This is a genomic window from Bordetella trematum (assembly GCF_900078335.1).
GTDB lineage: Bacteria > Pseudomonadota > Gammaproteobacteria > Burkholderiales > Burkholderiaceae_B > Bordetella > Bordetella trematum.
This window is the reverse complement of sequence record NZ_FKBR01000033.1, coordinates 124195-181865: the sequence shown is the minus strand read 5'-3', so window position 1 is coordinate 181865 and position 57671 is coordinate 124195. Positions and strand designations below refer to the sequence as shown.

General features: G+C 65.4%; 48 protein-coding genes and 1 tRNA gene (1 of these 49 running past the window's edge). 15 read left to right on the top strand and 34 right to left on the bottom strand.

Annotation, left to right across the window (positions count from 1 at the left end; translation table 11 throughout):
• Positions 1–956 carry the 3' portion of a LysR substrate-binding domain-containing protein gene (locus A7V84_RS13925; protein ID WP_063491561.1) on the top strand. Its footprint begins 16 nt before the window's first position, so 956 of the gene's 972 nt are visible here — the last part of the coding sequence; the start codon falls outside the window, past its left edge; it ends in the stop codon at positions 954–956.
• 31 nt (positions 957–987) lie between these two features.
• On the opposite strand, the gene A7V84_RS13920 is transcribed toward A7V84_RS13925, so the two are convergent.
• Positions 988–1740 carry a class II aldolase/adducin family protein gene (locus A7V84_RS13920; protein WP_025515607.1) on the bottom strand — a complete coding sequence of 251 codons (753 nt, stop codon included), beginning with the start codon at positions 1738–1740 and terminating at the stop codon, positions 988–990.
• Positions 1741–1905: 165 nt separating this feature from the next.
• Between A7V84_RS13920 and A7V84_RS13915 the strand changes: the two genes are divergently transcribed.
• The 3 genes from A7V84_RS13915 (at position 1906) to A7V84_RS13905 (ending at position 5112) form a co-directional block, all read left to right on the top strand.
• Positions 1906–2811: a LysR substrate-binding domain-containing protein gene (locus A7V84_RS13915; RefSeq protein ID WP_025515605.1), complete on the top strand. Its 906-nt coding sequence runs from the start codon at positions 1906–1908 to the stop codon at positions 2809–2811.
• 69 nt (positions 2812–2880) lie between these two features.
• A complete protein-coding gene (locus A7V84_RS13910) occupies positions 2881–3624 on the top strand; it encodes an SDR family NAD(P)-dependent oxidoreductase (protein WP_063491562.1) in 744 nt (247 codons plus the stop codon).
• Between the two features lie 279 nt (positions 3625–3903).
• Positions 3904–5112 carry a GGDEF domain-containing protein gene (locus A7V84_RS13905; protein WP_063491563.1) on the top strand — a complete coding sequence of 403 codons (1209 nt, stop codon included), beginning with the start codon at positions 3904–3906 and terminating at the stop codon, positions 5110–5112.
• Positions 5113–5154: 42 nt separating this feature from the next.
• Here A7V84_RS13905 and A7V84_RS21700 read toward each other — a convergent pair whose 3' ends face one another.
• From A7V84_RS21700 to A7V84_RS13875, 6 genes are all read right to left on the bottom strand, one after another.
• Positions 5155–6165, bottom strand: a complete 1011-nt coding sequence (locus A7V84_RS21700) for a FomA family porin-like outer membrane protein (protein WP_063491564.1) — start codon at positions 6163–6165, stop codon at positions 5155–5157.
• A 146-nt stretch (positions 6166–6311) separates the two neighbouring features.
• Complete coding sequence (locus tag A7V84_RS13895; protein WP_025515598.1) at positions 6312–7751, bottom strand: basic amino acid/polyamine antiporter; 1440 nt, start codon at positions 7749–7751, stop codon at positions 6312–6314.
• Between the two features lie 147 nt (positions 7752–7898).
• Positions 7899–10274 carry an Orn/Lys/Arg family decarboxylase gene (locus A7V84_RS13890; RefSeq protein ID WP_063491565.1) on the bottom strand — a complete coding sequence of 792 codons (2376 nt, stop codon included), beginning with the start codon at positions 10272–10274 and terminating at the stop codon, positions 7899–7901.
• Between the two features lie 79 nt (positions 10275–10353).
• Positions 10354–11808, bottom strand: coding sequence for a basic amino acid/polyamine antiporter (locus A7V84_RS13885; protein ID WP_025515596.1), 1455 nt, complete (start codon positions 11806–11808; stop codon positions 10354–10356).
• 523 nt (positions 11809–12331) lie between these two features.
• Positions 12332–12422 (bottom strand) — tRNA-Ser (locus A7V84_RS13880).
• A 103-nt stretch (positions 12423–12525) separates the two neighbouring features.
• Positions 12526–13416, bottom strand: a complete 891-nt coding sequence (locus A7V84_RS13875) for a LysR family transcriptional regulator (RefSeq protein WP_025515595.1) — start codon at positions 13414–13416, stop codon at positions 12526–12528.
• Between the two features lie 144 nt (positions 13417–13560).
• Between A7V84_RS13875 and A7V84_RS13870 the strand changes: the two genes are divergently transcribed.
• Positions 13561–14538: a tripartite tricarboxylate transporter substrate binding protein gene (locus A7V84_RS13870; RefSeq protein ID WP_063491566.1), complete on the top strand. Its 978-nt coding sequence runs from the start codon at positions 13561–13563 to the stop codon at positions 14536–14538.
• A 17-nt stretch (positions 14539–14555) separates the two neighbouring features.
• On the opposite strand, the gene A7V84_RS13865 is transcribed toward A7V84_RS13870, so the two are convergent.
• On the bottom strand, positions 14556–15776 hold the full coding sequence (locus A7V84_RS13865; RefSeq protein WP_063492541.1) for an MFS transporter: 1221 nt from the start codon (positions 15774–15776) through the stop codon (positions 14556–14558).
• 91 nt (positions 15777–15867) lie between these two features.
• Here A7V84_RS13865 and A7V84_RS13860 point away from each other — a divergent pair, with 91 nt between their 5' ends.
• Positions 15868–16659, top strand: coding sequence for an AraC family transcriptional regulator (locus A7V84_RS13860; RefSeq protein ID WP_033534998.1), 792 nt, complete (start codon positions 15868–15870; stop codon positions 16657–16659).
• 3 nt (positions 16660–16662) lie between these two features.
• Here A7V84_RS13860 and A7V84_RS21695 read toward each other — a convergent pair whose 3' ends face one another.
• The 6 genes from A7V84_RS21695 to A7V84_RS13835 all read right to left on the bottom strand — a co-directional run bounded on the left by A7V84_RS21695 (position 16663) and on the right by A7V84_RS13835 (position 24759).
• A complete protein-coding gene (locus A7V84_RS21695; RefSeq protein ID WP_376765108.1) occupies positions 16663–16782 on the bottom strand; it encodes a putative transporter small subunit in 120 nt (39 codons plus the stop codon).
• A 23-nt stretch (positions 16783–16805) separates the two neighbouring features.
• Entirely contained in the window at positions 16806–18494 is a 1689-nt protein-coding gene (locus A7V84_RS13855) for a sodium:solute symporter family protein (protein ID WP_025515590.1), read from the bottom strand.
• 480 nt (positions 18495–18974) lie between these two features.
• Positions 18975–20489 (bottom strand): SpoVR family protein, encoded by a 1515-nt coding sequence (locus tag A7V84_RS13850; protein WP_025515587.1) that lies wholly within the window; start codon positions 20487–20489, stop codon positions 18975–18977.
• Positions 20486–21745, bottom strand: coding sequence for a YeaH/YhbH family protein (locus A7V84_RS13845; RefSeq protein ID WP_063491567.1), 1260 nt, complete (start codon positions 21743–21745; stop codon positions 20486–20488). Before A7V84_RS13845 ends, A7V84_RS13850 begins: the two co-directional genes overlap by 4 nt.
• A 12-nt stretch (positions 21746–21757) precedes the next feature.
• Positions 21758–23674: a PrkA family serine protein kinase gene (locus tag A7V84_RS13840; protein WP_376765111.1), complete on the bottom strand. Its 1917-nt coding sequence runs from the start codon at positions 23672–23674 to the stop codon at positions 21758–21760.
• A gap of 299 nt (positions 23675–23973) precedes the next feature.
• A complete protein-coding gene (locus A7V84_RS13835; protein ID WP_115638844.1) occupies positions 23974–24759 on the bottom strand; it encodes an AraC family transcriptional regulator in 786 nt (261 codons plus the stop codon).
• A gap of 124 nt (positions 24760–24883) precedes the next feature.
• Between A7V84_RS13835 and A7V84_RS13830 the strand changes: the two genes are divergently transcribed.
• Positions 24884–25645, top strand: a complete 762-nt coding sequence (locus A7V84_RS13830) for an alpha/beta fold hydrolase (RefSeq protein ID WP_063492542.1) — start codon at positions 24884–24886, stop codon at positions 25643–25645.
• Between the two features lie 75 nt (positions 25646–25720).
• On the opposite strand, the gene A7V84_RS13825 is transcribed toward A7V84_RS13830, so the two are convergent.
• The 6 genes from A7V84_RS13825 to tyrS all read right to left on the bottom strand — a co-directional run bounded on the left by A7V84_RS13825 (position 25721) and on the right by tyrS (position 31596).
• On the bottom strand, positions 25721–26353 hold the full coding sequence (locus A7V84_RS13825) for a riboflavin synthase (RefSeq protein WP_063491569.1): 633 nt from the start codon (positions 26351–26353) through the stop codon (positions 25721–25723).
• 9 nt (positions 26354–26362) lie between these two features.
• Positions 26363–27520: a bifunctional diaminohydroxyphosphoribosylaminopyrimidine deaminase/5-amino-6-(5-phosphoribosylamino)uracil reductase RibD gene (gene ribD, locus A7V84_RS13820; RefSeq protein ID WP_328586991.1), complete on the bottom strand. Its 1158-nt coding sequence runs from the start codon at positions 27518–27520 to the stop codon at positions 26363–26365.
• A 38-nt stretch (positions 27521–27558) separates the two neighbouring features.
• The gene (gene nrdR / locus A7V84_RS13815; RefSeq protein ID WP_025515572.1) at positions 27559–28044 is read right to left on the bottom strand and encodes a transcriptional regulator NrdR; all 486 of its coding nucleotides are present in this window, start codon (positions 28042–28044) and stop codon (positions 27559–27561) included.
• A 142-nt stretch (positions 28045–28186) separates the two neighbouring features.
• Positions 28187–29437 (bottom strand): serine hydroxymethyltransferase, encoded by a 1251-nt coding sequence (gene glyA, locus A7V84_RS13810; protein WP_025515570.1) that lies wholly within the window; start codon positions 29435–29437, stop codon positions 28187–28189.
• 225 nt (positions 29438–29662) lie between these two features.
• Entirely contained in the window at positions 29663–30319 is a 657-nt protein-coding gene (locus A7V84_RS13805) for a YbhB/YbcL family Raf kinase inhibitor-like protein (RefSeq protein WP_025515568.1), read from the bottom strand.
• 47 nt (positions 30320–30366) lie between these two features.
• Positions 30367–31596, bottom strand: a complete 1230-nt coding sequence (tyrS, locus tag A7V84_RS13800) for a tyrosine--tRNA ligase (RefSeq protein WP_025515566.1) — start codon at positions 31594–31596, stop codon at positions 30367–30369.
• Positions 31597–31872: 276 nt separating this feature from the next.
• Here tyrS and A7V84_RS13795 point away from each other — a divergent pair, with 276 nt between their 5' ends.
• Both A7V84_RS13795 and A7V84_RS13790 read left to right on the top strand, forming a co-directional pair.
• A complete protein-coding gene (locus A7V84_RS13795) occupies positions 31873–33291 on the top strand; it encodes a M23 family metallopeptidase (protein ID WP_025515565.1) in 1419 nt (472 codons plus the stop codon).
• Between the two features lie 21 nt (positions 33292–33312).
• Positions 33313–34446, top strand: a complete 1134-nt coding sequence (locus tag A7V84_RS13790) for an anhydro-N-acetylmuramic acid kinase (protein WP_063491570.1) — start codon at positions 33313–33315, stop codon at positions 34444–34446.
• An 82-nt stretch (positions 34447–34528) separates the two neighbouring features.
• On the opposite strand, the gene erpA is transcribed toward A7V84_RS13790, so the two are convergent.
• The 9 genes from erpA to pmbA form a co-directional block, all read right to left on the bottom strand.
• Positions 34529–34897: an iron-sulfur cluster insertion protein ErpA gene (erpA, locus tag A7V84_RS13785; RefSeq protein WP_025515560.1), complete on the bottom strand. Its 369-nt coding sequence runs from the start codon at positions 34895–34897 to the stop codon at positions 34529–34531.
• Positions 34898–34984: 87 nt separating this feature from the next.
• Positions 34985–35851: a DUF6776 family protein gene (locus tag A7V84_RS13780; RefSeq protein ID WP_051348254.1), complete on the bottom strand. Its 867-nt coding sequence runs from the start codon at positions 35849–35851 to the stop codon at positions 34985–34987.
• On the bottom strand, positions 35811–36878 hold the full coding sequence (argC, locus tag A7V84_RS13775) for an N-acetyl-gamma-glutamyl-phosphate reductase (protein ID WP_025515557.1): 1068 nt from the start codon (positions 36876–36878) through the stop codon (positions 35811–35813). Before argC ends, A7V84_RS13780 begins: the two co-directional genes overlap by 41 nt.
• A gap of 165 nt (positions 36879–37043) precedes the next feature.
• On the bottom strand, positions 37044–37436 hold the full coding sequence (gene rpsI / locus A7V84_RS13770) for a 30S ribosomal protein S9 (protein ID WP_025515554.1): 393 nt from the start codon (positions 37434–37436) through the stop codon (positions 37044–37046).
• 9 nt (positions 37437–37445) lie between these two features.
• Positions 37446–37874, bottom strand: a complete 429-nt coding sequence (rplM, locus tag A7V84_RS13765) for a 50S ribosomal protein L13 (RefSeq protein ID WP_025515553.1) — start codon at positions 37872–37874, stop codon at positions 37446–37448.
• A gap of 219 nt (positions 37875–38093) precedes the next feature.
• Complete coding sequence (locus tag A7V84_RS13760) at positions 38094–39194, bottom strand: TRAP transporter substrate-binding protein (RefSeq protein ID WP_063491571.1); 1101 nt, start codon at positions 39192–39194, stop codon at positions 38094–38096.
• Positions 39195–39394: 200 nt separating this feature from the next.
• A complete protein-coding gene (locus A7V84_RS13755) occupies positions 39395–40597 on the bottom strand; it encodes an FkbM family methyltransferase (protein ID WP_063491572.1) in 1203 nt (400 codons plus the stop codon).
• Positions 40598–40812: 215 nt separating this feature from the next.
• Positions 40813–42015 (bottom strand): class I SAM-dependent methyltransferase, encoded by a 1203-nt coding sequence (locus A7V84_RS13750; RefSeq protein ID WP_025515547.1) that lies wholly within the window; start codon positions 42013–42015, stop codon positions 40813–40815.
• Positions 42016–42180: 165 nt separating this feature from the next.
• Positions 42181–43545 carry a metalloprotease PmbA gene (gene pmbA / locus A7V84_RS13745; protein WP_033534990.1) on the bottom strand — a complete coding sequence of 455 codons (1365 nt, stop codon included), beginning with the start codon at positions 43543–43545 and terminating at the stop codon, positions 42181–42183.
• A gap of 58 nt (positions 43546–43603) precedes the next feature.
• On the opposite strand from pmbA, the gene yjgA reads away from it, so the two are divergent.
• A complete protein-coding gene (gene yjgA / locus A7V84_RS13740; protein WP_025515543.1) occupies positions 43604–44155 on the top strand; it encodes a ribosome biogenesis factor YjgA in 552 nt (183 codons plus the stop codon).
• A 6-nt stretch (positions 44156–44161) separates the two neighbouring features.
• Entirely contained in the window at positions 44162–44827 is a 666-nt protein-coding gene (locus tag A7V84_RS13735; RefSeq protein ID WP_025515541.1) for an alpha/beta hydrolase, read from the top strand.
• Here A7V84_RS13735 and A7V84_RS13730 read toward each other — a convergent pair.
• Positions 44824–47301 carry a bifunctional acetate--CoA ligase family protein/GNAT family N-acetyltransferase gene (locus A7V84_RS13730; RefSeq protein ID WP_033534989.1) on the bottom strand — a complete coding sequence of 826 codons (2478 nt, stop codon included), beginning with the start codon at positions 47299–47301 and terminating at the stop codon, positions 44824–44826. The genes A7V84_RS13735 and A7V84_RS13730 overlap by 4 nt on opposite strands.
• A 136-nt stretch (positions 47302–47437) precedes the next feature.
• Here A7V84_RS13730 and gltX point away from each other — a divergent pair, with 136 nt between their 5' ends.
• A complete protein-coding gene (gene gltX, locus A7V84_RS13725) occupies positions 47438–48841 on the top strand; it encodes a glutamate--tRNA ligase (RefSeq protein ID WP_025515537.1) in 1404 nt (467 codons plus the stop codon).
• 23 nt (positions 48842–48864) lie between these two features.
• On the opposite strand, the gene A7V84_RS13720 is transcribed toward gltX, so the two are convergent.
• The 3 genes from A7V84_RS13720 to A7V84_RS13710 all read right to left on the bottom strand — a co-directional run bounded on the left by A7V84_RS13720 (position 48865) and on the right by A7V84_RS13710 (position 51643).
• Positions 48865–50055, bottom strand: a complete 1191-nt coding sequence (locus A7V84_RS13720) for an MFS transporter (RefSeq protein ID WP_063491573.1) — start codon at positions 50053–50055, stop codon at positions 48865–48867.
• Positions 50056–50116: 61 nt separating this feature from the next.
• Complete coding sequence (locus A7V84_RS13715) at positions 50117–50632, bottom strand: hypothetical protein (protein WP_081695060.1); 516 nt, start codon at positions 50630–50632, stop codon at positions 50117–50119.
• A 129-nt stretch (positions 50633–50761) separates the two neighbouring features.
• On the bottom strand, positions 50762–51643 hold the full coding sequence (locus A7V84_RS13710) for a LysR family transcriptional regulator (RefSeq protein WP_115638843.1): 882 nt from the start codon (positions 51641–51643) through the stop codon (positions 50762–50764).
• 95 nt (positions 51644–51738) lie between these two features.
• Here A7V84_RS13710 and A7V84_RS13705 point away from each other — a divergent pair, with 95 nt between their 5' ends.
• A complete protein-coding gene (locus A7V84_RS13705; RefSeq protein WP_063491574.1) occupies positions 51739–52605 on the top strand; it encodes an alpha/beta hydrolase in 867 nt (288 codons plus the stop codon).
• Positions 52606–53568, top strand: coding sequence for a Bug family tripartite tricarboxylate transporter substrate binding protein (locus tag A7V84_RS13700; RefSeq protein WP_115638842.1), 963 nt, complete (start codon positions 52606–52608; stop codon positions 53566–53568).
• A gap of 71 nt (positions 53569–53639) precedes the next feature.
• Here the strand turns inward: A7V84_RS13700 and A7V84_RS13695 are convergent, their stop codons facing one another.
• Positions 53640–54092, bottom strand: coding sequence for an Lrp/AsnC family transcriptional regulator (locus A7V84_RS13695; protein ID WP_025515526.1), 453 nt, complete (start codon positions 54090–54092; stop codon positions 53640–53642).
• A gap of 125 nt (positions 54093–54217) precedes the next feature.
• On the opposite strand from A7V84_RS13695, the gene A7V84_RS13690 reads away from it, so the two are divergent.
• On the top strand, positions 54218–57671 hold a 3454-nt coding region (locus A7V84_RS13690; protein WP_063940008.1), incomplete at its 3' end, for an indolepyruvate ferredoxin oxidoreductase family protein.

The window sequence follows — 57671 nt, the reverse complement described above, 5'->3', positions numbered from 1 at the left end:
GCCTGCCTCCGCTGAATTCCCTCCGTGCTTTCTGGGTCGTCATGCGGCATGGCAGTTTCCGCGGGGCGGCCGAAGAACTGCTCATCAGTCCGCAGGCGGTCAGCCAGCAGATACAACTGCTCGAAGAAAGCCTGAAAATCACGCTGTTCCGCCGGCGCGGCCGCCTGATCGAACCTACCGACCAGGCGGCTCTGCTGGCGCCTTTCGTGCAGGCCGGCTTTCACGAACTCACCGAAGGCGTGGCCCGCGTGACGCGCGCCAACAACCGCAAGCGCATCAACATCAACGTCAGCCCCTATTTCGCCATGCACTACCTGATGGCGCGCCTGGACCGCTTCTCCAAACAGATGCCGGACGCCGACCTGCGGCTGACCACCATGGTGACCCTGCCGGATTTCACCGCCGACGAGGTCGACGTCTCCATCCAGTGGGGCTTTGCCGAATGGAAGGATCTGGACATCACCCTGCTGGTGCGCGATCCGAAGATCATCTGCTGTACGCCGGAGCTGGCCAGGCACATCCGCAAGCCCGAGGACCTGCTCACGCAGACCCTGCTGCACCCGGTGCTGGCGCACGACATGTGGAACACGGTGCTGCGGCACTTGCAGGTAGACGTGCCCTTGCAGACCAACAGCGTGCAACTGCTGGACGCCGCCACGCTGCGCCGCGCGGCGATCGCCGGCATGGGCGTGGGGCTGGTCTCCGACCTGCACGCCCACGCCGATCTGGCCGCCGGCAGGCTGGTCGCGCCGCTGGGCGTGGAGGCCCTGGCGGGCATGGACCCCGCCGAAACGCCTGGCTTCTATCTGGTGCTGCCCCGCTCGCACAAACGCGTGGCCACCATCGAAGCCTTCAGCAATTGGGTCAAGACCGAGCAATGGGACAAGGAACCCACCGTCGATTTCGACGAAAGCCTCGGCCTGACCCCCACGCTGCCTGTGCGCCCCCGGGCATGACCGGCGAGACGGGCCGGCGTGACGCAGCCGCTCAGCTCGCGTAGCCGGGATTGCGCCGGTCCAGCCGGCGCAGCAGGCCGGGCCATGCCAGCGCGGCCTTGGCGGCACGGTCGTCGAGCGACTCCACATGGGCGCGCGCCAGGATATCCGGCGGGATGTCGAGCAACTCCGCGCCGCCCGCCATGGCACGCACCTGCACCATGCACGCCGCCTCCAGACGATGCATGGACTGGAAAGCATCAGCCATGGTCGAGCCGACCGTCAGCAACCCGTGGTTGCGCAGGATCAGATAGCGCTTGTCGCCAAGATCGCGCACCAGCCGGGGCTGCTCCTCTTCGTTCAGGGCCAGGCCCTCGTAATCGTGATAGGCCAGCGACGGCAGGACGATGAAGGCGAATTGCGACAGCGGCAACAGGCCTTTCTTCTGTGCCGAGACCGCCACCCCATTGATGGAGTGCGTATGCAGGACGCACATGGCGTCCTTGCGTGCGGCGTGGATACAGCTGTGGATGGTAAAGCCAGCCGGGTTGATGTCGTACTCCGATTCCATCACCTTGCGGCCCTGCAGATCGATCTTCACCAGGCTGGAGGCCGTGATCTCGTCAAACATCATCCCATAGGGGTTGATGAGGAAATGCTCGGTGCCCGGCACCTTCGCGGTAATGTGGGTGAAGATCAGGTCATCCCAGCCGAACAAAGCCACCAGACGATACAGGGCGGCCAGATCGCAGCGGACCTGCCACTCTGCCTCGCCCACACGTTCGCGAACGCCCGACTCTTGCATAAAACTCATTTGAATCTCCCTGGGAGGCTGCGCTGCCTATGCCTGGCCGCCTCGTGGTCTCGATAGAAACTGCTGCAGGCAAGCAAGGCCTGCCCGCTCCCTATAATAGAGAGTCCGGCTGTCGTCCCAAACCAGAATAAACTCATCCGAGCATGAGTTTCACGCATGATCACCCTGCGCAAACTGACTCCCTCCATGGCCCAGCTGCTGGCCTTTGACGCCGCCGCCCGGCTGGGCAGTTTCACCGCAGCCGCCAACGAACTGTGCCTGACGCAAAGCGCCATCAGCCGCCATGTCCAGGAACTGGAAGGCATGTTGCAGGCGGCGCTTTTCGAGCGCAAAGGCCCGCGCATCACGCTGACCCCGGAAGGCGCCCGCTACGCGCACTCGATCTCGGATGCCCTGACACGCATCCGCCGGGCCAGCCTCGACATCTATGAATCGCGCCCGCAGGGAGAATCCCTGCGGCTGGCCGTGCTGCCGATCTTCAGTTCAAAATGGTTGATGCCGCGCCTGGGCGAGTTCCAATCGCGGCACCCGGAAATCCTGATCCATCTGCAATCGCGCACCGGCGCAATCGAAAAGTCATTCCAGGGGGTCGATGCCTGCATCGCCGTGGGCGACGGCCACTGGCCGCATCTGGTCGGGCACCACCTCATCAGCACCCAAGGCATCATCATCGGCGCGCCCGATCTGCTCGCCCGGCGGCCCTTGCGCCGGGTGGCAGATCTGCGGCAGCACCAATTGCTCGAGGCCAACACTCCCACCTCCGGCTGGCGCGACTGCCTGCTGGACAATGGCCTGGATCCCCGCATCGCGCGGGCGGGATCGCGTTTCGAATACACCGCCCACCTCATCCAGGCCGTCATCAACGGCTCGGGGCTGGGCCTGGTCACCGACCTCTTCGTGCAGGAGGAATTGCGCAACGGCGTGCTGACCGCAGCGTCATTGCCCGGTTTCCGCCTGCCTGCCAAGCACTACCACCTGCTCTATCCGCCGGAGAATGCGGCGTCATCCGCCCTGCAGGCCTTCGTGGCCTGGGTCCGGGAGACCGCAGCGCGGCCCGCCTGAGAGCGGCGCAGCTGGGTTCGCAGGGGAATCTGTGTCACGCTTTGGTTTTCCCGACTCCCCGGTGTTTTCATGATGATGCAACGCCCCGTGGCGCTCGTTACCGGTTCGACCTCCGGCATCGGCGCAGCCATCGCCCGACGGCTCTCGCGTGACGGCTATGCCGTCATCCTGCACTCGCGCAGCTCGGTGGCGACCGGGCAGGCCATGGCCTGCGAGCTCACCGAGGCCCGCTACATCCAGGCCGACCTGGCCGTCGAGGCCGACCGCTCGCGCCTGATCCGGGAGGCCGTCGCCGTCTGGGGCCGGCTGGACGTCCTCGTCAACAACGCCGGCATCAGCGGCATGATTCCGCATGCGGATCTGGCGGCGGCCACCCCGGCCATCTGGCAATCGCTGTATGAAGTCAACGTCGTCGCCCCTTTCCGCCTGATCACCCATGCCGAGGCCGCATTGCGCGCCGCGGCTGCCAGCGGCCGCCCGGGCGTGGTCATCAACATCAGCTCGCATGCCGGCGTGCGGCCCAAAGGCGCGTCGATTCCCTATTCGGCCGCGAAGGCCGCCCTCAACCACATGACCCGCCTGCTGGCGCTCTCGCTCGGCCCGGACATCCGCGTCAACGCCGTGGCTCCGGGGCTGGTCGACACCCCTCTGACGGCAGACTGGACACAAGCCCAGGCCTTGTGGAAAACGCGCGCACCGATGCAACGCTCAGCCAGCCCGCAAGACATCGCGCAAGCCGTGGCCCTGTTGATCGCCTCCGACTACCTGACCGGCGAAATCCTGCTTTCCGATGGCGGCCTGAACCTCACCTGAGCCCCCTGGCCAGCCGCTGCTGCGCGGCTGGAGACCGCAGCCCGCAAGCGGCTACCAGGCACGGCGAAAGCGGCAACCCGTGAGAATCCGGATTGAACATAAAGTATCGTCATGTAACATTTCCGGTTCTACAATCACACGCCGCTGCCGCCCTGCGCCGCCCATCCGGGCAGACGACCGGGCCGGTCACACCGGCACGTTGGTCTCCGACCGTCACAGACAGGGGTTTCGGTTCCTCCGCGCGCAGTTCGAATGCGGCGGCCGCCGGTGAGCATTCATATGGTTGCATCCGTTCTCGTCGGCATGTTGTGCGCACACCTGCTGTGCTTTTCGATCATGTTCATGCTGATCAGCCGGCGGCTGCCCGGCAACCGGATGGGGATGGACTACTTCGCCGCCGGCAATCTGCTGCTGGCGGCAGCCTACATCCTGCAACTGCTCGAAGGCGGCCCCGCCTGGAGTGCCATGAGCGTCATCAACCATATCCTGACGCTTGCCTCCCCGATTGCCTACTGGCTCGGCGCCATGCGCTTTTTCGGGCGCTCGGTGCCGCTCTGGCGCCCGCTGATCCTGTTCGCCATCCTCTATGGCGTCATGCAATGCGCAGTGCAGTGGGGCGCCGGGCCGACTGCGCGCTATGCCATGCTGGCAGCGATGGCGACCCTGCTTTTCCTGGTGATGAGCCTGACCGTCATCTACGGCGTGCACACCTTTGCCCGGAACTTTTATGGCGAGATGGTTTTCTTCGCCATCCTGATTGCAGGCATCGGCATTCTCAACGCCATGAAATTCATGAAGATCGTCGACGGGGGTCTGGACGTGCTGCACATGGACAGCCACTTCCAGACCATCTTCTATATCTACATGTCGACGCTTGCCACCATCGTGCCGCCTTCGATCGTGTGGCTGGTGTTGCGACGGCTCACCGATGATCTGCGCAGCATGGCCGCCCGCGACCCGCTGACAGACCTGTTCAACCGCCGCGGACTGCTGGAAGCCGTGCAGCTGTACTTCAATGTCCGTCACGCCAGGCCCGCCCATCTGCTGATGCTGGATATCGACCACTTCAAACTGATCAACGACACGCACGGGCATCAGGCCGGCGATGAAGTGATCGGCCATGTCGCCGACCTGCTGCGCGCGACGGCGCGCCGCGGCGACCTCATCGGCCGCATCGGCGGCGAGGAGTTCGTGGTCATCTGCCTGGAAACCGATGAGGCCGGCGTCCTGAGCCTGGCCGAACGCCTGCGCGCCGGCGTCCAAGCCCAGCCCTTCACGGTGAGCCGTGGCAGCCAGCCGCTGCGCTGCACGATCACGCTCGGGATTTCTCCCCCCTTCCTGGGCGCGCACGGCCTCGAAGACGCGCTGCAGCGGGCCGACGCCGCCCTCTACCGGGGCAAGGCGGCAGGACGCAACCGGATCGAACTGGCGCTCGCCCACGATGCCCCGCCCGACGGCAACGCGACCCGCACTTTGGCCCCTGCCTGAGAGACCGATCCGCCCCCCCGCTCAGGCCACTGCGGAACCCGCCTAGAACTGGTACACCACCCCGATGCCGGCCTGGGGTTGCCAGCGCCAGTTCTTCTCGCTGCTGCCCCATTGCTGATTGGAGTACTTCGCCTGCACAAAGGCGTTGAAGGAGACCTGCTTGTTCAAGGTGTACGACAGGGACAGCTGCGGCAGCGCGAACAGATCGTAGGCATTCTTGTAATTGCCCTTCATCACCGTCGGCGAGAGCCACTGGTACATCTCGTCGGTCGCCAGGAAGGGATTCCAGGCCGCGCGGCGGTTGGACATGACGTAAGGATCCAGGCCACCGGAAAAATTGAAGGCCAGCGACGTGCGCTCATTGAACTTGTAGAGCGTCTTGGCATATTCCAGCCAGGCCGACAGCATGAAGTAGGTGGCGTTGGTGTAACTGCCATTACTGCCGCCGACGATGAAGCTGCCGCGATACCAGTCCTTGAAGGCATAGGCATTCAGGGTCAGGGAAAAATTCGCCGGCAGATTCCAGTTGGTGAGCAGGCCCACTCCGCCGGTATTCACCGTGCCCGACGGCCCGCTGATGTTCTTCCCATAGACGTACATGGGCGCGATGGCCAACTGGGTCGGCTGGATGTAGGCGTTCTCGGGGAAGTACTTTGAGAAATCAAAAACGGTCTGCAGCAGGCCATAGCCCTGGCTGTTGTTGTTGAAATTGCTCTGGGTTTCTATCTTCAGGGAGCTGGACCAGTTGACCTTGGACGAGCCCAGCTTGCCGTAGTTGTAGCTGACCGTGAAGGAGGGCTCGCTGTAGTCATTGTTCTGCTGCTTGGGCGCCCCGGTATAGGTATAACGATTCCAGGTGCGATCCCACTCGGCGCTCAGGCCCCATTCGGGAGAGAGCTGATAATTCCATGTCAATGACGGGTGAGACGTGGCAGTCCGGTAATTGCCCGAGTCGCCATAGAACGTCTGGGTCAGGCCCAGGCTCCCGCTGGGCGTGAACTCCGCGGCCTGGGCGCCCGAGACGCCGAGCAGGAGGATTCCAAGAAGGCTCAAACAGCGTGTCATTGGGTTGATACCGGATGAAAGGTTCGCCTGCCGCACCGGGTCCGGCGCTGCGCAAGCTGGCTGGATGCGATATCAAGGCCCGGTCTGCTGGCTCAAAGACCGGGCCTTGCTCAAGGGCCCGACTGAAGCGGCGACTACAGCACGATCTTGCCGGTGTAGAGCAGCCAGAGCACCAGAATATCCGCGATCAGCAGGATGGCCAGGTACAGCTTCTCCTTCTTTTCGAAGATCGGCTTGCCGTCATGCTTCTCGCGGCGCGACCAGATGAAAATCGGCAGCCCGCAGGTCAGCAGAATGGGAACCAGCGCCAGATAATTGACCTCGCTGGCGTAGAAGATGAACAGGCAGAACAGCACACCCAGGATGCCGCTGATGAGTGCAAGCGTCATACCCTTGCTGGCGTACTTCTTGTACTCATGATTGAGGCACAGCTTGGTCATGTACAGCGTCGTGGTGATATACGCCGGCACGACCATGAGCGCGCTGATGTTGTACATCGTGTTCCAGGCATTGTTGGAGAAATACACCAACAGCATGGCTGCCTGCATGACGCCGCTGCTCACCCACAGCGACACGCTGGCCGCGTCGTTCTTGTTGGTACGCGCAAATGCCTTGGGAAACGCGCCGTTCTGGCCCGCCGCCATGGGAATTTCGGCGCACAGCATGGTCCAGGCCAGCCAGCCGGCCAGCACCGAGATGATCAGCCCGGCATCCATCACCCAGCTGCCCCAGCTCGCTCCCACCACGTGCTTGAGCACACCGGAGGTCGACGGGTTGGCCACCTGGGAAAGCTCAACCTGGGTCATGGCGCCGAAAGGCAGCACCGACAGCAGGATGTAGATGATCAGGGCCAGCAGAAAGCCCAGCAACGTCGCCTTGCCCACGTCGCTGCGCTTGCGCGCGCGCCCGGACAACACCACGGCGCCTTCCACGCCGATGAAGGCCCACAGCGTCACGGTCATGGGCGCCATGATCTGTGCGCTCAGTGACATCGGCGTACCCGCCTCTCCCGGACCGCTCATCACCTGCGGAGCCGTGCCCCAGACGTTGTCCAGCAGCTGCGAATAGTCGATCAGCAAGCCCAGGGCGAGCACGAACACCACCAGCGGAACCAGCTTAGCGATGGTGCCGATGGTGTTGACGAAGCCAGCCACCTTGGTGCCCGACAGCACCAGATAGTTGTAGCCCCAGATGAGGATGGAACCGCAGATGATGGAATTCAGGTTGTTCCCGTTGGTGAACACGCCCGGGAAGATCTGATCAAACGCGTCCATCAGGATCACGGCAAACGCGACGTTGCCGAAGCAGGTCATCAGCCAGTAGCCCCAGGCCACGTTAAAGCCGATGAAAGAGCCGAAGCCCTCCTGGGCATACATGTACACGCCGGCCTGCAGGTCGGGCCGCATGTCGGACAACATGCGGAACACGTTGGCGATGAAGTAGACCCCGATCCCGGCGATGATCCAGGCGATCATCACCGGCCCGACGGCCGAGGAGGCCGCCGTGTTCTGGGGCAGGCTGTAGACGCCGCCCCCCAGCATGGACCCCACCACGATCGCGATGAGAGCCAGCATGCCGAGCTTTGCTCCGGCGCTCGCCCCGCCCGAATCCGTGGAGGCGCCAGGACTTGCAGATGTTTTAGAGCTATCAGTCATGTTGTGCCTTGTGCGTTGGAGAAGGAAACGCCGCCCGGCGGCCGTGCTGCCGGGCGGTCACTCGCGCTACTGCCGCCCCTTCTTGAACGAAGAAGTGCGGTGGCTTTTGAAGCTGACATGGCTGGGCGTGGCCTTGGGCTTGCGATCCTCCTCGACGATGGCCCGGACCCAGTAATCGCCGTCCTGATCGATGCTCACGCCCTGGATCTCGTGCTCGAACCCCGGGAAGCGCTTGTCGAATTCCTGCAGCGCCTTGAGATAGCCGGTGATCCCGGTATCGTTGGCCGGCAGGCGTTCGCCCGGCATCAGCACGGGAATTCCCGGCGGGTACGGCACCAGCATGCTGGCCGCGATGCGGTCGGCAAAGTCGGAGACCTTGACGCGCTCGGTCTGGTAGCGCACGACCTTCTGATATGCCTCTGCCGGCGTGAGCACGGGCTCGGGGATGCTGCGCACGGCCTCGCTGCTGTGCTTCATCAAATCCAGCTCCTGCATCGTGTCATGCATCTGCTGGCACAGTTCCTTGAGCGTCATGGAGGCATACTTCGGCGACGCGCTGGCCAGCGAAGGAATGGCGTCCGTGGCCTTGGCCCCGTTGTCGTAGAGTTTCTTGAACTCCAGCAGGCTCTCGATGAGGGTGCCCCACTTGCCCTTGGTGATGCCCACCGAGAACAGGATGAGCAGCGTGTAGTCGCCGGTGCGCGCCACTTCGATGCGGCGATCATCGAGGAACTTGCTGACGATGCCGCCCGGAATGCCGTGGGCCAGGTGCTTGCCATCCGGGGTGATGCCCGGGCAAGTGACGCTCACCTTCACGGGGTCCAGCATGCAGTCGGCGTCGCCGATGTCTTCGGCCGCGAAACCGTGCCAGGCGTCACCCGGGTTCAGCCGCCACAGTTCGGGCGTGTGGCTCAGCAGATCGATGGGGGCCTTGTGGAAGGCATACGCCTTGCCGGTGGCCGGATCCTTGATCTCGGTGGGCTGCAGCGCATCGAAGAACCACGAAGCGTCGCCGTCGGCCTCGACCAGCTCTTCCTTGACCTTGACGATGGCCTGGCGAAAGGCAATGGCCTCCTCGATGGACTCCTGCACCAGCGAGTACCCGCCCTTGCCCTGCATCATCGCCACGGCGACGTCGATCGAGGCAATGATCGGGTAGAACGGCGACGTGGTGCCGTGCATCATGAAGGAATCGTTGAAATCGTCGAAATCCAGCGGTGCCCGGTCGCTGGGCTTGACGTGGATCATCGAGGCCATGGACAGCGCCGGCAGCATTTTGTGCGTGGACTGCACCGCGAACAGCGTGGGCCGGTTGGGCATGTCGTCGGCGACATCCATGGCGAAGCGGCCGCGATACAGCGGATGGAACTTCGCGTAGGCGTACCAGGCCTCGTCGAAATGGATGCGCGGCACGCTTTCGCTCAGCTGGCCGACCACCTGGTTGACGTTATAGATGAAGCCGTCATAGGTGCAGTTAGTGACCACGGCATAGCTGGGGTCCGGGCTGACCGCCGTCGCCGCCAGCGGGCTGTCCTTGATCAGCTTGCTGATGCTGTCTTTCTGCAGGCGCTTGGCCGGGATGGGCCCGATCAGGCCATAGCCGTTGCGGCTGGGCGTCAGGTAGACCGGACGCGCCTGCGACAGCGTGAGACCGTGATTGAGGGACTTGTGGCAGTTGCGATCCACCACGGCGATTTCGTTGGCGCCCAGCGCGCCCTGGGCCACGATACGGTTGGAGCCGGAGGAGCCGGCCACGCCGTAGAACGTCCATTTGGCGCCGAACAGCTCGGCGGCGATCTGCTCGGACTGCTTGGGCGGACCGGCATGGATCAGGTAATCACCCATTTCGGCGGTCGCAACGCCGATATCGGCCCGCATCATGTTCTCGCCAAAGAAATTGATGAACTCGATGCCGACCGGATGTTTGACATAGGCCATGCCGCCCATGTGCCCCGGGCAATCCCAGTAGTAATCGCCGTCCTCGGTGAAATTCTTGAGGGTGCCGAAATAGGGAGGCAGCAGCTTCTCGGCGTAGCGATGAACTGCGGTATAGATACGGTTGGCCGTGAACTGCGGCGTTTCGGAATAGAGGTAAACGTATTCGTTGACCTCTCTGAGCACCGCAATCGGGACGCCGTCGACCGTTTCCACTTCCGAGAGCAGGAAGATCGGCAGCGAGTCATTGCGCTCGCGCAGTTTCTGGATCAGCGCCACGCTCTCATTGACGATATTGGGATTGCTGGTATCCCACAGCAGCGCCACGAAACTGAAGTGCGGACTCTGACGGATATAAGTCAAGCCTGCCTGAGGATTGACAGCTCTTTGAACCTCGAAGCCTCTTTCGGCGACGGCCGCCTCCAGCGCTTGTATGGTCTGAGCCGCGGGCAGCCCCTCTACCAGGTTATCGGAAAGTACGACCAACACTCTGTGATTAAACTTCATATCATCACTCTCAGTTGAAGTCGACCGGCACATCCGGCCTCTGATACCGACTAAAGGAACTCTGCGACAAATACCGCAATCAGAATTTGATATATCCCATGAAATAAAGCACGGCCACCAGGATATCCACGGCCAGCAACAGGACAAGCGCAATGCGCTCGCCCTTGTTCAGGGCCGCTTCGGACGACGGATCTTGCTTGCGAGCCCAGAAAAACAAGGGCAAACCTACCGTCAGCAATAACGGCGTCATCGCCACATACCGGATATCGCTCGCGTACAGCATGAACAGACAGAAGCCTGCACCAATAAGACTACTTAACAGTGCCAGACGAAGTCCGAGCGTCTGACGTTTCCGGTATTCGCCGTTGAAGCAGATTTTGGTCAGGTAGGCGGCCGAGGCGAAATAGGCAGGCAGCACGCAAATGGCCGAGATGCCCAGCAGCGTCAGCCAGGCATCGTGCGAGAAATACACCATCAGCATGACGCACTGCATGAACCCGCTGCTCACCCACAGCGCCACCGAGGCCGCGCCGCGCTTGTTTTCCCGGGCAAAGATCTTCGGGAAGGTGCCGTTCTGGCCCGCCACCTGCGGGATCTCGGCGCAGATCATGGTCCAGGCCAGCCAGCTGGTAAGAATCGAGATCAGGACGCCCAGATTGATCAGCACCTCCCCCCACTCGCCGGTGAGATGCTTCATCACGCCCGCCGTCGACGGATTGGGAATCACGCTCAGCGCACTCTGCCCCATCACGCTGAACGGCAGCACCGACACCATCATGCAGATGAGCAGGCCCAGGACGAAGCCGATGAAGGTCGCGCGAGCCACGTCCTCTTTCTTCATGGCACGCGCCGACAACGCCACCGCGCCCTCCACGCCGATGAAGCACCACAGGGCCACATACATGGGCGAGAGCGTCTGCGACAGGATGGAGCCCAAGGGTTTCGATGTCGCAGAGCCCTGCTGGCCCCAGATATCGGTGGTGAGCTGCGCATAATCCAGGAAGTAGGTCACCGCGCCGACGAATACCACCAGCGGGATGAGCTTCATGAATGTGCCGATGGTATTGAACACCCCCGCCATCTTGGTGCCGCCCAGCACCAGCGTGTGAAAGCCCCAGATGAGAATGGAGGCGCCCACGATGGAAGGCAGGTTGTTGCCGCCGGTGAAGTCTCCCGGCAGGAAGTAATTGAGCGTGTCCATCACCATGACGGCGAACGCCACATTACTGAACATGACCATGAGCCAGTAGCCCCAGGCCACGACAAAGGCGCTCAGCGGCCCGAAGCCTTCGCGGGCATACATGTAGATGCCGGACTGCAGGTCCGGCCGGACATCCGACAGCACCATGAAGGTCTTGGCAATAAAGAACATGCCGAAACCACTGATCAGCCACGCAATGACCACGGGCCCGAGCGCCGAGGTCTCCGCCATATTCTGGGGCAGGCTGTCCACCCCACTTCCGATCATCGAGCTGACAACAATAGCAACTAACGCTACAAGGCCGAGTTTCTGATTGGTGTCGCTAGTCTTCATGAGCCGCCAGGCGTTTCCGCCGCTGATAGTCAAAACAAACGCAGAAAGATATGCGGCATGGAATAGCCTTCCAAAACCGATCCGACAGCATCACTCGCCTGTTTTTTGCACATACCTGCGCAACATTGCGTAGCTGCTTTTCGCTCTTTCTTCCCAGTCTTTCTCAATCACCAAAACAGGAAACGCGAGCAGCCGGAAATCAGGAGCCATCTAAACAAAAGCCCTGCCCGTGCTTTGCATCTCATTTTCTTAGGGTAACCTGACAAAACAATCAGGTACAGCAAACAAGCGTTAATGCAACGCCCGCCGATACGCGTACGCACCCGGCCGGGGAAGCGGCAAAAGCAAGTTCAACGGAAAAAAATGACGCCCGTGCGCGAGCGGAAAAAAGAGAGCGCGTAGCGGCGCGATGCGCAACGGCATGCGTGGGGGTCAAAGAAAAAGGCCACCCGCATGGCGGGTGGCCTTTTTCAGTGCGGCAGAAAGACCGCAGGCTTTCTGAGTCAATCTACCGCAACATGTCTGGCGGACAGAGGGGGATTCGAACCCCCGATACGCTATAAACGTATACACGCTTTCCAGGCGTGCGCCTTCAACCACTCGGCCACCTGTCCTGATGGACTTCCCCGCCCGGCTTGGGCTTTTTTGCAGATGCAAAAAATGGGAATCCGCGATTCTAGCAGGTTTTTTTGAACCTGTGGACCGCGGCATTCGTGTTCAGGCGCCCTGGCGGGACAGCCTGTCGGCGGCCGCGATGGCCTGGGCCAGGAAGGGAGAGGTGTCGTCGCGTCGCCAGCTGAGGATCAGCGGCGAGGTGAAGGCCGGGGCATCGATGGGCAGGCAGACGATGTCGGCGCGCTGCGACTTCTGCACGCTGGCCGGCACCACCGTCAGGCCCAGGCCGGCCACCACCAGGCCCAGCGCGGTCTGCAGTTCATTGGCTTCCTGCACCACGCGCGGCGCATGGCCGGCAGCGCGCAGCAGACCCAATACGTGGTCCCCATAGTTGGGACGCGGGCGGGCCGGGTAAAGCACGAAAGGCTGAGCGGCCAGTTCATCCAGGGTGAGACGGGCCCGCCTGGCCAGGGGGTGACTCAACGGCAGCGCCGCCACCAGCGGCTCGTCCATCAGCACCCGCCGCTCGATGGCCGGATCGTCGAAGGGAATACGCCCGATGCCCAGATCGATGCGGCCGCTCTTGAGGCTTTCGATCTGCGGCAGGGTATTCATCTCGCTCAGGCCGACTTCGACCTGGGCGTCGGCCTGGCGCAAATGACGAATCAGTTCGGGCACGAAGCCATACAGGGCCGACGGCACGAAGCCGATGCCGAACCAGCGCGCCGACTGCGCCCCCAGGCGACGGGTGCCGGCCACGATTTCATCCAGCCGTGCGCTCAGCTGCATGGACTGCTCGTAGAAGAACCGCCCGGCCTCGGTGAGTTTCAAGCCGCGCACCCCGCGCTCGATCAGCAGCACCCCCAGCTCTTCCTCCAGCTGCCGGATCTGGCGCGACAAGGGAGGCTGGGCGATATGCAAGGCGGCAGCCGCGCGCGTGAAATTGCCTTCACGCGCCACGGCCTGAAAATAGCGCAGGTGTCGAAGCTCCACTTCTCTATACCCAGGAGGTATGAATGGCGACCAATATAGTCTTGGACCGGGGTTTTTTCCATTGCAATACTGCAAACAGAGGTAAGCCCTCTGCCCGGAGCCGGGCCGCCGCGCGCCTCGAAGAACCATAATCAGGAGACAGTGATGCGTTTGTTCCCCCTTCTGGCCCGTGCCGCGATGGCCGGCTGCGCCCTTTTCGCCGCCACGGCCGCCCAGGCCGCCGGCTACCCCGAGCGTCCGGTCAAGTGGATCGTTCCCTTTCCCCCTGGCGGGGCCATGGACAGCATCGCACGCACCCTGGGCGAGGCCATGGGGCGCCAGATGCAGACGTCTTTCGTGGTCGAGAATCGCCCGGGAGCGGGCGGCAACATCGGCGCGTCCAGCGTGGCCCGCAGCGCCCCCGATGGCTACACCATCATGATCGCGGCCAATGGCATGGCGGTGAATCCGGCGCTCTATCCGGGGCTGAACTACGACCCGCAAAAGGACTTTGCGCCGGTTTCGCTATTGGCCGTGGTGCCCAACGTGCTGGTCACCAACGCCGAACGCAATGACGCGACCTCGGTACAGGAAGTGATTGCGCGGGGGCGCGCCAAGCCGGGCGAATACACCTACGCCTCGGCCGGCGTGGGCACATCCATCCATCTGGCCGGAGAGCTGTTCACCGCCATGGCGCCGGTCGACATGCTGCATGTGCCTTACAAGGGCAGCGGGCCGGCCATTGCCGACCTGCTCGGCGGCCAGGTGGACTATATGTTCGACAGCATCACTTCGGCCGGACCTCATATCCAGGCAGGCAAGTTGCGCGCCCTGGCAGTCACCACCGCCAAACGGTCGCAGGCGCTGCCCGATGTGCCGACCGTGGCCGAGGCCGGGGTGCCCGACTACGAGCTGATGCCCTGGTTCGGCGCCTTTGCCCCGGCCGGCACGCCCCCCGAGCGGGTACAGGCCCTCAACCAGGCAATGCGCCAGGCGCTGGCCGACCCCAAGGTGCAGCAGACGCTGTCCTCCATCGGCGCCGAGGCCATCGGCAGCAGCCCGCAGGCCCTGCAGGAGCATCTGGCCAAGGAAACGGCGCTGTGGGCCGAACTGATCCCGGCGCGAGGCATCAAGGCCCAGTAAGCCGCGAAAGGCGCGCTTCAGGAGCCGGCGCGAGCCGGCTTCAGCGGCGTATTGGACGAAGGTTCGCCCGGCAGCAGCGAGACCATGGCCGCCGTGCAGGCCGCCAGCCCCGCCATCACCAGCAACAGCGTGGTAAAACCCGCCTCCTTGACCAGCGGCCCGAGCAGCCATACCGCCAGCGAACTCACCCCGAAGGACACCGTCAGGCGCATGCCGGCCACGCGCGAGCGGCTGTGATCATCGACATAGCGCACGATCATGGCGTCGGTGAAAGGAATCGCGCCGAAGATGAAGATCATCGCCCCCAGCAAGGCGGCATAGAACGCCCACCCCTGCGCCCAGGCCGCCCACAGCAGCAGGGGCACCTGGAACAGCGCAATGGACCGATACAGCGGCTTGAGCGCCACGCGATCGATCAGGCGCCCCACCACAATCTGCGCGAACGACGCCACCACATAGATCGCGGCCAGCAAGGCCCCCACCAGCACCGGATCGTCGACGACGTGCTGCAAGCGCTCATCGAGCAATTGCGCATTGCCATTGGTGGTGAAATTGAACAGCAGGCTGCCCGTGATGGCTGCCGCCGTCATCACGGCGAAGGCGCGCGCCAGCGCTTGCGGCGAGAGCGTGACGGGCGCGCGGACCTTGCGTCGCGCAGGCGCCTCGGCCTCCTCGGGGCAGACACGCATGAAGATCAGGCCGCAGACGATGGCCAGCGCACCCGGCACCGCGAAGGCCGCACGCCAGCCCAGCGTCTGGACCAGCACGCCGGTCACCAGCGCCGCCACGGCCACGCCCAGGTTGCCCGCCAGCCCGTTCACGCCGATCACCGCCCCCGGGTTGGGCGCATGCTGCACGATCATCGGAATGCCGACCGGGTGATAGATCGCCCCGAACAAGCCGACCAGGGCAAGTGCGCCCGCCAATTGCCAGGCGTTGCCGGCCAGCGCGCACAGCAGCGTGGCCGCACCGATGCCAAAGAAAAACAGCAGCATCATGCGCCGCCGCCCCCACACATCGCCCAACTTGCCGGCCGGCCAGGAACCGATGCCGAACATGAAGAAGGCAGCCACGCCATAGGGCATGAGGTCCTCCCACTGGGCAAAGCCGAAGTCGCTGGCGATGGCGCCCACGGCCGTCGCGAAGATCAGCAGGAACATATGGTCGATGCCGTGGGCCACGTTCAACAAGAGCGTCACGGGACGAGCGTGCGGTCGGGGAGGATCGGAAACGTTCATGAAAGTCGCCATGCCAGAGCCGGGAGGATGCTCCAGTGTGCCGAGAAGCGACTATTCTGTCTCTCGGTGTTCTGACTGAAACTATCGAGAAATGGACAAACCAGCCTCCCATCCCGACAAGCCCGGCGCCCCCATCATCAGCGTGGTCTATCCGGATGCGCCGGGCGTGGTCACGCGAAGGCGCACGCTGCAGGCAGACTTTCATGTCCGCCCACATTGGCACGAACGCGCCCAGCTGTTATATGCCTCGCATGGCGTGATGCGCATCAGCACGCAGCGCCGGCTCTGGATTGTTCCCCCTACCCGGGTGCTGTGGATCCCGGCGCAGGTCGTGCACGAGATCCGCATGAGCAGCACCGTGGACATGCGCTCGCTCTACCTGGACGCCAGCCTCACCCGCAACATGCCGGCCGGGTGCGCCGTCCTTGAGGTCACGCCCCTGATGCGCGAATTGATGTTGCGGGTGTCGGAGACGGCCGCCCCGCGCCAGGGCGGCCCCGAGCACGACGTACTGAGCGCAGCCCTGCTGCTGGAACTGGGCCGCCTGCCTGCCGGCGGCTTTGAGCTGCCGTTGCCGGCCAGCGACGACCTGCGCGACCTGTGCGCGGACTTGCTGGCCGAGCCGACGCTGGCCGCCACGCCGGCGTGTGCCGCCGCGCGGCTGGGCGTCAGCGACCGGACGCTGTACCGGCGCTTTCTGCGCGAGACCGGCCTGAGCTTTCGCCGCTGGACCGAACAGGCGCGCCTCCTGGAGGCCGTGCGCCGGCTGGCCGAAGGCGTGCCGGTCACCACGGTGGCGCTGGACCTGGGATACCAGAGCCCAAGCGCCTTCAGCGCCATGTTCCACCGCCACATGGGCATGCCGCCCAGGCAGTGGCGCTAGCGCTCAGAGCATCGCATCGCCGGACTTGCGGGCGGCCCGGATGTCGCGTCGCAGCGCAACGATGAGAATCGCCAGGATCGCAAAAGAAATCACCGGCCAGACGAGAAAATAGAAAGTCAGCATATTCATGGCTCCTTGAAAGGGACTCAGCCGCGCGCGGGCTGCGGCGTGGGCCGGGGCTCGGCGTCCAGCATGCGGGCCTTCTCGTCATGAAAGGACGTCACACGATCGGCCAGCAGATCGAAATCGAAGCGCTCCTTGCTGCGCAGGCTGAGCGCCACGCACACCACCGTGCTCACCCCATAGGCGGTCAGCGAGCCCAGCAAGACGATGTACTCGCGCAGCGTTCCCAGGAAATACGGCACGAACACCAGGGTCGCGATCACGCCCACCGCGATGGCCAGCTCGCGGCGGAAAAAGGCGAACGTCATCAACCCCAGCACCACGCCGCCGCCGATGGCCGCGCACAGCTCGTAGAACACCGCAACCGGGCCGCTGATCGGAATCAGTTCGAAACGCACGATGGTAAAGAGCGCCACGGCAGAGATCACCGACCAGAAGAAAGCCCGGTTATCGACGCGATCCCAATAGAAACTCACGATCACCGGGAACACGATCGCGCCCCACAATGCCCCCACAAACACCAGCATCACCAGGATATCCAGCCGCAGACTGGCGAAGATCACCCCGATCATGGTGGCCACGATCATGGTGGCGCGCCCCCAGATCAGCATGCGGCGCGGGCACGGACGGCCGCGGGCCACGTTCTTGGCGTAGATATCGGTCATGACGATGGCCGACAGCGCGGCCAGGTCGGAGTCGGCCGTCGAGGACAGCGACCCCACCACCAGGATGAAAAAGAGCGCAATGCCCACCGGCGGCAGATAGGTCGAGGCCATCTGCGGGATGATGTTGTTCATGTTGCCATCAACCGGCTCCAGGCCCACGAACAGCGCCAGCAGGCCCAGCATGCCCAGGCCGATCACCACCGCGCCATAACCCACGGTAGCCGTCAGAAAGGTCGGCTTGATGAGGTCTTCGCGCACGGCGAACAAGCGTTGCGCAATGGTCTGGTTGCCGATGGCATAGGCCAGCACCGCCACGAAATAAGGTGCGCCCTGTTCCAGAAAGGCCCGCGTCGAGAAGAAGTCGGCCTGCTCGGCATTGAGCCGCCACATATTGGCTTCCAGCATCTGCGGACCGCCGGCGTTGAAGAAAATCAGCGGGATGATGACGATGGCGGCCAGGATCATGGCCACCAACTGCGCGAAGTCGGTCATCACCGAGGCGCGAAACCCTGACCAGAGGGTGTACGACAGCACGCCCAGCCCGGCGATCAATACGCCCTGAATGAAGCTCAGCGGGCTGAGCATGGATACCAGCGCGCCAGCCGCCGTGAAGTTCACCATCAGGCTGATGCAGCTGCCCACCAGGTTGGACACTGCCATGATCATCTGGCTGGATGCGCCATGCCGCGCGTGGATCACCTCGGCCAGCGTGTGGGCCTTGGGCGCCAGCTTGCGAAAGCGTCTGCCGAAAGGGTAGATGAACAGCACCATCAAGGCGCCCCAGAACCCGTAGTGGATGGGCCCGGAGAGCCCGTACTTGTACCCCGATGTCGCGCTGGCATAGAAAGAGGCTGCCCAGATCCAGGTGGCGATCATGCTGGCCGCCGACAGCCCGAACCCCACCGAGCTGCTGGCCACCATGTAGCCGTCCACGTTCTCCGACTTGCGGCCGATCATCAGCGACATCAGAAAAGTGGCCCCGTAGAACGCCACCAATAGCAGTACCGCGGTCGTTGCCGACAATTGGAAGAATTCTGTCTCTTGCATCTTGGTCTTTTTTCCTTACTGGTCCGCCTGCGGCCACCCTCGCATCTACCGCGCGGATGCCGGTTGCGCAACATGCGATGGGCGGCATTACCCCATTGCAGAAAGCGAATCCCCTGCCGCGCGCGCACGAGCGGACACCTGTCCATGAAGAACACAGGTCAATGCCTCAATGGGCGGTTGCCGCCAGCGCGAGCGCGCGCTCGTCTGGTGACCGCAAGGGGGCTGACGGGTACAGGCGCAAGGCCCGATGCGGTTCGGCAATGCACCGGCTTTGTGAGCCGGCGGGTGTCATCCTCGGCCGCGAGCGGCCTGGACAGGGGTTTCGGCATTTCTGCCGGGCCGCTGTGCGCGGCCTTGATGCTGGACATCCTCAGGAGCGGTTTTCACTCCGCCAGATGTCTGGTGTTTGCTAAAACGAGCTGCCAAGTATAGGGGCTATCGACGTTCGCGTCTAATCGCAGTCTCGCGCAACGCCTGCGATCAGACGTCGATCTGCCGGTAAGCCAGCACTGTGCCGTCGGCGCCGGCCTCTTCCAGGCGCACGCGAAACCCCCACAGCCGGGCGACGTGGCGCAGCACCTGTTCGGCCTCGGCAGCCGCCAGCGCACGCCCGCGGTGGCGGCGATGCCGCAGCACCAGCGCGCGATCGCTGTCCCGCTGAAAGCGCTGCACCTGCACGTCGGGCACCTGGTTGTCGCGATCGTGCTGGGCGGCCAGCAACCTGCGCAACTGGCGATAGCCCTCGTCGTCGTGGATGGCGGCCACCTCGAGTACCGGACTGGCCTCGTGATCGGCAATGGCAAACAGGCGGAACTCGCGCATCAGCCGCGGCGACAGGTATTGCAGAATGAAAGACTCATCCTTGAAATTACGCATTGCGAAGTCCAGCGCCCCGTGCCAGTCGGCGCCGGCCAGCTCGGGAAACCAGCGCCGGTCCTCATCGTCCGGGGCCTCGCAGATGCGGCGGATATCGCGCATCATCGCAAAGCCCAGCGCATAGGGGTTGATGCCGCCATAGCCGCGCTCGTCAAAGCCGCGCTGGCACACCACATTGGTATGGCTTTGCAGCACCTCCATCATGAAGCCATCGCCGACCTGGCCCTGCCGGTGCAAATGGTTCAACAGGGTGTAGTGCCAGAACGTAGCCCAGCCCTCGTTCATCACCTTGGTCTGGGTCTGAGGATAGAAATACTGCGCCAGCTTGCGCACGATGCGCACCAGCTCGCGCTGCCAGGGTTGCAACACGGGCGAGAATTTCTCGATGAAATAAAGCAGGTTCTCCTGAGGCTCGGCCGGGAAGCGCTCCTGCGGCGCAGGCGCCAGCGGCACGGCGCCACGCGGCACCGTGCGCCACAGGTCGTTGTATTGCATCCGCGCGTGCTCCTCGCGCTCGGCCTGGCGCGCCGCCTCCTGGCGCAGGGACAGCGCCGGCGGGCGCTTGTAGCGGTCCACGCCATGCAGGCTGAGCGCGTGGCAAGCGTCAAGCACCGCCTCGACCGCCTCGATGCCATGGCGCGCCTCGCAATCCATCACATACTTGCGCGCGAACACCAGGTAATCCAGCACGCCGTCCGCGTCGGTCCACTGCCGGAACAGATAGTTGCCCTTGAAGAAGGAGTTATGCCCGTAGCAGGCATGCGCGATCACCAGCGCCTGCATGGGCAGGGTGTTTTCCTCCATGAGGTAGGAAATGCAGGGGTTGGAGTTGATCACGATCTCATAGGCCAGCCCCTGCATGCCCTTGCGATAGAACTGCTCATTGCGGATGAACTCCTTGCCATACGACCAATGCGGATAGCCCAGCGGCAGCCCCGCTGACGCATAGGCATCGAGCATCTGCTCCGAGGTGATGACCTCGATCTGATTGGGATAGGTATCCAGGCCATAGCCACGGGCTACGGCCGCGATCGCCTCGTCGTAGCGCTGCAGGGCCTCGAAGCTCCAGTCCGCGCCTGTGGGCAGGGCCGGCGTGCGTTCCAGCATGGCGGTGCTCATGCGGCCTCCTTCTTGAAGAGCTCATGGAAGACCGGATAGATCTCGCCGCGTTCGTGGATGCGGCGCATCACGAAATGGGGCGCCTGCTGCTCGGCATACTCGGCCCACAGGCTGCTCTTGCGCGCCTCGCTCGTCTCGGGCACTTCGATATAGGCAAAATAACGCGTTGCCGGCAACAGGCGCTCGGCCAGGAAGCGTGCGCTGCGCCCGGCGTCGGCGCCGAACGAATCGCCGTCGCTGGCCTGGGCGGCATACACGTTCCAGGCTGCGGGCGGATAGCGCGCCTGCACGATCTGATCCATCAGCTCCAGGGCCGAAAGGACGATGGTGCCGCCGCTCTTCGGATCGTGGAAGAAAGCCTGCTCGTCGACTTCCTCGGCGCTGTCCGTATGGCGGATGAACACCAGCTCCACGGTTTCATACTTGCGCGACAGAAAGAGATACAGCAGGGTGAAAAAGCGCTTGGCCAGGTCTTTCTTGCGCTCATCCATCGACCCGGACACATCCATGAGGCAGAACATCACCGCACGCGCCACCGGCGTAGCCTGCTCGACCCGATGGCGATAGCGCAGGTCCATCTCATCCAGGAAGGGCACTTGCGCGGCGCGGCGCTGCGCGGCCTGCCAGACCTCTAGCAAGGCAGCCAGCTCCTGCTCGTCGGCCTGCCTCGCCTGCGCCTGCCGCCATGCCTGCTCGGCCTCATCGGCCTCGCTGCGCGCATTCAGGCCCAGCGCCATGCGGCGCGCCAGCGAGGCCCTCAGGCTGCGGGCGATCGACAGCTGGCTGGGCGCACCGGTGGTGGTGTAGCCGGCGCGGCGCCAGTGCTTCTGCGACACGTCTCCCAGCTGCGTGCGGGCCAGCTGCGGCAGCTCCAGATCGTCGAAGAACAGCTTGAGGAACTCCTCGCGCGACAAACTGAAGGTGAAGGCATCGACGCTGTCTCCTTCGCCCGGCTGCGCTCCCCCCTCCCCCTGGCCGCCCTGGGGCCGGGCGATGGCGTCGCCCTTGACGAACTCGCGGTTGCCGGGATGCACGATCTCCCGGTCGCCGCCTTCGCCGAAGCGAAAGCGGGGCTCGGAGATATCACGCGCCGGCAGATTGATCTCGGCGCCCTGGTCCATGTCCGTGATCGAGCGTTCGCGCACGCTCTCCTGCACGGCCTTGCGTATCTGCTCCTTGTAGCGGCGCAGAAAACGTTCGCGATTCACGGCGCTCTTGTTGCGCCCGTTCAGGCGGCGATCGATGAACGTGTTCATGACGCCTCTCCTTCAGGATGACTTCCTCACGCGCAGATACCATTCGCACAGCAAGCGCACCTGCTTCTCGGTATAACCCTTGCCGACCATGCGATCCACAAAGCTCTGATGCTTGCGCTTGTCATCGGCGGAAGCCTTGGCATTGAACGAGATCACCGGCAGCAAATCCTCGGTGTTGGAGAACATCTTTTTCTCGATCACCTCGCGCAGCTTCTCGTAGCTGGTCCAGTCCGGGTTGCGTCCGCCGCTGTTGGCGCGCGCGCGCAGCACGAAATTGACGATCTCGTTGCGGAAGTCCTTGGGGTTGGCGATGCCGGCGGGCTTCTCGATCTTCTCCAGTTCGTCATTGAGCGCGGCGCGATCGAAACTCTCGCCGGTTTCGGGGTCGCGGAACTCCTCGTCCTGGATCCAGCAATCGGCGAAGGTCACATAGCGGTCGAAGATATTCTGGCCATACTCCGAGTACGACTCCAGATAGGCCGTCTGGATCTCCTTGCCGATGAACTCGGCATAGCGTGGCGCCAGATAGCCCTTGATGAACTCCAGGTAGCGCCGGCGCTGTTCGTCGGGGAAATCCTCGCGCGCGATGCGCTGCTCCAGCACATACATCAGGTGCACCGGGTTGGCGGCCACTTCGACCTGGTCATAGTTGAAGACGCTGGCCAGGATCTTGTAGGCGAAGCGGGTGGACACCCCCGTCATGCCCTCGTCGGTGCCGGCGTAGTCCTTGTACTCCTGCAGCGACTTGGCCTTGGGATCCACATCCTTCAGGGTTTCGCCGTCATACACGCGCAGCTTGGAGTACAGGCTGGAGTTCTCCGGCTCCTTCAGGCGCGAGAGCACCGAGAACTGCGCCATCATCTCCAGCGTGCCCGGTGCGCACGGCGCCTGCGCCAGCGAACTGTTGCGCAGCAGCTTCTCATAGATGCGCTGCTCTTCGCTGACCTGCAGGCAGTATGGCACCTTGACGATGTAGATGCGGTCCAGGAACGCTTCGTTGTGCTTGTTGTTGCGAAAGGTCTGCCACTCCGACTCGTTGGAGTGGGCCAGGATCACGCCATTGAAGGGAATGGCCGAAAAACCTTCGGTGCCCTTGAAGTTGCCTTCCTGCGTCGCGGTCAGCAAGGGGTGCAGCATCTTGATGGGCGCCTTGAACATCTCCACGAACTCCAGCAGCCCCTGGTTGGCCAGGCACAGCCCGCCGCTGTAGCTATAGGCGTCCGGATCGTCCTGCGAATAGCGATCGAGCTTGCGGATATCGACCTTGCCCACCAGCGATGAAATATCCTGGTTGTTCTCATCGCCCGGTTCGGTCTTGGCGATGGCCACCTGGCGCAGCACCGAGGGGTGCACCCGCAGCACGCGGAACTGCGTGACATCGCCGTCGAACTCTTTCAGGCGCTTGATCGCCCAGGGCGACATGATGCCGCTCAGATAGCGTGGCGCGATGCCGTACTCGGCCTGCAGGGTCTCGGCATAGCGGTCCGGCGCAAACAAGCCCAGTGGCGACTCGTTGATGGGCGACCCCTTCAGCGCATAGATGGGGTAGTCCTGCATCAAGGCCTTCAGGCGCTCGGCGATGGACGACTTGCCTCCCCCCACCGGCCCCAGCAGGTACAGGATCTGCTTGCGCTCCTCCAGACCCTGCGCGGCGTGCTTGAAGAAAGCGACGATCTGCTCGATCACCTCTTCCATGCCGTAGAACTCTTTGAACGCGGGATAGCGCCGGATCGTGCGGTTTGAAAACAGGCGCGACAGACGCGGATCGTTGCGTGTATCGATGAGTTCCGGCTCGCCGATGGCAGCGAGCATACGCTCGGCCGGACTGGCGTAGATCATCGGATCCTGACGGGCCAGTGACAGATACTCTTGCAGCGAGAGTTCGGTGTCCTGGTCGCGGGCGTACTGGGACTTGAAGCTATCGAGGATGCTATGCACGGCAAACCCTCCTACTTGGCCAGACGTGAAATGGATCCGCGGCGCGGAGCCAAAACTCAGGGGGTCCAGGTCATTGTGTGCCTGTCACTCCAGCCTCGCCAGTCCTAATTGCGCCGCCGGGGCCACCCCACTATGTAGTCGTCGCGCTTTCACCACACACAATAGACAGGGTACCGCGCTGCGTGGCGGTTGGATTGCGGAGTTTCCCCTACATGCTTTTCGATACCGTACGAAACGGCCGGCGCGCTGACGCCCAGCGCAAACGGCGCCCGGTGACACAAGCGCCGGGCTCAGGCTGCGCGCTGCGCCCGCAGATACTGGCTTGGCGGCATTCCGAGTACGCGCCGGAATACCGATGAGAATGCGCTCGGGCTGACATATCCCAGATCCAGCGCGATGCGCGTGATGGCCTGGCCGGCGCTCAGCCTCTCGATGGCCGCCAGCAGACACACCTGCTGACGCCATTGCGCAAAGCTCACCCCCGTCTGCTTGCGAAACTGCCGCGTGAAGGTACGTCGGCTCATGCCCGCCTCGGCGGCCATGCGGTCAAGCCCGAACGCCAGCGACGGCGCATCGAACAGACACCGGCAAGCCGCAGCCAGACGCGGCTCGGCCGGCAACGGCGCATGCAACGACAGACGCGGCATCACCGCGATCTCCGCCAGCAGCAGGCTCATCAGTTTGCCGGCGCGTCCCTCGAGTTCGTACAAGGCAGGCAGATCGATGGCTTCCTCCAGAAGATGCCGCAGCAGCGGCGACACGCCATGCACGCCGCAATCGGCCGGCAGCTGCTGCGCCCGCACCTCCTGCGGCGACACAAAGACGTTGAGCATGGTGACGTGGCCACGCATTGTCATCTCATGGGGGATGCCTGCCGGCACCCAGCAGGCACGTTGCGGCGGCACCAGCCACCGGCCCTGCGGCGTGGCCACACTGATCGTGCCCCGCGAGGCGAATGCGAACTGCCCGCGCCGATGCCGATGGACCGGGAACGAAGATCCGGCAACGTACTCATTCGCCGTCACGACCACACCGCGAGGAATATCTTCGAAAGGATCGACCAGGGTATTGCGCATGGCCCAAATTCTATAGCGATTGACCCGATGCCGAAGGCGGGCCCCGCCGGGGCGACCTACGATCTGCCCCATCGGCCTGCGCCGATCCCTCCCAAGACGGTCTCTCCTTCACTGCGGAATCATGATGTCCAACTCCTTTCATTGCGTGGGCAATGGCCCACACACCGCGCTGGTCCTGCACGGCTGGTTCGGCGACGCCCATGCCTTCGCGCCCATGGAACCCTGGCTGAACGGCAATGCCTTCCGTTATCTCTTCATGAACTACCGGGGTTATGGCGACCGCATGCACACGCCAGGCGCCTGCACCATCGACGAAATCGCCCACGATGCGCTGGCGCTGGCGGACGCACTCGATATCCATCGTTTCAGCCTCGTCGGCCATTCGATGGGCGGCATGGCAATCGAACGCATTGCCACCCTGGCGCCGGATCGGGTGCGGGCGCTGGTAGCCGTGGCGCCAGTCCCTTGCGGCGGCGTCCGATACGATGCACCGACCCGGCAGTTTCTCGAAGCCGCAGCCCGCGAGCCGGAATACCGCAAGGCCATCATCGATCGCAGCACCGGCATGCGCCTGCCCGACACCTGGGTCGCATGGAAGGCCGACTATTCGGCCGCCCATGCCTGCCCGGATGCCTTTGGCGCCTATCTGAGCGCCTGGGCCGACACCGACTTCAGCGATGCGATCACCGGCACTCACCCGGTGAAAGTTCTGGTGGGCGAACACGACCCCACCTTCACCGCGGCCCTGATGACGCGCACCTACCTGCGCCGCTATCCCCGGGCCTCGCTCGAGATCCTGAAAAACGCCGGCCACTATCCGATGAACGAGACGCCCCTCGCGCTGGTCAGCGCCATCGAATCCTTCCTGGCCGGCGAGGCCGGCTGAGCGCCCCCCTGGCAGAACAAAGCAAGACGGCGGCCCGCGGGCCGCCGTCTTGCCGACACTGACGCTGTCCGTGGTTCAGCCGGCCACGCCCGGCATCACGCCGGCACGCAGCATGCGCTCCACATAACGGGCAATCATATCGATCTCCAGGTTGACCTGATCGCCGGCCTGCAATTGACCCAGCGTGGTGACAGCCTGCGTATGCGGAATGACATTGATGCTGACGTCGCAGCCCTCGGCCGCGTCATCCACGCGATTGACCGTCAGGCTCACGCCATTGACGGTAATCGAACCTTTGTACGCCAGGAATCGCGCCAACGCCTGCGGCACGGCGATCACCAGCTCGCGCGACTCTCCCGCCGGCGCAAAGCGGCGCACCGTACCCAGCCCATCGACATGGCCCGACACCAGATGGCCGCCCAGCTTGTCGCCCAGGCCCAGCGATTTCTCCAGGTTGACCGGCGCGCCCTCGCGGTCCAGGCCAACCGTCAGGCGCAGGCTCTCGCGCGAGACATCGACCTCGAAGCCGCGCGGCGACAGGGCCACCACCGTCATGCAGGCGCCCTGCACCGCAATCGAGTCGCCGATGGCGACGTCGCTCATGTCCAGGTCGCCGGCATCGATATCCAGCTTGACGCCCGCCGCTTCCCCGCTCAGGGGCTGTACCTTGTCGATGCGGCCCACCGCCGCCACCAAACCCGTAAACATACGTTTCTCCTAAAGGGACGGCCGCGCCAGGGCCTGGCGGGTACTGTCCAACAGCGCCTGCCAGCGCACCGGGTCCCGGGCCAGCAAACGCACATCCCCGCCTACCGGCACCATGTCGGTAAACGCAAAGCGCCGCACGCCCTCCAGGCTGTGCAGCGCGGGCAGATTCAACATCCCCGCGGCATCGCCCAGCAGCACGGGCGCCAGATATACCAGCAGCGCATCGATGCAACCGGCCTCGAACAGCGCGCCCGACAGACCGGCGCCGGCTTCCACGTGAACCTCATTGCAATCCCGGGCAGCCAGCCAGCGCATCATCGCCGCCAGATCGACACGCTGTCCGCCGGCATCGGGCAGACAGATCACCTCGGCCTGACGCTCGGCCAGACGCGCCGTCCTGTCCGCATCCTTCACCGCCGTGAAGACCCAGGCCGGCCCATCGTCGAACAGGCGCGCCTGGGGCGACACGCGCAGCTGCGCATCGACCAGCGCCTTGCGCGGCTGGCGCGGCGTAGCCACCTCGCGCACGTTCAGCCTCGGGTCGTCGTGCAGCACAGTGCCGATGCCGGTCAGCACCACATCGGCCCGCGCTCGCCAGGCATGGCCGTCGGCCCGCGCCTGAGGGCCGGTGATCCACTGCGATGCGCCATTGTGCAGGGCGCTGCGACCATCGAGCGAGGCAGCCAGCTTGAGCCACGCCCAGGGGGTCCCGCGGCTCATGCGGGCCACGAAGCCGGCGTTCAGGGCCAGGGCCTCTTCTTCGCATACGCCTTGCGTGACGCGAATGCCGGCTGCGCGCAGACGCGCGCAGCCCTTGCCGGCCACGCTGGGATTGGGGTCGCCCAGCGCGACCACCACGCGCGCAGGCGCCGCGGCCACCAGCGCATCGGCGCAAGGCGGCGTGCGGCCGAAATGGCTGCAGGGTTCAAGCGTGACATAGACGGTGGCGCCCGCCAGCGCATGCCCGGCGGCCTGCGCGGCGCGCAGCGCCATGACCTCGGCATGCGGACCGCCCGGCGGCTGGGTGGCGCCCTCGCCCAGCACCTGGCCATCGCGCACGATCACGCAGCCGACCCGGGGGTTGGGCGAAGTGGTGTGGATCACGCCCTGCGCCAGCGCCAGGGCGCGACGCATCCATTCGACATCTTGGAAACTGGCTTCAGGCATGCCGGGAATTGTATCTGCAGCGCCCGCCGCGTTCAGGATCAGTCCTTGCGCAGCTTGGCGCTGGCCGGGCGGCGCGGGCCCTGCATCTCGCGGATCGCCTCGACGAACTCGCCGATATCCTCGAAACTTTTATAGACGGACGCAAAACGGACGTAGGCCACTTTATCCAGCCTGCGCAGCTCATTCATGACCAGCTCGCCGATCTGCTCGCTCGGCACCTCGCGCAGGCCACTGCCGAGCAGGGTTTCTTCGATGCGCGCCACCGCGCCATCCACCTCCTCGGTGCTTACCGGGCGCTTGCGCAATGCCAGCGTCAGGCTGCCGCGCAGTTTGCCCGTGTCGTACTCGCTGCGGCTGCCGTCACGCTTGACCACCGTGGGCATCGCCAGCTCGACGCGCTCATAGGTAGTGAAGCGTTTGTCACAGGCCAGGCAGCGCCTGCGGCGGCGTATGGTGTCACCCTCTTCGGAGACCCGGCTGTCGACCACCTGGGTGTCCGCATTGGCGCAAAATGGGCACTTCATGTCTATCCCCTGTGCCTGTTCATCGCCCCATTGTAATGACAGCGCCGATTCCGGCGCGCCTGCCATCGGCCAATGTTGCGGGCAGCGCACATAAAAACAGGGCGGGCCCCGCAGAGCCCGCCCTGAGACAGCCTTCAGTCGCTTACTTGGCGCTGTAGACGGGCAGACGCGAGGTCAGCTCGTTCACCTTGGCGCGCACGGCGGCGATGTTGGCTTCGTCGCGCGGATTCTCCAGCACGTCGGCAATCAGGTTGGCGGTCAGTTCGGCCTCGGCCTCCTTGAAGCCGCGCGTCGTCATGGCCGGGGTGCCCAGACGGATGCCGCTGGTCACGAAGGGCTTCTCCGGATCATTCGGAATGGCGTTCTTGTTGACCGTGATGTGGGCCTGGCCCAGCACGGCCTCGGCTTCCTTGCCGGTGATGCCCATGGCGCGCAGGTCGACCAGCATCACGTGGCTCTCGGTGCGGCCGGACACGATGCGCAGGCCACGCTTGACCAGCGTGTCGGCCATCACCTTGGCGTTCTTGACGACCTGAGCCGCGTACTCCTTGAACTCCGGCTCCAGGGCTTCCTTGAAGGCCACGGCCTTGGCGGCGATGACGTGCTCAAGGGGGCCGCCCTGAATGCCCGGGAAGATGGCCGAGTTGACCGCCTTCTCGAACTCGGCCTTCATCATGATGACGCCGCCGCGCGGACCGCGCAGCGACTTGTGCGTGGTCGAGGTGACGAAATCGGCGTGCGGCACCGGGTTGGGATACTGGCCACCGGCCACCAGGCCGGCGTAGTGGGCGATATCGACCATGAACAGCGCGCCGTTGTCGTGGGCGATACGGGCCATGCGCTCGAAATCGATGTGCAGGGAATAGGCCGAGGCGCCAGCGACGATCAGCTTGGGCTTGTGTTCCTTGGCCAGGGCTTCGACCTGCTCGTAGTCCAGGACTTCGTTGGCATCCAGGCCATAGGGAATGAAGTTGTACAGCTTGCCCGAAGCATTGACCGACGCGCCGTGCGTCAGGTGACCGCCTTCGGCCAGGCTCATGCCCAGCACGGTGTCGCCCGGCTTCAGGACGGCCATGTACACGCCCTGATTGGCCTGCGAACCGGAGTTGGGCTGCACGTTGGCGGCCTCGGCGCCGAACACCGCCTTCAGGCGGTCGATCGCGAGCTGCTCGATGATGTCGACGTATTCGCAACCACCGTAGTAACGCTTGCCGGGATAGCCCTCAGCGTACTTGTTGGTCAACTGCGTGCCTTGCGCCTGCATGACGGCGGGGCTGGCGTAGTTTTCGGAAGCGATCAGCTCGATGTGCTGTTCTTGACGGACATCTTCTTGCTGGATGGCGGCCCAAAGGTCGGGATCCACCTTGTCGAGGGTGAGCTTGCGGTCGAACATGAGGGAAGGTTCCTGAGACGGAAGAAGCAAAAGGAATGCCGCTAGTGTACCCTGAGCCGCCCCGGAGCCCGGGGCGGCGCATACGGTATCGGCCACAGAATTCGCGCTTTCTGTTGGCAAAAACCGCCAATGGGGTTCCATCAGGAAAATGGCTCATGTGAGCCATGAGCCAGCCTCATGGAGCAAAGGCTGGCCGGCGGCCCCTTGCGGAGCCGCCGTGGGCCGTCACGACACCGAGGTGGCGCCGATCTGGCGCGGCGCAAGCGCCGGGTTGAGCGTATAGATGCCGGTCACGCTGCTCTGGGCCAGCACATGACCCTGCATGGCGCGCAGCACGTCGGCGCCCGTGAACTTGCCCTGCACGTCCAGCTTGGCCACGTCCAGCGCATACAGCGTGAATACGTAACGGTGCACGAGCGCATCGTTCCAGGGCGGGCAAGGGCCGTCATAGCCGAAGTAGTCGCCGCTCATGTCGCGGTCGGCGGCAAACCATCCGGTGAAATCGTTCAGGCCCTGACGCTCGTCGTTCGGCGCCAGCGGCCCGCCTTTGCCGCGCGGCGTGATGCCGCTGGAATAGGCCCCTTCGTCGATCTCGCGGCGCTCGGCGGCGATATCGACCAGCACCCAGTGGAAGAAATCCACCCGGGGCAGCGAAGCCGGCACCTCGCGGCCATCCTGGTTGACGTCGTCAGGCTGGGAAGGCACATCGGGGTCATGGCAGAGCAGCGCAAAGGAACGGGTGCCCTCCGGAGCGTCGCTCCAGGAGAACTGGGGGTTGAAATTGTCCGCCAGCGCGACGCGCGACTGCGGGTCGATCCGGCCGAAGGCATAGCGCTCGGGAATCATCTCACCGTCTGCAAAGGACAAGCTCGCAAGTTTCATGGTCGTTCTCCTCAGGGAAAGCTGCGGCGCGCCACCGCGCCGTACCGTCATGCCGTCAAGTTAACACGCGCGAACTTGCGCTTGCCCACTTGCAAAATGTAAGAACCAGCCGCCAACTGCAACGAACGGTCCTCGATCTTGCTGCCATCCACCTTCACGCCACCCTGCTCGACAGCGCGCTGGGCTTCCGAGGCCGACGCGCACAGCCCGGCTTCGCGCAGCACGCGCAGCAAGCCCAGCGGCGCACCGGCCAACTGCACCTCGGGGATGTCGTCGGGCAGCGCGCCATCCCGGAAACGCGCCTCGAAGTTGGCCAGCGCCTGCTCGGCGTCGGCCTTGCTGTGAAAGCGCGTGATGATTTCCTGAGCGAGCATCACCTTGGCGTCACGCGGATTGCGACCGCCCTCGACCTCGGTCTTGAGCGCCTCGATGTCTTCCAGCGAGCGGAAGGACAGCAGCTCGAAATAGCGCCACATCAGCGTATCGGAAATCGACATCAGCTTGCCGAACATCGAATCCGGCGTCTCGGAAATGCCGATGTAGTTGCCCTTGGACTTGGACATTTTCTCGACACCGTCGGTGCCTACCAGCAGCGGCATGGTCAGAATGCACTGCGGCTCCTGGCCGTACTCCTTCTGCAGCTCGCGCCCGACCAGCAGGTTGAACTTCTGATCCGTGCCGCCCAGTTCGACATCCGACTTCAGGCAGACCGAGTCGTAGCCCTGCATCAGCGGGTACAGGAACTCGTGCACGGCGATCGACACGCCAGCCTTGAAACGCTTGGTGAAGTCTTCGCGCTCCATCATGCGCGCCACGGTGTAGCGCGAGGCCAGCTGGATCATGCCGCGCGCGCCGAGCTGGTCACACCATTCGGAGTTGTAGCGGATTTCCGTACGAGCCGGATCGAGCACCAGGCTGGCCTGGGCATAGTAGGTCTGCGCGTTGTGCTCGATCTGTTCGCGGGTGAGCGGCGGACGGGTCGAATTGCGTCCGCTGGGATCGCCGATGGTCGACGTGAAGTCGCCGATCAGGAAGATCACGTTGTGCCCCAGATCCTGCAGCTGGCGCATCTTGTTCAGCACGACCGTGTGGCCGAGGTGGATGTCCGGCGCGGTCGGATCCAGGCCGAGCTTGATGCGCAGAGGCACGCCGGTGGCGCGGCTGCGCGCCAGCTTGCGGGCGAACTCGGCCTCCACCAGCAGCTCATCGCAGCCGCGCCGGGCGATGCGCAAATCTGCTTCGACTTCAGGGGTAATAGGAAATTCGGCTTGCGACATGTGAGATAGGGCCCGAAAGACGGGAATTCAACGGAAAAAGGTGTAAAAACTGTAGAATTCGGTCGAAAATTCTAGCTGATTCCGCTAGGATACTCCCCTAATCATACGCAACCGTCATAATCGTGCCGGTTGTTGTCCCGCAAGCAATCTGTTACTCAATGTTTGTCCGCGATGCGCCGTCATGGCGCTCCCGTCGTTGGCCCACAGGCCACCGAGGAAAGCCGTGCGACAGCGCGCATCGCTCATTCGTTGCCAAGCCCCCTTAAGGTCTGTCCAATGCAAAGAGGCACAAACAGCCTGGTGCGTCGCCTGAGCCAGAAGCTCGCCGCCCGGCTCGCCCCGCCCGCCGACCCTTCCAAGCGTGGCGGCTCCCTCATCCGCCGCACCTTGCTAGTCTGCTCCCTGGGTCTGTTTGCCGGCGCCGCCGCGCTGGGCATGGTCCAACAGCCCGACCGCAGCGAACTCCCCCCCCTGCGCCTGGTCGACAGCGTCCTGCCCCTCCAGCAGGAGCAGATCCAGGTCAGCGCCAACGCCCCCGCTCCCTACATCAGCGAAACCCGTATCCGTTCGGGCGACACCCTGGCCAGCGTATTGCAGCGCCTGGACATCGATGACGGCAAGCTGCAAGGCTTTCTGACCCACGACCCGAGCGCGCGCAGCATCTACCGCCTCTATCCGGGGCGCGCCGTGCAAGCCGCCACCGACGACGAGGGCAAGCTGATCTGGCTGCGCTACATCCACACGCCGGGCAATGAGGTCGGCGGCCAGGTCGTCACCAAGCTGCTGCAGGTCACCGCCAAGGATGACGGCTACGAAGCCAAGGAAATCACCCAGGGCACCAACCTGCAGACCCGCGTGGCCGTGGGCACGATCCACTCCTCGCTGTTCGCCGCCACCGATGCCGCCGGCATCCCCGATTCGATCACGATGCAGATGGCCGACATCCTCGGCAGCAAGATCGACTTCCTGCGCGACCTGCGCCGCGGCGACGAATTCCGCGTGGTCTACGAAGTCCGCTCGCACGATGGCCGCTATGCCGGCGCCGGGCGCCTGCTGGCCGTGGAGTTCATCAACAACGGCAAGCCCCACAACGCCGTCTGGTTCAGCGCCGACAACAAGACCGGCAGCTACTACGATTTCGACGGCACCAGCCTGCGCGGCGCCTTCCTGCGCACAGCCCTGAAGTTCAGCCGCATCAGCTCCACCTTCGGCATGCGCATGCACCCGATCCACAAGACCTGGACCGGCCACAAGGGCGTGGACTACGCCGCACCGTCGGGCACGCCCATTCACAGCACGGCAGACGGCACGGTCGAGTTCGCCGGCTGGAAGAACGGCTACGGCAACGTCGTGATCGTCAAGCACTTCGGCAAATACTCCACCCTCTACGCCCACCAGAGCCGCATCCGACCCGGCCTGAAGCAAGGCGACAAGATCAGCCAGGGCGACCTGATCGGCTACGTCGGCGCCACCGGCTGGGCGACCGGCCCGCACCTGCATTACGAGTTCCGCATCAACAACCAGCCGGTCGATCCGCTGTCGGTCGATCTGCCGATCGCCCGCACCCTCGAACCGGCCGAAAAGCGTGCCTTCCTTCAGGCTGTGGCGCCGCACAAGCGCCAGATCGAACTGCTGGCACAGCTGCAGCAGCAGAACAGCCCGCTCGAGGCGCAGGCCAAGGTCGCCACCCGCTGACCTGCCTGCCCTGCCAGCCCCATGACTCTCCCCCGACCCGGCCAGGACACGCTCCGGCCGGGAGACTGCTTCATCGGCCTGATGTCCGGCACCAGCATGGACGGCGTGGATGGCGTGCTGCTGCGCCTGTCCCCGCAGCAGCGACCCGAACTGCTGGCCAGCGCCACGCTGGACATGCCCGCCTCGCTGCGCGCCACCCTGATGGCGCTCAATGCCAGCGGCCCCGACGAACTGCATCGGGCCGCCCTGGCGGCCAATGCCCTGGCCGCGCTATACGCCGAAGTCTGCGAACGCCTGCTGGCCCAGGCCGGCCTGCCGCGCGAAGCGGTGCGGGCAATCGGCGCGCACGGCCAGACCGTGCGTCATCGCCCGGACCTGGGCTATACCTGCCAGCTCAATGCCCCCGCCGTGCTGGCCGAGGCCTGTGGCATCGACGTCGTGGCGGACTTCCGCAGCCGCGATGTCGCCGCCGGCGGGCAGGGCGCACCGCTGGTGCCGCCCTTTCACGCCGCCATGTTCGGCCAGGATGCCGCACGCGCAATCCTCAACCTGGGCGGCATCGGCAATGTCACCCTGCTGCAGCCCGGCCAGGCGCCGCGCGGTTTCGACACCGGGCCGGCCAATGTCCTGCTCGATGCCTGGTGCCAGGCGCACACCGGCCATCACTATGACGAAGACGGCAAATGGGCGGCCAGCGGGCGCGCCGATCCCGCCCTGCTGACCCATCTGCTGCAAGCCGAGCCCTGGTTTGCCCTGCCCGCTCCCAAATCCACAGGCCGCGATCTCTTCGGCCTGACCTGGCTGACGGGCCACCTGGCGAGCTATGGCCGGGCGCTTGCGCCCGCTGATGTGCAGGCCACGCTGCTGGATCTGACGGCCCACAGCGTAGCCCGCGCCATCGCCGGCGCCCCGCTCGACGACGTGCTGGTCTGCGGCGGCGGTGCGCGCAACCCGGCCCTGATGGCGGCCCTGGCGCGCGCCCTGCCCTGCCCTGTTGCCACCACCGACAGCGCCGGCGTGCCGGCCCAGTGGATGGAGGCCATGGCCGTTGCCTGGCTGGCCCAGGCCTGCGTCAGCCGCCAGCCGGCCAGCTCCCCGGAAGTCACCGGCGCGCGCGGCCCGCGCATCCTCGGCGCGCTCTACCCCGGCCACTGATGCCCCAATGCAAAAGCCCCCGGCATGCTCGCCGGGGGCTTTTGCATTGGGGCGGGCTGGCGGCTTGCGCCAACCCGGCGCCTCAGACGGAGAACGACGAACCGCAGCCGCAGGTGGTCGAGGCGTTGGGGTTGCGGATGACGAACTGGGCGCCTTCGAGGTCTTCCTTGTAGTCGATCTCGGCACCGACCAGATACTGGAAGCTCATCGGATCGACCAGCAGTTGCACGCCTTCCTTGTCGAGGACGGTATCGTCATCGTTGACGACTTCATCAAAGGTAAAGCCGTACTGGAAGCCCGAACAGCCGCCGCCCTGCACGAAGACGCGCAGCTTGAGCTCGGGGTTGCCCTCTTCAAGCAGCAGATCCTTGACCTTGGCGGCCGCCGAGTCGGTGAAGACCAGCGCAGGCGGCGGCGCCTGCAGATCCACGGTTTCGGTTACAGCATTCATTGTTCACACTCCTGGCCGGGAAGGCCACATTCCAATGGCGGCAGCCTGCCGCCCGATGGGATCACTATAGCGCAGCCGGGCCGCGCCTCAAAATTCCAGCCGCACTTCGCGCGTGGCGCGAACGTTGCTGCCTTCCAGCACTGAAATGGTGACGCTCTCGGGGACGAACCCCTCGGGTAGCGCCAGCACCCCCTGACTGCGCTGGAAATGGTCGAAATGCACTGCCAGCAGGTTGCCGCCATTGCCATTGCTGCCGTTGGCCGGGTCGGCCGGGGCGGCAGCCGGCGTCGCCGCCTCGACCGCGCCGCCAGCGGCGGCCGGCAGCACCGCGCCGGGAGCGGCCGACTCTTCGGTCTTGACGCGCTGGGGTTGCAGCTCGACGCTGACCGTCTGGCCTTGCTGAATGCCATTGGCAACGAAGCGCAGCTCGCCGCTGAAAGGGCTTTCGCTGCGTCCGCTGCGCATCATCAACACCCGATAACGCAGGTCGTTGCCCACCCGGGCAAACTCGGCGCCTCGAATATCGATGGCGCCCGCCGGTCCGGGCGGCAAGAGTTGTTCGTAAAAGGCGAGCTGGTCGCGCACCCGCCCCAGCTCGGCCTGCGAGGCGCGCAATTGCGCCTCCAGTTCCTCGCGCGCCGCACGCTCGACCACCACCTCGCCATCGGCGGAGACCAGCTGGGTGCGCAGATAACGCAGCTCGGTGTCGCGCTGGCGCAGCGCCGCCTCCTGCGCCTGGACCTGTTCCGGGGTCAGCATGACCTTGTCACCGGAATCAGACCTGGCGTAGTGATAGCCCCCCGCCGCCGCGGCGCCCAGCAGCAATACGATCAGCACCAGTCGGGTGGCACGACGCCACCCGCTTTCGCGGGTGGAAGGAGGCGCAACGGCAGCAGGGTCGTTCAAAGGCGGCTCAAGGCAGGATGGCGACCTGATCCAGGCCGGTGGTTTCATGCAGCCCGAACATCAGGTTCATGTTCTGCACCGCCTGGCCCGCCGCCCCCTTGACCAGGTTGTCCTGGATCACGAGGATGACCAGCTGGTCGCCGCCGCCGGGACGCTGCACCGAGATGCGCAGATTGTTGGAGGCTCGCACCGAACGCGTCTCGGGCAGGCTGCCGGCCGGCATGACGTCGATGAAGGGCTCATCGGCGTAACGGGCTTCAAAGAGCGCCTGGAAGTCCGTGTCGCGGGCCTCGGGCAGGATGCGTACATACAGCGTCGAGAACATGCCACGGATCATGGGCACCAGATGCGGCACGAAAGTCAGGCCCACCTTCTCGCCCGACAGCTTTTCGAGCTGCTCGACGATTTCCGGATGATGGCGGTGACCCGCCACGCCGTAGGCCTTGAAATTGTCACCTGCCTCGGCGAACAGCGAAGCCACCTCCGCCTTGCGCCCCGCCCCCGAGACGCCGGACTTGCAGTCGGCGATCACGTGCTGGGCATCGATCAGGCGCTTGCCGCCTTCGAGCAGCGGCGCCAGGCCCAGGATCACGGTAGTGGGATAGCAGCCCGGATTGCCGATCACCTTGGCCGCCGAAATGGCCTGGCGGTTCAGTTCGACCAGGCCATAGGCAGATTGGTCAGCCAGGATGTCCGGGCAGGAATGCGGCATCTTGTACCAGCGCTCGAACATGGCCGTGTCCTGCAGGCGGAAATCGGCCGCCAGATCGATCACGCGGGTGCCGGCAGCCAGCAACTCCTGGGCCTGCGCCATGGCGACACCGTGCGGGGTGGCGAAAAACACCACGTCGCAATCGGTCAGCGTGGCCTTTTCCGGGGCGGAAAATGCCAGTTTCACGCGGCCGCGCAGGTTGGGGTACATGTCGGCCACGGGCAGGCCGTCTTCCTTGCGCGAGGTGATGGCAGTCAGCTCGACGCCGGGGTGCTGCGACAACAGGCGCAGCAACTCGACGCCGGTGTATCCGGTGCCGCCGACGATGCCGACCTTGATGCGGGAATTGCTTGCTTGAGCCATGGTTGCTGATTCCTGGGGGAGAGACACGCTTTTGCGATTGTATCGCTGGCGAAACAGGCGCAGGGCTGACGCAGCGTCTCCAGGAAATCAGACCAAGATCCCTGGCGCAGGTTCCCCGCCGCCAAAGCAAAAAGGCCGCTTGCGCGGCCTTTCTGCATGAAGCGATTAACGCTTGCTGAACTGCTTCCGGCGGCGCGCCTTGCGCAGACCGACCTTCTTACGTTCAACTTCGCGGGCATCGCGGGTCACGAAGCCGGCTTGCGACAGCGCCGACTTGAGCGTCGCGTCGTAGTCGATCAGAGCACGGGTGATACCGTGACGGATCGCGCCAGCCTGGCCGGTTTCACCGCCGCCGTGCACGTTGACCTTGATGTCGAAGGCTTCCAGCATGCCGGTCAGAGCCAGCGGCTGGCGCACGATCATGCGGCCGGTTTCACGAGCGAAGAACTCGTCGACGGGCTTGCCGTTGACGGTGATCTTGCCAGCACCCTTCTTGATGAACACACGCGCCACCGAGGTTTTGCGACGGCCGGTTCCGTAGTTCCAGTTACCGATCATGGCGTTTCCTTAGATATCCAGCGGCTTGGGCTGCTGAGCGGTGTGCGGATGCTCGGCACCAGCGTACACCTTGAGTTTCTTGATCATGGCGTAGCCCAGCGGACCCTTGGGCAGCATGCCCTTGACGGCCTTCTGGATTGCACGACCAGGAAAACGCTCTTGCAGTTTCTCGAAGTTCGTTTCACGGATACCACCCGGGTAGGTGGTGTGGCGGAAGTACTTCTTGTCTTGCGCCTTGTTTCCGGTGACAACGATATCAGCAGCGTTGATGATGACGATGTAATCGCCGGTATCAACGTGCGGCGTGAATTCGGGTTTGTGCTTGCCACGCAGACGGCGTGCGACTTCGCTGGCCACACGACCGAGGACCTTGCCCTTGGCGTCGATCACAAACCAGTCACGCTTGACTTCATGCGGCTTGGCCACAAAGGTCTTCATGATGGTTCCTAAAAATAAAAAGTTTGCCCGCCAAAAAAACTTGGCCGGGGCGCTTTTCCGTCAGATATCGGCCCGCGCCTAAGCGTTATTACCCGCCCGTGCGCAAGCGCCAAATAAAGGAAAAGCTCGCCATTCTAGCACGACTGCTCAAATATTGTGCAAGTCCCGGAACCAGCTCCCCTTGCCTAGGAGGTGAAATATGGGGACGCACAAACAGGATCACGGCCTGCGATTGGCCAGCACCGTGCTCAGGGCCTGCCCATAAGCGCCTTCGCCGACACGCCACCAGGGCAGCGCCGCATCGCGAAAGCCCATGTAGCTTTCATGCAGGGCCTTGAACTGGGGGCTCTGCTCCGAAAGCCCCTGATAAACCTGGGCCGCCGCAGCGAAAGCGGCGTCCACCACGGCCCGGGGAAAGGCCCGCAATTCGGCGCCCTCGGCGACCAGCCGGCGCAACGCCGCCGGATTGCGGGACTCGTAGCGCGCGGTCATCGCCACGTGGGCGCTGCGGCTGGCAGCCTCGATGATGGCCTGATAGGCCCGCGGCAGACCGTGCCAGGCGCCCTCGTTCAGATAGAGCGAAACCTGGGTGCCACCCGTCCACCAGCCCGGAAAATAGCAGTAGCGGGCCATCTGATGCATGCCCTGCGCCTCGTCATCGGTCGGGCCGGCGGACTCGGCCGCCTCCAGGGCGCCGCTGCCCAACGCGGACAGGAGTTCGTCGCCCGCCAATGCCTGCGGCACCGCGCCCAGGCGCGCCAGCACCTGGCCGGCCAACCCTGCCGCGCCCATCCTGAGGCCCTTGAAATCCGCCACCGTCTTGATTTCCTTGCGGTACCAGCCCCCCAGCTGCACGCCGGTATTGCCCATCGGCAGATTGACGATCCCGAAGGGTTTGAACATCGCACGCGTGAGCGACAGGCCGTCGGCGTCGAACATCCAGGCGTTCATCTGCGCAGCCGTCAACCCAAAAGGCACGGCCGCATCGAAACAGAAGGCCGGATCCTTGTCATGGTAGTAGTACGACACGGTATGGCCGCAGTCAACGACATGGCTGGACACGGCATCAAAGACCTGCAACGCCGGCGCGATTTCGCCGGCGGAAAAGGGGCGGATGAGGAACCTGCCGTTGCTCGCCTCGCTGACGTATCTGCAAAAGCGCTCGCCGGTGCCGAACAACGTCTCCAGATGACGCGGGAAACTGGAAGCCATGCGCCATTCGAGAGCCGGCATCTCCTGCGCGACCACAGGGGCGGCGACCGTCGCGCCGCCGGCGATGGCGCCCAGGCCGGCTTGCTTCAAAAATGAACGGCGTTGCATCCAGGACCTCCTTTTCTACCCACTCAGGCCAGCACCCGAAGGCCTGACGCGAGGGATAGTACACGCGCCAGTCAATGGGTGTGGCGTGGCCGAGGTCCTCAGCGATGGAGGCATCGCCGTGTTTCACAGCATGGGGCAACCGCCTTCGCAGAGCCATTGGTTCAACCGCGACAGCTCGCCGCAATGATCCCTTGTACGCATCAGGCCGTCACAGACGGATCATCGGCGTAGCAGATCAGGTCCCACAGGCCGCTGCCATGCTGTCGCAAGCGCAAACGCTCGCGTCCGAGGCCCTGCAAGAACTCGCAGACTTCCAGCACATCCTTGGGGTAGTGATACACCGCCGCGGCAACCCTGCACTCCGGCCGGCTGACGTGGCCGACCGCCCCCTGAAGCACCGACCGCTCGCCCCCCTCGACATCGATTTTCAGGAGCGTGACGGGATCGGGCACCAGCGTATCCAGGGTCAGGCAGGGCACCGCCTGGATATGCGCGGCATTGGCCTGGCGCCAGGCGTCTTCCGGCCCTCCGGACACCACGCGGGACGCATCCGGCACCACCGGATCGGTATAGAAGTCGACGGTACCGCCGTCGCGCTCGCGGGCAAACGCCCGGCACGCTCGCAGGGGCAGGAAAAACCGTAGCTGTTTCAGGCGCACGAAGTCCGTCGCATTGGGCTCCAATCCCCAGAACCGTGACTGCTCCAGGTTGTCGACCAGGCTGGCCAGCCTGAGCAGTTCGGCGCCTTCGGTAGCCCCTACATCGACATAGATTTCATGCGCACGCGGTAAGAAAGAGTCATCCTCGTTGATCCCATTGAAATACATATGGGCCAATGGAGCCGCCTCCTTCTGCAGTATGTGGCGGTCCAGACTTGCCAACGCCGCCAGCCGCGCGCGCATGGCGCGCTGGGAACTCACGTCCATGCCCTCCACCAAGGCTAGATAGCGCGGCAACTGGGTCAGCGTGATGTCGCGTTCTTCCGCCAGGGGGGTATAGACCACGGGCAGATTGCGCTCGGTCAGATAGGCCACATAATCGAAGGTCCAGGCGCGGAATCGATGCAGCAGAATCTGCTCTTCCGGCGTTGCGCAGAACGTAAGCATGCCTATCCGGCCGCCGCTGCGCATCTGCCTTTGCAGCACCTCGGGCATAGGCAGATACTCGCCGTGCCCGGGCCACTGCGCATTGGCCTCCCCGACAGCGCTTGAAGACGCGCCCAAGGAGCAATACCCCAGGAAGCGGGGGTCATCGCGATAGCTGGCGCCCAGAAGCCTATGATGTCCGCGGGTCATCACGCTGGCGTTGGCATGCGCAAAGACATAGAACCCTTCGAGCTGACGAATAAAACGCAGCTTTTCCTCGCCTTGCGCATGCAGGGCGGACCAATCCAGTTCCGGCATTTGGGGAAACCTTATGAAGAGACGCCACCAATAGTTACAGGGCGCGACCCTTAGTAATATGTTTTTTTGCGCGAACGCCGGTCTGTCGGATCCATCTCCATCAGCTGAAGGAGAACCCTCCAAAAAAAATCCGCTGGGGCCTACCCCTGCGGATCAGTTGAAATAAGACGAAGGCCGAACTCGGACGCTGGCTATGCGCCCCCAGGTCCTCGATCCTAGGCCTCGCCCCCGCCGTCGGCATAGAGCACCAGCCCCCGTAGAGACCCGTCATGTTGACGCAGCCGCAAGCGTCTCCCGCCCAACGCGGCGAAGAAATCGCAGAGTTCGAAGACATCCTGGGGATAGCGGTCGGCGCTGATGCAGACCCGGCACTGGGGCCGCGCCACATGGCGCTGCGCGCCGCGCAGCACGGCCATCTCGCCGCCGCCCCCGGTATCGACCTTCAGAAGCGTCAGAGGCGTATCGATGAGGGTATCCAGGCGCACCTGCTCAACCCGATCGATGTGACTGGCCCGCTCCCCGCTCCAGGCGGCCTCGTCGTCCGGCGCAACGAAATGGGAACCGGCCGGATTGAGCGGGTCGGAGAAAAAACCGATCGTCTCGCTGTCCCTGTCGGAGGCAGCCATACGATAGGCCTCCAGAGGCAGGAAAAAAGGCAATTGCTTCAGCACTCCGAAGTCGAGGGCATCGGGCTCCAGCGCCCATAGCCGGGAGCGTTCCAGTTCGCCCACCAGGCCGGCAAGCTTGAGCACGTCCTGACCGCGTCGCGCGCCGACGTCAGCATAGACTTCACGCTGCCGGGGAATGAAAGAGTCGTCTGGATTGACCGGATTGAAGTAACGGTGCACGGCCGGCGTGATGCTGCGCAGCAGCGCGTGCCGGTCCAGCGCAAGATAGGCGCTCACACGGGCGCGCAAAACCCGGCGCGAGGCCGCGTCGAGCGTCTCGGCCAGGGCCAGAAAACGCGCCAGGTAGGCAAGCACGTATTCGCGCTCCTGGAACAGGGAAACACAGGTATGGGCTTCGTCTCGCGCGGCCAGCCAGACGAGGTAATCCACGCAAAGCCCCTGCAGAGGCCTCAGCAGCGCCTCCTCTTCGAGCGTGCCGTTGAGGGTCACCACGCCGATGCGTCCGGGCGCGGCCGATTGGGTACGCAGCACGTCCAGCAAGGAAAACTGCTGCTCCGACTCGGGCCACCCGGGATTTACGCGCGCCGGGCCGGCGGGCGGCGCACCGATGACGCAATACCCCATGAAGGCCGGATCGGCCCGCAGCCGCGCTCCGAAGCGGCGATGCAGCGCACGCGTGGCCGCAGCGGGGTTGCGCTGCGTGAACACATAAAAACCGTCCAACTGCTCGAAAAACGCCAAGCGCTCGTTGCCCTGACGCTGCAAGGCGGCCCAATCCTGCCGTGGCATAGCAAGCCCTCCATGACGGACGCCGCCACCCGGGCCGGAACTGGCCTGGGCCGCTGTGCGCCCTGTCACAAGGGTGGGCTTGCCACATCCACACCGTCTAGCAGGCGCGTCCCCGGACTGCGCCAGGATTGTCCGAGGCAGGATCTGCCGCTGGCGAGCCCGCCCTCAGACGCCGGCGATGGACATCTGCTCGATCAGGATGGAACCGGAGGTCTTGGAGCCGCGGCAAAGCGAGTCCGCTCCCACGGCGACGATCTGGCGGAACATATCGGCCAGGTTGCCGGCGATGGTGATTTCCTCGACCGCATGCTGGATTTCGCCATTCTCGACCCAGTACCCGAAGGCGCCGCGCGAATAGTCGCCCGTCAGGTAGTTCACGCCCTGGCCGATCAGTTCGGTGACCAGCAGGCCGGTGCCCAGCTTCTTGAGCATGGCGCGGAAGTCGTCCTGCGGGCGGGTCAGCCGCGAAGTCAGGGCCAGGTTGTGCGAGCCCCCGGCATTGCCGGTGGTCACCATGCCCAGCTTGCGCGCGGTATACGACGACAGGAAATAGCCTTGCAGGGTGCCGCCGCTGACGACATCGCGCGCCTCGGTGCGGACCCCTTCGTCGTCGAAGGCCGACGAGCCCATGGCCCCCGGGATATGGGGATCTTCGCGCACATCGATGTGGTCGGCGAAGACCGGTTTGCCCAGCGCATCGACCAGGAAGCTGGCCTTGCGGTAGAGCGCCCCGCCGCTGACGGCCTGGGTAAAGGCGCCCAGCAAACCCAGCGCCAGCGGCGCCTCGAAGAGCACCGGCGCGCGCACCGTGCGCAGACGGCGCGCCGACAGACGGGCCAGGCTGCGCTCGGCCGCATAGCGCCCGACCGCCTCGGGCGACGCCAGACGCAGGGGGTTGCGGTCGGAGGTGTACCAGTAGTCGCGCTGCATGCGCTCGCCACGCCCGGCAATCGGCGCCACCGACAGGCCGTGGCGGCTGTAGGCGTAGCCGCCCAGGAAGCCCCGCGTATTGCCCATGACGAACTGCCCTTCATAGGTATTGACGCCCGCCCCTTCGGTGTTGGTGATCTGGGGCGATACGGCGCGCGCCGCGCTTTCGGCGCGCAGGGCCATTTCGGCGGCCTGCTCGGTGCCGATGGCCCACGGATGGTGCAGCCCCATGTCGGGCTGGGCGGTGGCGAGCTTGTCGGCGTCAGGCAGGCCGGCCGCCGCATCGGCCGCCGTGTGGCGGGCGATATGCCAGGCGGCCTCGACCGTCTGGCGCAGCGCCGCCTCGGAAAAATCGGAGGTCGAGGCCGAACCCCGGCTCTGGCCGGCATAGACGGTCAGGTCAAGTGAGCGGTCGCGGGTCTGTTCGACGGTCTCGATGTCCCCCTTGCGCACGGACACCGACAGGCCCAGGCTTTCGGAGACTTCGGCCACGGCGTCGCTGGCGCCCGCCTGGCGCGCATAGGCCAGGACTTGCTCGACGAGTTCGGAAAAACGCGCGTGATTCGCGGCGATCGGCAGGGAGGAGGAGGTAGTGACCATTGCTGTCCAATTTGCGGAGACGGTTATCATAGCCAAGTCCGTCTTTTTGCAGTGTTCCATGAGCCTTCCCGATACCGAAATGTCCGCCGGCGACGACTTCGACGACAACGGCTACGACCGTCCCAGCAAATCCCAGATCAAGCGCGAAATGCACGCGCTCCTGGACCTGGGCAAGCAGCTGGTCGAACTGTCGCCCGAGCGCCTGCGCCAACTGCCCCTCGAAGAGCGCCTCTACGAGGCCATCCGCGATGCCCAACGCACCACGGCCCGCGAAGGCCGGCGGCGCCAGATCCACTTTGTGGGCAAGCTCATGCGCGACGCGCCCGCCGACGACATCCGGCGCCAGCTCGACATCTGGGAAAACGGCTCACGCGAAGAAACGGCCGCCATGCACCGTCTCGAGAGCCTGCGCGAACGCCTGCTCGACGATGACGCAGCCCTCACCGAACTGCTGACCCGCCATCCGGCCGCCGACGCCCAGCATCTGCGCGCCGTGATCCGCGCCGCACGCAAGGAAGCCCAGGCCAACGCCACGCTCAATCCGGGCCAGGAGCCGCAGCGCAAACAGTACCGGGCCCTGTTCCAGGCCCTCAAGACCCTCACGAGCTGACCCCCCATGACCCAGAACCTGCTCGACTGCATCGAAGTCGAAACCGCTCCCAACCCCACCCATGCCGTGATCTGGCTGCATGGCCTGGGCGCCGACGGCAATGATTTCGTGCCGATCGTCCCCGAGCTGGGCCTGCGCACGCCCGTGCGCTTCGTATTCCCGAATGCCCCGGTCGCGCCGGTGACCATCAACGGCGGCATGGCCATGCGCTCGTGGTACGACATTCTGGTGATGGATCTGGTGCGCCAGGAAGACGCCAACGGCATCCGCGCCTCGGAGAGCGCCATCCGCGCCCTGATCGCACGCGAGAACGCCCGCGGCATCCCGACCTCGCGCATCGTGCTGGCCGGTTTCTCGCAGGGCTGCGCCATGACGCTGCACACCGGCTTGCGCCTGCCCGAGACCCTGGCCGGCATGGTCGGGCTGTCGGGCTACCTGCCGCTGATCGACAGCGCTGCCGACGAGCGCCATCCCGCCAACGCCAACACACCGATCTTCCTGGCCCATGGCCTGTATGACCCGGTGGTGGCGCTGGCGCGCGCCGAAGCCTCGCGCGCCACGCTGGAGACGCTCGGCTACGCCGTGCAATGGCACACCTACCCGATGCCGCACTCGGTGTGCCTGCCCGAAGTGGCCGACATCGGCGCCTTCCTGCGCGACGTGCTGCGCTAAGCCCCCGCTGCGGCCGGCTCGTCGTCGGGGTCGGGCCGCAACGTCAGCCAGACGCGCCGCATGGAGGGATCCTCGGGGTCGGCGTCATTGGTGAACCCCAGCCGCGTCATCAGGGTCAGCATGGGCCGGTTCGACGACAGCACCAGCCCGTCGATGTACTCCAGCCCCTGCTCGCGCGCCGCCTCGATCAGGGCACTCATCAGTTGCCCGCCCAGGCGGCGGCGCTGCCAGTCATCGCCGATCACCAGGGCATACTCGGCCCCTCTGCCATCCGGGTTGCGCAGATAGTGCGCGAACCCGATGATCACCTCGCGCGGATGCCCCCGGTTGGCCGGATTGGGCACCTGGGTCGCCGCCACCAGGGCCAGCTCGCGGTGGTAGTCCACCTGGGTATAGCGGGCCACCATCCGCGGCGTCAGCTCGCGCATCATCGACACAAAGCGCATATAACGCGAGCGCTCGGACAGGCCCCGGATGAACTCCTGCAGCGGCTCGCCATCTTCGGGACGGATCGGGCGGATCACCCAGGGCGTGCCATCATCGAAACGACGCACCTGCACCAGGCGGGACGGATAGGGGTGAATCGCCATGTGGCGGTAGCCCGAGAGCTGGGGCGCGCCACAGGCGGGTGCGGCGGTCAGCGTCATGCGCAGGCCCGCGGCGCGCAGCTGTGACTCGCCCGCATACAGCGGGTCGATATCGAGCGACTCGATATCCGGCACCTCCGAGACCAGTTCCGAGACCTGCACCAGGGCATGCTGCAGCGCGTCGGTGGCAGCCACGCTCAGTTGCGGGGCAAGCACATTGCGCCATACGCGGCTGCGCTCCAGCAACTGGCGCGCCAGGAAAGTATTGAGCGGCGGCAGATCCATGCCCCGCCCCGGGCCGGACAGCACGGCATCGGGACCGCCCGCGCCAAAGCGCAGCACGGGACCGAAGCGCGCGTCGGTGCGCACCCGGATGGCCATGGGGCGCGACTCGGGCTCCAGCGGCCGGATCACCAGCGGATCGGCACGCAGCGGCACATGGAAGGCATCCAGCAGGCTGCGGCACTGGGCCGTGCTCAATTCGCGCTGTCCCTGGGCGCGCGCCTCGGCGATCACAGCCCGCGCGCCCTCCATATCCGGCAGCCGCCCTGGCGGCTCCGGCGGCTGGGTCTGCAGCAGCAACTGCTGGTTGTAGTGGTGGGTGGCCAGCACGCCGAAGGCGTCGGCCGCCGACTCTGGCGTGCGAAAAGCCGGCGTGCCGGCGTCATCGAGCATGCGCCGCAACGGCCGCATGCCGGCATCGCCCATGAAACAGCTCACCACGGGCTTGCGCGCCTTGGGCGCGATCTGGGCCAGCTGGCGTGCCACCGCGGGCATGTCGGCCAGCGCATCGGGCGCCAGCAGTACCAGCACGCCGTCCACGCCGTTGTCGCCGATCAGCGTGTCGAGCACCTGCTGCAGACGCTCGGGCGTGAGCGGCGTATAGGTGATGACAGGGTTGTCGCTGCGGGCGTCCGGCTCCAGGGCGGCGGCCAGCTCGCGCTGCGTGGCGGGCGAAAGCTCGGCGCGCAACACAGCCGCCTCCGGCCCGATCAGATCCATGGCCAGCTCGGGCGGGCCGCTGCCGTTGGACAGCAGCGCCACGCGGCGCCCCCGCGGGCGTCTTGCATAGCCCAGCACCTTGACGGCCGAGAACAGCTGCACGAAATAGCGTACCCGCACGGCGCCGGCCCGGCGCAGCGCCGCATCCAGCACGGCATCGGCCGCGCCCGGCTCATTGCGCCCGGCCTTGAGCACGATGACGGGTTTGACGCTGGCCGCCGCGCGCAGGGCGCTCATGAATTCGCGCGCAGCGCCAATATGATCGAGATACAGCACGATGCTGTCGGTGCGCGGATCGCTGGCAAGATAGTCCAGCACTTCCGACAGCCCGACATCGGCCTCATCGCCCAGCGATACCGCCAGCGAAAACCCGATATGCACATCATCGGCCCAGTCCATGACCGCCGCCATGATGGAGCGCGACTGCGCCACCAGCGCCACGCGCCCGGCACGCGCCAGCGTCGGATGCTGGCTGAGATTCAAGCCCGCGTGGGGCCGCTGCGCGCCGAAAGAGCGCGGCCCCAGCACCTGACAGTGATGCTCTTGTGACCAGGCCTGCACCAGCGCCATGGTGCCGCGCGGATAGGGGTCCGGCAGGGCATGCGGCAGCAGGATGAGCGCGCGCGGGGCCAGGGCGGCCAGGCGGCGCAAGGTTTCGGGCAGCACCGCCGGCGACACGCAGACCAGCGCCAGGTCCGGGCGCTCGCCATCGGCCAGCCCGTTGCAGCGTTCCGGCAGCCCGGGGGCCTCGCCCTCGGGGCAATCCACCAGGGTGCTGCGGGCGCGCAAGGCGGCCGGCAACACCGGGGCGGCGGGCAGGCTGTGATCGGCAATGATCAGCAACGAGCGGGGCTCGAAGAGTGGCGCAAGCACATGTCTAAGCATCGTGGACCGTCACTAATCTAAAATGCACTCATCGTAACAATACAACCTGGGCTTCTTCCACGGTGAATGGCGTGCCTGGCGCGCCGCTTTTCTTTTATGGACAGACGCCGCGGCCAACGCGGCGCGCAATCGGCATATGACATCCTCAAAACCTGTTCGCACCCGCTTCGCCCCCTCCCCCACGGGTTTCCTGCACCTGGGCGGGGCGCGCACCGCGCTGTTCTCGTGGGCCTTCGCCCGCCATCACCAGGGCGTGTTCGTGCTGCGCGTCGAGGATACCGACGTGGAACGCTCCAGCGATGCCGCCGTGCAGGCCATCCTCGACAGCATGGATTGGCTGGGCATGCAGCCCGACGAGGGGCCTTTCTACCAGATGAAGCGCCTGGACCGCTACGCCGAGGTACTGCAAGGCATGCTGGCCGCCGGCACCGCCTATCACTGCTACAGCACCCCCGAAGAAGTCGAGGCCATGCGCGAAGCCGCCCGTGCCGCCGGCCGCAAGCCGCGCTACGACGGCACCTGGCGCCCCGAACCGGGCAAGACGCTGCCGGCCATTCCCGAAGGCCGCAAGCCGGTCATCCGCTTCAAGAACCCGCAGCTTGGCGTGACTTCCTGGGAAGACATGGTCAAGGGCCGCATCACTTTCGACAATGAAGAGCTGGACGATCTGATCATCGCGCGCCCGGACGGCACCCCGACGTATAACTTCTGCGTGGTGGTCGATGACTGGGACATGGGCATCACCCATGTGATCCGCGGCGACGACCACGTCAACAATACGCCGCGCCAGATCAACATCCTGCAGGCGCTGGGCGCAGACGTGCCGCAGTACGGCCACGTACCCATGATCCTGGGCCCGGACGGCCAGAAACTGTCCAAGCGCCACGGCGCCGTCAACGTGATGGAATACGACGCCCAGGGCTATCTGCCCGAAGCCATGGTGAACTATCTGGCGCGCCTGGGCTGGAGCCACGGCGACGCGGAACTGTTCAGCCGCGACGAGTTCGTCGCCTGGTTCGACACCCGCAACCTGTCGCGTTCGGCCTCGCAATGGGATCCGAAGAAGCTGAACTGGGTCAACGCCCATTACATCAAGGCGCTCGACGCCGAGACGCTCGCCAGCCGCGTCGCCCCGCGCATCGAACGTCGTGGCGGCAACGCCCAGCGCCCCGACCTGGCCGAGATCCTCGCCCTCTTCAAGGATCGCGCCGAAACCCTGGAGCAGCTGGCCGACGATGCCATGCTGTTCTGCGGCCCCTATCAGCCGGCTCCCGACGAACTGGTGCAGCAGCACCTGACGCCGGCCGCGCGCGAGGCGCTGGCCGCCTTTGCCGCCGCGGCCAGCCAGACCGACTGGACCCGCGAGGCCGTGTCGGCCCTGATCAAGGCGCAACTGGCCGAACGCGGCCTGAAGATGCCGCAGCTGGCCATTCCGCTGCGCGTGGCCGTCACCGGCCGGGCCCAGACGCCGGCCGTTGACGCCGTGCTGGTCTTGCTGGGCAAGGACGAAGTGCTCAAGCGCCTGGCCAGCCTGGCCTGAGCGCCACGCCGCCGGCGGCCGCCTCAGGCGGCGGCCGGCCGCCGGCCCAGGGCCTGGGCGAACACCGCGCCCAACAGAGGCAGGCCCAGGGCCGCCGCGCCGAAGAGCGTCGCCGCCCCCAGGCTGTCCACCACCGCACCGGCCAGGGCCACGCCGGCCGCCTGCCCCAGGAACAGGCAGGAAGCGAACCAGGCGACCGCCGTGCCGCGCGCAGCCGGCACCATCTGGGTGGCATTGGTCTGCAAGGTGGCGTGCAGCAGGTAATAGCCAAAGCCGGCCAGCATGCTGGCCGGCACGCTCCAGCCCCAGGCCGGTCCCAGCAGATAGGCCAGAAAGGCCAGGCACAGCACCACGCCGCCGGCGCGCGCCAGGCCACGCTCGCCGAGGCGCCTCAGCACCGGACCGGCCACCACCGTGTACAACAGACCGCCGGCGGCATAGAGTGCCACCAGCGCGCCCGCCATGCTGAGCGAAACGCCGAAACGGTCATGCAGATAGGCCGGCGCAAACGCCAGCGTCCCGAACACCAGCAAACCCTCGATGAAAACCGTGGCCAGCACCACGCGCGCCCAGGGCGTGGCCCAGACGCGGCGCGCCTGCGCCACGAAACCCTGGCCGGCCTGTGGCGCCGGCGCCACCCGTCCGGCGGCTTCCTGCAGACGCACCTCGCGCCACAGCAGCACCCCCACCAGCAGGTAGCCCGCCACCAGGACATGAAACGCCGACCGCCAGCCGATGGTGTCGGTGAACAGCCCTCCGGCCAGGCTGCCGGCCGCCATGCCGAGAATGGTGCCGGTCAGAAAACGCGCCAACGTGGCCTGGCGGCGTTCATAGGGCACGTTGTCACCGATCCAGGCCATGGATAGCGGCACCACCCCCGCCCCGGCGGCGCCGGACAGCATGCGGCACAGCACCAGCATGTCCAGCGAGCCGGCAAAGGCCGCGCCGGCGCTGCCGATGGCGCAGGCAAAGGTGGCCACGCAAACCACGCGATACTTGCCATAACGATCGCCCACCGGGCCGAAGAACATCTGCAGCACGCCATAGGCGACCGCAAAGGCCGTCACGGCATAGGAGGCCTGCCCGGTCGAGATCGAGAACTCCTGGGCCAGTTGCGGCAGCATCGGATCGCAGATGCGAAAGGCGCTGGCGCTGACAAAGGCGGCCAACGCCAGCAGGGCGATGGCACGCCCCTCTGAATAGGTAGCGGACATGAGGACGGCAAGAGGACAGGGACGCCGCCGACCTTACCCCAATCGGGCCGCCGGTGCGAGACTACTGCGGCAGGCGATAGCCAGGCTTCATGCGGCGCGCAACGATCTGCTGCCCCTTGGGTTTCATTTCGCGCAAGGTCAGGCGCGCCGCCTCGGCCTTCACGAGCTGATAACGGGTTTGATAGATCGGATCTTCGATATCGACCGGTACACCGTTGGAACGGGTCGTCTGCAGTACATACACCCCGTCGGCCACCGACCAGCAACCGGTTTCGCGCAGGGCCGGGCGGATGCGCTTGCCGACCTTCATCTGGGTTTCATACGTCATCGAACCGTCAGCGGCCAGCACGGTCAGGGTCTGCAGCTCGCCGGCGAAGCCCTGCGGGCGCGAGACCGAATACCAGGTACCGACCAGGGGGCTGCCGGGCGACGGCGTGCAGACGACTTCCGTTGAAGCTGGCGGCGCCTGCTGCGCCTGCGCCGCCGGCTGCCGCTTGGCGCCGCTGCAGCCGGCCAACATGCCGGCCACCACCACCGCGCCGCCAACGGCACGCGCGAAGGACACATATGCGTACATCATCACTCTTCCTGAAAACCTCGCCTGGACATGGCGCCGAACGGCGGGCGCCTGCCGCGCCACTCACTCTAAAGACCCCCCGGATACATTGCAATGCAGCGGCATCGCGCGCTGCTTTTGCGCAACAGATCAAGGTTTCACAGGCACGCAAGGATGCCGCTGGCGCAGCAGTTCGGCCATGCTGGCCGCCGGCGGCGACAACGTTCGACCCTTCAGCCAGACCAGCCCCAGCTCGCGTTCGATGCGCGGCTCACGCAGCGGCACGAAGGCCAGCTCCGAGCCCGGCGGCACGCCCAGCCGCGCCAATACCGTCACGCCGACGCCGCGCGCCAGCATCGCCAGCAACGAGGTCATGTTGGAGACAAACACCGGACGTTGCTGCATGAAGGCCGCAGCGGCATGACCGGCCAGCTGACGATGCGCCACCGTGCCGATCAGCGGCAGCGCACGGATCTGCGCCCAGGTCACCGACTTGCGCGCCGCCAGCGGATGGTCGGCGCGGCAGACCAGGCCGAAGGCATCGCGCAGCATCGGCTCATAGGCCAACCGCCGATCATGCAGCACCTGACTGCACACTGCCAGCTCCGCCTGCCCGGACAGCACCATGCGCTCGATCCCCTCGGAGTTGTCATCGTAGACCTGCAGCTGCACGGCGGGATACAGCGCCTGATAGCGCTCGATCAGTTCGGGCAGCCAGTGGGTCGCGACGGTTGCCACCGTGGCCAGCCGCAGGATGCCGGCCTCGTTGCGGGCCATGCCGCCCAGCGCCCCGGTCACGCGATCGTGATGGGCCACCAGGTCGCGTGCCAGCGGCAGGCAGGCACGACCGTACTCGGTCAGTGTGACCCGCGCGCCGCGCTCGAACAGCGGCTGGCCCAGTCGCTGCTCCATTTCCTTGATCGACAGCGACAGGGCCGGCTGCGAACGATGGGCGCGCGCCGCGGCCAGGCCGAAGCTGCGCAGCTGCGCCACCCACAGGAAGTGGCGATAGTGCGTGATGGTCAGTTCCACGAGCCGGTCTGCCGCGATCGATTATTTGATTTACTCATCATGATATTTGAATAATAAAATTTTCTTATTCATCGCGGGCCCCTAACATGCCCGCCATGAATTTTCACCATCATCATCTCGACTTCAGCGGCTTCGACCGGCTGGCCGGAGCGCCGGCCGGCGCAGGCCGGATCTACCAGACCGGCACGCCCCGGCCCGGTCGGCCCAGCCTGCTGCTGCTGCCGGGCGCCTACCATGGCGCCTGGTGCTATGCCCATTACCTGCAATGCTTCGCGCAACGAGGCTGGCACAGCGTCGCGCTGGATTATCCCGGTCACGGTGCGCTCGCCGCGATGGCCGATGTGCGTCATGGCATCCGCGCACTGGCCGACAGCGCCATCGCCGCACGCCAGGCGATCGCCGGGCCCGTCATCGTGCTCGGCCACAGCATGGGCGCCCTGCCGGCGCTGCTATGCGCGGCCGCCACCGAGGTCAGCGGCATCGTGTTGCTGGCGCCCTCGCCCCCGGCCAATGTTCCGGGCGCCCAGGCGCTGCCGGCCGTCGCACCCGACGCCCTGCGCCCGCCGCCCACGGCCTGCGAAGTGCGCAGCCGCTTTCTCGCCATGCCTGAAGATACCGACGTGGCAGCCCTGCAGACGCGCATGAATCCGCAAAGCCCCCAGGTACTGAACGACCGTTATCTGTTGCGCGTGCCGGTCGATCCCACGCGCGTACGTGCGCCCGGTCTGTGCATCGAGGCAGGGCTGGACACCCCTGACCGTCATCCGCCCGGCCAGGATCGCGCCGTGGCGGAGTGTTTCGGTTTTGACTATCTGCGCTTGCCAGAGCAACCCCATTGCATGATGTACGGCCCTCGCTGGCAGGACAGCGCGGCCGCCATCCTCCAGTGGTGCCAGCGCCTGGCTCCCGCCCCGACCCGCCCGAGCCGCGCCGAGAATGCGGCCTCACCTCAGGAGACCTGAATGATCCCCATCCCCCGCCACCTTATTGCTTGCAGCCTCCTGGCGCTCAGCGCCACGGCAGGCGCTGCGCCATCCTGGCCGCAACGCCCCATCACCCTCATCGTGCCCTCCGCCGCCGGCGGCGCCGCCGATCTGACGGCGCGCACCTTCGGCCAGTATCTCGGCCGTCAGACCGGCCAGACCGTCGTGGTCGAGAACCGGCCCGGCGCCGGCGGCATCGTCGGCACAATGGCCGTCAAGAGCGCCAAACCGGATGGCTACACCTTCCTGCTGTCGACCAACTCCACCCATGCCGCCAACCAGCATCTCTTCCGGCAATTGCCATATGACGCCCAGCGCGACTTCGTGCAGATCGGCATGCTGGGCACTTTCGGCGCGGTCGGCGTGGTGGCGCCTGACAGCCCGTTCAAGACCGTGCCGCAACTGGTCGAGCATGCCCGCGCGCGTCCGGGCGAACTGTTCTTCGGCTATTACAGCTCGTCCTCACAGGTGCCGGCCGAACTGTTCAAACAGCGCGCCGGCATCGATGTCGGCGGCGCCGGCTACAAGAACATCACCCAGATCATCACGGACCTGCGCGGCAAGCAGATCGACTTCGCCTTCGTCGACTACCTCACCGCCCTGGGGCAGATCGGCGGCAAGGGCCTGCTGCCCTTCGCCGTAACCGGCCCGACCCCTGCGCCCATGTGGCCCGAGGTACCCACCATGGCCAGCTATTACCCGGACTTCTCGGTGGTCGGATGGATGGGCCTGTCGGCGCCGGCCGGCACGCCCGATGATGTGGTGCAGGCCATGAGCGCACAAATGCAGGCCGCGCTTCAGGATGGCGAGACGGTCGAGCGACTCAGCGCGCTGGGCCTGCAGCCGCAGGGCATGGACCAGCCCGCCTTTGCACAATTCGTGCGCGAAGACAGCGACCGCTGGAAAGACTGGATCGAGAAGTCCGGCATCCAGCCGCAATAACGCCTCCACGCTGCCCGGGGCCTCCTCTCTATCTATATAGAGGGGGCCGCGAGAATGACCCGGCGCGCGTCTCAAAGCGGCAGACGCACCTCGTGCTTGATCTCGCGCAGGGCCACGATGCTGCGGGTCTGGCGAATCCCCGGCAGGTTGAACAGAAAGCGGTGCAGAAAGCGGTCGTACTCGGCCGGGCTTTCGACCAGGATTTTCAGCAGATAATCGGAGTCGCCCGTGACCGAATAGCACTCCAGGATCTCGGGCGCATCGCGCACCGAACGCTCAAAGTTCTCGACGGTATCGGCCGAGTGTCGCTCCAGGCTGATCTGCGCGAACATGCAACCGGCCAACCCGACCTTGCTGCGATCCACCTGGGCGCTGTATCCCTGGATCACGCCGGCCCCCTCCAGCGCCTTGACCCGACGCCACACCGGCGCGGCCGACAGCCCGACCAGTTCCGAGAGCTGCTGTGCCGAAGCGCGGCCATCCTGCTGCAGGGCGCGCAGAATGCCGATATCGGTCTTGTCCATAGTCTCCGTCCTTATTTTGATGTCGAAACGAAACGTTCATTCCAAATTATAGGGATTTCACGATCCGATAACGCAATAAACCCCAAGCCTCGCGCTCCTATCATGATCGAAACTAAGGAGCTCTCATGGACGGCACCCGCGCGGCCCTTCCTCCCATCGATCACGATTACCAGCTGGCCGACAACCTGGAACGCCAGCAGGGCCGTATTTTCCTGACCGGCACCCAGGCGCTGGTGCGCCTGATGCTGGCGCAACGCCGCGCCGATCGCGAGCGCGGGCTGGAGACGGCCGGCTTCGTCTCGGGCTATCGGGGTTCGCCGCTGGGCGGCGTGGACATGGCCATGTGGAAGGCCAAGGCCACGCTGGATGCGCATCAGGTGCGTTTCCTGCCGGGCATCAACGAGGATCTCGCGGCCACGGCCGTGATGGGCACCCAGCAGGCCGGCGCACGCGCCGACCGCAAGGTCGATGGCGTATTCGCCATGTGGTACGGCAAGGGGCCGGGCGTGGATCGCGCCGGCGACGCCCTGCATCATGGGCATGCGGCTGGCGCCTCGCGCCACGGCGGCGTGCTGATGGTGGTCGGCGATGACCACACCGCCGTGTCCTCCTCCATCCCGCACGCCAGCGAAGCCTCGCTGGTGGGCTGGCACATCCCGGTCGTGCATCCGGCTTCCATCGACGAATACGAAACCTTCGCGCTCTGGGGGTGGGCGCTGTCGCGCTACAGCGGCGCCTGGGTGGCCTTCAAGGTCACCTCCGAATCAGTCGAGACCGGCCAGTCCTTCGAGGCGGCGCCGCCGGCGCATTTCGACATGCCCGAAGACGACGACGCAGCCGGGCGCGAATACAACGCCAGCGACTTTCTCTCGCCGGCCATCGAACTGCGCATGCAGCGCCGCCTCAAGGCGGTGGCGGCCTTCGCCGCCCGCCACAGCATCGACAAGCTGGTCTCGCCCGCCCCGGCTGCCGGCGTGGGCATCATCACGGTGGGCAAAGCCCACCTGGACGCGATGGAAGCGCTCGATCGGCTGGGCGTGGATCCAAGCCATGTGCGCATCTACAAACCCGGCCTGGTATGGCCGCTGGAACGCCAGCGCCTGCTGGAGTTCGCCCGAGGCCTGCAACACATCCTCGTGATCGAGGAAAAAGACGGCATCGTCGAGGCCCAGGTCAAAGATCTGCTCTACAACCTGCCCGAACGCCCCAGCGTCAGCGGCAAACGCGGCCTGGACGGCGAAACGCTGATTCCCTCGGCCGGGCAATTGCGCCCGTCGCTGCTGGCGCCGGGCCTGGCGGCCTGGCTGCGCCGCAGCGCCGGCCTGGCCTTGGGCAGCGGCACCGATGGTTTCAGCTGCCCGCAGCCGCTGGCCAACGACGCCGACGGCATGCGGCGCCGGCCCTATTTCTGTTCAGGCTGTCCGCACAACACCTCGACCCGGGTGCCCGAAGGCAGCCAGGCGCGCTCCGGGGTGGGCTGCCACTATATGGCAGCCTGGATGGAGCGCGACACCGCAGGCCTGACCCAGATGGGCGGCGAGGGCGTGGACTGGATCGGGCTGGCGCCCTATATCGAGACCCCGCATGTCTTTCAGAACATGGGCGAGGGCACTTACTACCACTCCGGCTACCTGGCCATCCGCCAGGCAGTGGCCGCGCGCGCCAACATCACCTACAAAATCCTGTTCAACGATGCCGTGGCCATGACCGGCGGCCAGCCGGTGGACGGCCCCATCTCGGTACCCCAGATCTGCCAGCAGCTGCGCGGCGAGAACGTGGCGCGCATCGTGGTCACCACCGACGAACCGGAAAAATATGCCGGCATCGATCTCGGCGCCGGCATCCAGGTGCATCACCGTCGCGAGCTCGACGCCCTGCAGCGCGAGTTGCGCGCCACGCCGGGCGTGACCGTCCTGATCCACGACCAGACCTGCGCCGCCGAGAAGCGCCGCCGCCGCAAGAAAAAAACCTTCCCCGATCCGGCCCGCCGGCTGTTCATCAACAGCGCCGTGTGCGAGGGCTGCGGCGACTGCGGCAAGCAGTCGAACTGCCTGTCCATCGTGCCGCTGGAGACGCCCTATGGCCGCAAGCGCGCGATTGACCAGTCCAGCTGCAACAAGGATTACTCCTGCGCCGAAGGCTTCTGCCCCAGCTTCGTGTCGGTCGAGGGCGGGCGCCCGCGCAAACAGCGCAGCGACGCCCGCAACGACTGGCAGGCGCGCCTGAATCTGTTGCCCGAACCGGCCTTCGAGCCGCTGCACGCGCCCTACCGCCTGCTGGTCGCAGGCATGGGCGGCACCGGCGTCATCACCATCGGCGCACTGGTTTCGATGGCGGCCCATCTGCAAGGGTTGTCGGCCTGCGTGCTGGACATCACCGGCCTGGCCCAGAAAGGCGGCACGGTGATCAGCCACATCCGCCTGGCGCCCGCCGGCGCAGCCCCTGGCCCGGCCCGCCTGGACTGGCAGCAGGCGGACGCCGCCATACTGTGCGACCCGGTCGCGGCGGTCGCGCCTGACGCCCTGGGCGCGCTGCGCCATGGCCATACGCGGGTGCTGGCCAACACCTATGTGGCGCCGGTGTCCGACTTCACGCGGCAACCCGATGTGCCCATGCGTGGCGAAGCGCTGCTGGAGAAGATCCGCCACGCCGCCGGCGCATCCCGGACCACGGCCCTGGACGCACATGGCGCGGCCCTCAGGCTGTTCGGCGACAGCATCCTGTCGAATATTTTCCTGCTGGGCTATGCCTGGCAACGCGGCGACGTGCCCCTGTCGCTGCCCGCCCTCATGCGCGCCATCGAACTCAATGGCGTGGCCGTGGCGGCCAACCGCAGCGCCTTTGACGCAGGCCGCCTGGCTGCGCATGAACCGCAGACGCTCGACTTCGCGCTCAAGCCGCCCGCCCAGGTGATCGCGCTGCACCGGCCCGAACGCCTGGAGACGCTGCTCGAACAGCGTGTCCAGGACCTCACCGCCTACCAGAACGCCGCCTACGCGATGCGCTACCGCAGCCTGGTCGAACGGGTCGCGGCACGCGAGCGCGAGCTCGGCGCAACCACGCCCAGGCTTGCGCTGGCCGTGGCGCGCGGCCTCTACAAGCTGATGGCCTACAAGGACGAGTACGAAGTCGCGCGCCTCTACACCGACGGCAGCTTCGCCACGCAACTGGCCGAACAGTTCGAAGGCGACTTCACCCTGCGCTTTCACATGGCGCCGCCGCTGCTGGCGCGCAAGGACCCTCACAACGGCGTGCCGCGCAAAATGGCCCTCGGCCCGCGCACCCTGAGCGCACTGCGCTGGCTGGCGCGCTGCAAGGGCATACGCGGCACCTGGGCCGACCCCTTCGGCCACACGGCGGAGCGCCGCATGGAACGTGCGCTCATCGGCGAGTACGAAAACCTGGTCCAGACCTTGCTGGCCCATCTGTCGGTCGACAAACTCGGCGCTGCGGCTACAATCGCTGCCCTTGCCGAAAGCATCCGCGGCTATGGCCATGTCAAGGCCGCCAGCGTGGAGCGTTTCCGTCAGGAAAGGGACCGCCTTCTGGAGGATTATGAAGCCCCCGCTTTTACCTCCC

Coding starts and splice junctions, on each gene's coding strand:
- A7V84_RS13920 (WP_025515607.1), bottom strand. CDS start 1,740: ATGCAAGAGTCGGGCGTTCGCGAACGTGTGGGCGAGGCAGAGTGGCAG.
- A7V84_RS13915 (WP_025515605.1), top strand. CDS start 1,906: ATGATCACCCTGCGCAAACTGACTCCCTCCATGGCCCAGCTGCTGGCC.
- A7V84_RS13910 (WP_063491562.1), top strand. CDS start 2,881: ATGATGATGCAACGCCCCGTGGCGCTCGTTACCGGTTCGACCTCCGGC.
- A7V84_RS13905 (WP_063491563.1), top strand. CDS start 3,904: ATGGTTGCATCCGTTCTCGTCGGCATGTTGTGCGCACACCTGCTGTGC.
- A7V84_RS13895 (WP_025515598.1), bottom strand. CDS start 7,751: ATGCTGGCTCTCATCGCGATCGTGGTGGGGTCCATGCTGGGGGGCGGC.
- A7V84_RS13890 (WP_063491565.1), bottom strand. CDS start 10,274: ATGAAGTTTAATCACAGAGTGTTGGTCGTACTTTCCGATAACCTGGTA.
- A7V84_RS13885 (WP_025515596.1), bottom strand. CDS start 11,808: ATGAAGACTAGCGACACCAATCAGAAACTCGGCCTTGTAGCGTTAGTT.
- A7V84_RS13870 (WP_063491566.1), top strand. CDS start 13,561: ATGCGTTTGTTCCCCCTTCTGGCCCGTGCCGCGATGGCCGGCTGCGCC.
- A7V84_RS13865 (WP_063492541.1), bottom strand. CDS start 15,776: ATGAACGTTTCCGATCCTCCCCGACCGCACGCTCGTCCCGTGACGCTC.
- A7V84_RS13860 (WP_033534998.1), top strand. CDS start 15,868: ATGGACAAACCAGCCTCCCATCCCGACAAGCCCGGCGCCCCCATCATC.
- A7V84_RS21695 (WP_376765108.1), bottom strand. CDS start 16,782: ATGCTGACTTTCTATTTTCTCGTCTGGCCGGTGATTTCTTTTGCGATC.
- A7V84_RS13855 (WP_025515590.1), bottom strand. CDS start 18,494: ATGCAAGAGACAGAATTCTTCCAATTGTCGGCAACGACCGCGGTACTG.
- A7V84_RS13850 (WP_025515587.1), bottom strand. CDS start 20,489: ATGAGCACCGCCATGCTGGAACGCACGCCGGCCCTGCCCACAGGCGCG.
- A7V84_RS13845 (WP_063491567.1), bottom strand. CDS start 21,745: ATGAACACGTTCATCGATCGCCGCCTGAACGGGCGCAACAAGAGCGCC.
- A7V84_RS13835 (WP_115638844.1), bottom strand. CDS start 24,759: ATGCGCAATACCCTGGTCGATCCTTTCGAAGATATTCCTCGCGGTGTG.
- A7V84_RS13830 (WP_063492542.1), top strand. CDS start 24,884: ATGTCCAACTCCTTTCATTGCGTGGGCAATGGCCCACACACCGCGCTG.
- A7V84_RS13825 (WP_063491569.1), bottom strand. CDS start 26,353: ATGTTTACGGGTTTGGTGGCGGCGGTGGGCCGCATCGACAAGGTACAG.
- ribD (WP_328586991.1), bottom strand. CDS start 27,520: ATGCCTGAAGCCAGTTTCCAAGATGTCGAATGGATGCGTCGCGCCCTG.
- nrdR (WP_025515572.1), bottom strand. CDS start 28,044: ATGAAGTGCCCATTTTGCGCCAATGCGGACACCCAGGTGGTCGACAGC.
- glyA (WP_025515570.1), bottom strand. CDS start 29,437: ATGTTCGACCGCAAGCTCACCCTCGACAAGGTGGATCCCGACCTTTGG.
- A7V84_RS13805 (WP_025515568.1), bottom strand. CDS start 30,319: ATGAAACTTGCGAGCTTGTCCTTTGCAGACGGTGAGATGATTCCCGAG.
- tyrS (WP_025515566.1), bottom strand. CDS start 31,596: ATGTCGCAAGCCGAATTTCCTATTACCCCTGAAGTCGAAGCAGATTTG.
- A7V84_RS13795 (WP_025515565.1), top strand. CDS start 31,873: ATGCAAAGAGGCACAAACAGCCTGGTGCGTCGCCTGAGCCAGAAGCTC.
- A7V84_RS13790 (WP_063491570.1), top strand. CDS start 33,313: ATGACTCTCCCCCGACCCGGCCAGGACACGCTCCGGCCGGGAGACTGC.
- erpA (WP_025515560.1), bottom strand. CDS start 34,897: ATGAATGCTGTAACCGAAACCGTGGATCTGCAGGCGCCGCCGCCTGCG.
- A7V84_RS13780 (WP_051348254.1), bottom strand. CDS start 35,851: ATGAAACCACCGGCCTGGATCAGGTCGCCATCCTGCCTTGAGCCGCCT.
- argC (WP_025515557.1), bottom strand. CDS start 36,878: ATGGCTCAAGCAAGCAATTCCCGCATCAAGGTCGGCATCGTCGGCGGC.
- rpsI (WP_025515554.1), bottom strand. CDS start 37,436: ATGATCGGTAACTGGAACTACGGAACCGGCCGTCGCAAAACCTCGGTG.
- rplM (WP_025515553.1), bottom strand. CDS start 37,874: ATGAAGACCTTTGTGGCCAAGCCGCATGAAGTCAAGCGTGACTGGTTT.
- A7V84_RS13760 (WP_063491571.1), bottom strand. CDS start 39,194: ATGCAACGCCGTTCATTTTTGAAGCAAGCCGGCCTGGGCGCCATCGCC.
- A7V84_RS13755 (WP_063491572.1), bottom strand. CDS start 40,597: ATGCCGGAACTGGATTGGTCCGCCCTGCATGCGCAAGGCGAGGAAAAG.
- A7V84_RS13750 (WP_025515547.1), bottom strand. CDS start 42,015: ATGCCACGGCAGGATTGGGCCGCCTTGCAGCGTCAGGGCAACGAGCGC.
- pmbA (WP_033534990.1), bottom strand. CDS start 43,545: ATGGTCACTACCTCCTCCTCCCTGCCGATCGCCGCGAATCACGCGCGT.
- yjgA (WP_025515543.1), top strand. CDS start 43,604: ATGAGCCTTCCCGATACCGAAATGTCCGCCGGCGACGACTTCGACGAC.
- A7V84_RS13735 (WP_025515541.1), top strand. CDS start 44,162: ATGACCCAGAACCTGCTCGACTGCATCGAAGTCGAAACCGCTCCCAAC.
- A7V84_RS13730 (WP_033534989.1), bottom strand. CDS start 47,301: ATGCTTAGACATGTGCTTGCGCCACTCTTCGAGCCCCGCTCGTTGCTG.
- gltX (WP_025515537.1), top strand. CDS start 47,438: ATGACATCCTCAAAACCTGTTCGCACCCGCTTCGCCCCCTCCCCCACG.
- A7V84_RS13720 (WP_063491573.1), bottom strand. CDS start 50,055: ATGTCCGCTACCTATTCAGAGGGGCGTGCCATCGCCCTGCTGGCGTTG.
- A7V84_RS13715 (WP_081695060.1), bottom strand. CDS start 50,632: ATGTACGCATATGTGTCCTTCGCGCGTGCCGTTGGCGGCGCGGTGGTG.
- A7V84_RS13705 (WP_063491574.1), top strand. CDS start 51,739: ATGAATTTTCACCATCATCATCTCGACTTCAGCGGCTTCGACCGGCTG.
- A7V84_RS13700 (WP_115638842.1), top strand. CDS start 52,606: ATGATCCCCATCCCCCGCCACCTTATTGCTTGCAGCCTCCTGGCGCTC.
- A7V84_RS13695 (WP_025515526.1), bottom strand. CDS start 54,092: ATGGACAAGACCGATATCGGCATTCTGCGCGCCCTGCAGCAGGATGGC.